The 57,671-nt window shown below is 32.9% G+C and carries 31 protein-coding genes and 4 pseudogenes (1 of these 35 running past the window's edge); 21 read left to right on the forward strand and 14 right to left on the reverse strand.

Annotated elements, in window-relative coordinates; all coding sequences use genetic code 11:
• Nucleotides 1–332: Tn3 family transposase (locus PQF83_RS25445; RefSeq protein WP_142243660.1), on the forward strand; the 332-nt coding region annotated here is incomplete at its 5' end.
• Between the two features lie 699 nt (nucleotides 333–1,031).
• Here the strand turns inward: PQF83_RS25445 and PQF83_RS25450 are convergent.
• The gene (locus PQF83_RS25450; RefSeq protein ID WP_000234699.1) at nucleotides 1,032–1,388 is read right to left on the reverse strand and encodes a winged helix-turn-helix transcriptional regulator; all 357 of its coding nucleotides are present in this window, start codon (nucleotides 1,386–1,388) and stop codon (nucleotides 1,032–1,034) included.
• 122 nt (nucleotides 1,389–1,510) lie between these two features.
• Here PQF83_RS25450 and PQF83_RS25455 point away from each other — a divergent pair, with 122 nt between their 5' ends.
• The 8 genes and pseudogenes from PQF83_RS25455 to PQF83_RS25490 all read left to right on the forward strand — a co-directional run bounded on the left by PQF83_RS25455 (nucleotide 1,511) and on the right by PQF83_RS25490 (nucleotide 11,665).
• Complete coding sequence (locus tag PQF83_RS25455) at nucleotides 1,511–2,626, forward strand: S-(hydroxymethyl)glutathione dehydrogenase/class III alcohol dehydrogenase (protein ID WP_000842153.1); 1,116 nt, start codon at nucleotides 1,511–1,513, stop codon at nucleotides 2,624–2,626.
• 4 nt (nucleotides 2,627–2,630) lie between these two features.
• Nucleotides 2,631–3,464 carry an S-formylglutathione hydrolase gene (gene fghA / locus PQF83_RS25460; RefSeq protein ID WP_000053341.1) on the forward strand — a complete coding sequence of 278 codons (834 nt, stop codon included), beginning with the start codon at nucleotides 2,631–2,633 and terminating at the stop codon, nucleotides 3,462–3,464.
• 166 nt (nucleotides 3,465–3,630) lie between these two features.
• A complete protein-coding gene (locus PQF83_RS25465; protein ID WP_000264853.1) occupies nucleotides 3,631–3,903 on the forward strand; it encodes a hypothetical protein in 273 nt (90 codons plus the stop codon).
• A gap of 74 nt (nucleotides 3,904–3,977) precedes the next feature.
• The gene (gshAB, locus tag PQF83_RS25470; RefSeq protein WP_000425291.1) at nucleotides 3,978–6,245 is read left to right on the forward strand and encodes a bifunctional glutamate--cysteine ligase GshA/glutathione synthetase GshB; all 2,268 of its coding nucleotides are present in this window, start codon (nucleotides 3,978–3,980) and stop codon (nucleotides 6,243–6,245) included.
• Between the two features lie 786 nt (nucleotides 6,246–7,031).
• Nucleotides 7,032–7,514, forward strand: a pseudogene (locus tag PQF83_RS25475) (sulfotransferase family 2 domain-containing protein); the annotation flags it as partial.
• Nucleotides 7,515–7,815: 301 nt separating this feature from the next.
• Nucleotides 7,816–8,511, forward strand: a complete 696-nt coding sequence (locus PQF83_RS25480; protein WP_000881732.1) for a spore germination protein — start codon at nucleotides 7,816–7,818, stop codon at nucleotides 8,509–8,511.
• Complete coding sequence (locus PQF83_RS25485) at nucleotides 8,508–9,662, forward strand: Ger(x)C family spore germination protein (protein WP_071713416.1); 1,155 nt, start codon at nucleotides 8,508–8,510, stop codon at nucleotides 9,660–9,662. Before PQF83_RS25480 ends, PQF83_RS25485 begins: the two co-directional genes overlap by 4 nt.
• An 842-nt stretch (nucleotides 9,663–10,504) precedes the next feature.
• Complete coding sequence (locus PQF83_RS25490; protein ID WP_000649885.1) at nucleotides 10,505–11,665, forward strand: Ger(x)C family spore germination protein; 1,161 nt, start codon at nucleotides 10,505–10,507, stop codon at nucleotides 11,663–11,665.
• Nucleotides 11,666–11,992: 327 nt separating this feature from the next.
• Here PQF83_RS25490 and PQF83_RS25495 read toward each other — a convergent pair whose 3' ends face one another.
• Together PQF83_RS25495 and PQF83_RS25500 are read right to left on the reverse strand one after the other, a co-directional pair.
• Nucleotides 11,993–27,025, reverse strand: coding sequence for a beta strand repeat-containing protein (locus PQF83_RS25495; RefSeq protein ID WP_001123145.1), 15,033 nt, complete (start codon nucleotides 27,023–27,025; stop codon nucleotides 11,993–11,995).
• A gap of 477 nt (nucleotides 27,026–27,502) precedes the next feature.
• Nucleotides 27,503–28,033 (reverse strand): cysteine hydrolase family protein, encoded by a 531-nt coding sequence (locus PQF83_RS25500; RefSeq protein ID WP_000589748.1) that lies wholly within the window; start codon nucleotides 28,031–28,033, stop codon nucleotides 27,503–27,505.
• 2,414 nt (nucleotides 28,034–30,447) lie between these two features.
• Between PQF83_RS25500 and PQF83_RS25505 the strand changes: the two genes are divergently transcribed.
• The 8 genes and pseudogenes from PQF83_RS25505 (at nucleotide 30,448) to PQF83_RS25540 (ending at nucleotide 38,593) form a co-directional block, all read left to right on the forward strand.
• Nucleotides 30,448–31,263, forward strand: a complete 816-nt coding sequence (locus PQF83_RS25505; protein WP_046647181.1) for a C39 family peptidase — start codon at nucleotides 30,448–30,450, stop codon at nucleotides 31,261–31,263.
• A 28-nt stretch (nucleotides 31,264–31,291) separates the two neighbouring features.
• Nucleotides 31,292–31,972, forward strand: a complete 681-nt coding sequence (locus PQF83_RS25510; protein WP_000756749.1) for a response regulator transcription factor — start codon at nucleotides 31,292–31,294, stop codon at nucleotides 31,970–31,972.
• Nucleotides 31,972–33,816, forward strand: coding sequence for a sensor histidine kinase (locus PQF83_RS25515; RefSeq protein WP_046647183.1), 1,845 nt, complete (start codon nucleotides 31,972–31,974; stop codon nucleotides 33,814–33,816). Before PQF83_RS25510 ends, PQF83_RS25515 begins: the two co-directional genes overlap by 1 nt.
• Before the next feature lie 1,080 nt (nucleotides 33,817–34,896).
• A complete protein-coding gene (locus PQF83_RS25520; protein WP_000263523.1) occupies nucleotides 34,897–35,199 on the forward strand; it encodes a hypothetical protein in 303 nt (100 codons plus the stop codon).
• Between the two features lie 13 nt (nucleotides 35,200–35,212).
• Complete coding sequence (locus PQF83_RS25525; RefSeq protein WP_000609152.1) at nucleotides 35,213–36,223, forward strand: zinc-ribbon domain-containing protein; 1,011 nt, start codon at nucleotides 35,213–35,215, stop codon at nucleotides 36,221–36,223.
• A gap of 482 nt (nucleotides 36,224–36,705) precedes the next feature.
• Nucleotides 36,706–36,915: a hypothetical protein gene (locus PQF83_RS25530; RefSeq protein ID WP_001021329.1), complete on the forward strand. Its 210-nt coding sequence runs from the start codon at nucleotides 36,706–36,708 to the stop codon at nucleotides 36,913–36,915.
• A gap of 379 nt (nucleotides 36,916–37,294) precedes the next feature.
• On the forward strand, nucleotides 37,295–37,624 hold the full coding sequence (locus tag PQF83_RS25535; protein ID WP_225991072.1) for a hypothetical protein: 330 nt from the start codon (nucleotides 37,295–37,297) through the stop codon (nucleotides 37,622–37,624).
• 447 nt (nucleotides 37,625–38,071) lie between these two features.
• Nucleotides 38,072–38,593 (forward strand): annotated as a pseudogene (locus PQF83_RS25540) (GrpB family protein).
• A gap of 381 nt (nucleotides 38,594–38,974) precedes the next feature.
• Here PQF83_RS25540 and PQF83_RS25545 read toward each other — a convergent pair.
• The 4 genes from PQF83_RS25545 to PQF83_RS25560 all read right to left on the reverse strand — a co-directional run bounded on the left by PQF83_RS25545 (nucleotide 38,975) and on the right by PQF83_RS25560 (nucleotide 43,900).
• Complete coding sequence (locus PQF83_RS25545; protein WP_046646349.1) at nucleotides 38,975–39,910, reverse strand: carbohydrate kinase family protein; 936 nt, start codon at nucleotides 39,908–39,910, stop codon at nucleotides 38,975–38,977.
• Entirely contained in the window at nucleotides 39,907–41,382 is a 1,476-nt protein-coding gene (locus PQF83_RS25550; RefSeq protein ID WP_046646350.1) for a glycoside hydrolase family 32 protein, read from the reverse strand. Before PQF83_RS25550 ends, PQF83_RS25545 begins: the two co-directional genes overlap by 4 nt.
• A 20-nt stretch (nucleotides 41,383–41,402) precedes the next feature.
• Nucleotides 41,403–42,779, reverse strand: coding sequence for a sucrose-specific PTS transporter subunit IIBC (locus PQF83_RS25555; RefSeq protein ID WP_046646351.1), 1,377 nt, complete (start codon nucleotides 42,777–42,779; stop codon nucleotides 41,403–41,405).
• Between the two features lie 134 nt (nucleotides 42,780–42,913).
• The gene (locus tag PQF83_RS25560) at nucleotides 42,914–43,900 is read right to left on the reverse strand and encodes a LacI family DNA-binding transcriptional regulator (RefSeq protein WP_046646353.1); all 987 of its coding nucleotides are present in this window, start codon (nucleotides 43,898–43,900) and stop codon (nucleotides 42,914–42,916) included.
• A gap of 1,041 nt (nucleotides 43,901–44,941) precedes the next feature.
• On the opposite strand from PQF83_RS25560, the gene xerS reads away from it, so the two are divergent.
• On the forward strand, nucleotides 44,942–46,027 hold the full coding sequence (gene xerS / locus PQF83_RS25570; RefSeq protein WP_046646355.1) for a tyrosine recombinase XerS: 1,086 nt from the start codon (nucleotides 44,942–44,944) through the stop codon (nucleotides 46,025–46,027).
• A 188-nt stretch (nucleotides 46,028–46,215) separates the two neighbouring features.
• Here the strand turns inward: xerS and PQF83_RS25575 are convergent, their stop codons facing one another.
• From PQF83_RS25575 to PQF83_RS25590, 4 genes are all read right to left on the reverse strand, one after another.
• Entirely contained in the window at nucleotides 46,216–47,658 is a 1,443-nt protein-coding gene (locus PQF83_RS25575) for a hypothetical protein (protein WP_046648674.1), read from the reverse strand.
• Between the two features lie 343 nt (nucleotides 47,659–48,001).
• Nucleotides 48,002–48,289, reverse strand: coding sequence for a hypothetical protein (locus tag PQF83_RS25580; protein ID WP_046648672.1), 288 nt, complete (start codon nucleotides 48,287–48,289; stop codon nucleotides 48,002–48,004).
• 95 nt (nucleotides 48,290–48,384) lie between these two features.
• Nucleotides 48,385–48,654 carry a hypothetical protein gene (locus PQF83_RS25585; protein WP_046648669.1) on the reverse strand — a complete coding sequence of 90 codons (270 nt, stop codon included), beginning with the start codon at nucleotides 48,652–48,654 and terminating at the stop codon, nucleotides 48,385–48,387.
• Between the two features lie 94 nt (nucleotides 48,655–48,748).
• On the reverse strand, nucleotides 48,749–50,752 hold the full coding sequence (locus PQF83_RS25590; RefSeq protein WP_046648668.1) for a competence protein CoiA family protein: 2,004 nt from the start codon (nucleotides 50,750–50,752) through the stop codon (nucleotides 48,749–48,751).
• Nucleotides 50,753–50,995: 243 nt separating this feature from the next.
• On the opposite strand from PQF83_RS25590, the gene PQF83_RS28535 reads away from it, so the two are divergent.
• A complete protein-coding gene (locus tag PQF83_RS28535) occupies nucleotides 50,996–51,298 on the forward strand; it encodes a hypothetical protein (protein WP_061130459.1) in 303 nt (100 codons plus the stop codon).
• Nucleotides 51,299–51,345: 47 nt separating this feature from the next.
• A pseudogene (locus tag PQF83_RS25595) lies at nucleotides 51,346–51,907 on the forward strand (tyrosine-type recombinase/integrase); the annotation flags it as partial.
• A 267-nt stretch (nucleotides 51,908–52,174) separates the two neighbouring features.
• On the opposite strand, the gene PQF83_RS25600 reads toward PQF83_RS25595, so the two are convergent.
• The 3 genes and pseudogenes from PQF83_RS25600 to PQF83_RS25610 form a co-directional block, all read right to left on the reverse strand.
• A complete protein-coding gene (locus tag PQF83_RS25600) occupies nucleotides 52,175–56,266 on the reverse strand; it encodes an NACHT domain-containing protein (RefSeq protein WP_046648666.1) in 4,092 nt (1,363 codons plus the stop codon).
• A 53-nt stretch (nucleotides 56,267–56,319) separates the two neighbouring features.
• Nucleotides 56,320–56,528 (reverse strand): annotated as a pseudogene (locus PQF83_RS25605) (transposase); the annotation flags it as partial.
• 27 nt (nucleotides 56,529–56,555) lie between these two features.
• Nucleotides 56,556–57,005, reverse strand: coding sequence for a helix-turn-helix domain-containing protein (locus PQF83_RS25610; protein ID WP_046648664.1), 450 nt, complete (start codon nucleotides 57,003–57,005; stop codon nucleotides 56,556–56,558).
• 123 nt (nucleotides 57,006–57,128) lie between these two features.
• Here PQF83_RS25610 and PQF83_RS25615 point away from each other — a divergent pair, with 123 nt between their 5' ends.
• Nucleotides 57,129–57,671 carry the 5' end (the start) of a Rap family tetratricopeptide repeat protein gene (locus PQF83_RS25615; protein WP_046648662.1) on the forward strand. The gene runs 552 nt beyond the window's last position, so only the first 543 of its 1,095 coding nucleotides appear in the window; its start codon is at nucleotides 57,129–57,131; the stop codon falls past the right edge of the window.

Genomic DNA, 57,671 nt, shown 5'->3' on the forward strand with positions numbered 1-57,671 from the left:
TACAAAGGGGATTAAATAAAGGAGAAGCCATGAACGGATTAGCAAGAGCTATTTTCTTCGGAAAACAAGGTGAGCTTAGGGAACGGACTATACAACATCAATTGCAAAGAGCCAGTGCTTTAAACATCATTATCAATGCCATCAGTATCTGGAATACTTTACATCTAACAAAGGCAGTTGAATATCAAAAACGGTCAGGTAGTTTTAATGAAGAATTATTGCACCATATGTCACCTCTAGGTTGGGAACATATTAATTTACTTGGAGAATACCATTTTAATTCGGAGAAAATGGTCTCGTTAGATTCTTTAAGACCCTTGAAACTTTCTTAACGTTGTTAAAACTGGGGGAATAGTCGGGGAAATGGGCTTAGCGTTGTAAATCCGCATTTTCCTGACTGTACCCCAAATAAGAACAATTAAGCGATTGATGGGAATGAATAAATAAATCTTATTCAACCAAAGGGTGCTTTACTTGAGAAGGTCACTAGAAGAGTCAAATGATAACTATGAACTGCCCCAATTGCTAGGTTTTGTTTAACAATTGGGGCAGTTCATTTATAGCGCATAGGTAATCAGCTTTTTGTTAATCATGAGGTAGATATTTTTATCTAAAAACCCAACAATGGAAATATATTACAGCTCATGCCCCGTTTTTACACGTATCTCGGCTGAACCCCATCAACCTCTAAATTAATAACTACGCCAAAAGCTGATTTTCTTTAAGATAAGGAAATCAGCTTTTTCTTTGTAAAATATTTTTTAATACAGGAAAACCGGATTTTTATTTTCCATAAAATTTATTAACGTGGGTTTTATGTCATTTGGTTGGCGGGACCCCTTAGAGTAGGAAATTCGGCTCATTTTATGTCGAAATTTACTTAGCGTATATTTTCGTTAATTATCTTAACTAGTCGTTACGTATGACTTTACAGCATTCGATGCAAAGTTATCGGTTTTTTGTATGCAAATTTATGGATTAAGTCATACAATTACGCACTATTTTTAATGAATCGATATTTACTTGTTTCTTCAACTAAGTTCGTCCGAATCTTTTTCTACAAAATCACTAAAGTCATCTCCCCAATCACAGATGGCTGTTACAACATTCTCTAGTTGATGACCAATTTCACTAAGTTCATACTCAACCTTAGGAGGCACTACGGGGTATACACATCGAGTAATTATTTTATCGTCTTCTAATTCTCTTAATTGTCTAATCAACATACGTTGATTAACTTCAGGCAGCTTTTTTTGTATTTCACTTAATCTTAATGGCGAACGTTGTAACAAACACCATATAATTGCTATTTTCCAACGCCCTCCTATCACAGATAAAGCTAAATCTTTTCCAGTGAAAAATTCCTTGTCCTTATAATGAATAACCATAATTTTTGACCTTCCTCTCGCGAAAAAAATGTTTATAGTGACAAATTTGTCAGTATTGTAATTAAAATTATAAAGTGTAATCTTAGTGGTGTAAACAATAAAAAAAGAAAGTAGGGATTCAATTGAAAAGTAGAGCTGCTGTTGCATTTAAGCCAGGGGAGCCACTTCAAATCGTAGAAATCGATGTAGAAGAGCCAAAAGCAAAAGAGGTATTAGTAAAAATACTATATACTTCTGTCTGTCATACAGATGCTTTTACATTATCAGGTGACGACCCAGAAGGAGTATTTCCTGCTGTATTAGGCCATGAAGGTGCTGGTGTTGTCGTTTCAGTAGGTGATGAAGTTACTTCAGTAAAACCTGGGGATCATGTTATTCCACTATATACACCTGAATGTGGAGAATGTAAATTCTGTCGTTCTGGTAAAACAAACCTATGTAGTGCTGTACGAGAAACACAAGGTAAAGGTTTAATGCCTGATGGAACAACTCGCTTCTCTTATAATGGAGAGCCCCTTTATCATTACATGGGAACTAGTACATTCAGTGAATATACAGTTGTTAATGAGATTAACTTAGCGAAAATCGATGAAAACGCTCCGTTAGATAAAGTTGCTTTATTAGGATGTGGTGTGACTACAGGTATTGGTGCTGTACACAACACTGCAAAAGTTGAAGAAGGAGCTGTAACAGCTGTATTTGGTTTAGGAGCGATTGGATTAGCAGCTATTCAAGGATTGGTTCAAGCAAAAGCAAGCCGAATTATTGCAGTTGACCTGAATCCCCAAAAATGGGAACTCGCTAAAAAAATGGGAGCGACTGATTTTGTGAATCCTGCAGATTATGATCGCCCAATTCAAGAAGTTATAGTCGAAATGACAGATGGTGGCGTGGATTATAGCTTCGAATGTATTGGTAATGTTGAAGTAATGAAATCCGCTCTTGAAGCATGTCATAAAGGTTGGGGCGAAAGTATTATTATCGGAGTAGCTGGTGCTGGTAAAGAAATCCATACTCGTCCATTCCAATTAGTAACGGGCCGAGTATGGCGTGGATCAGCCTTTGGTGGAGTTAAAGGAAGATCTGAACTTCCAGAAATGGTCGAAGATTATATGCATGGTGATATTGATTTAGATTCATTTATTACTCATCATTTAGAATTTAAAGACATCAATGCGGCATTTGACTTATTACACAAAGGTGAATCCATTCGTACGATTTTAACTTACGGAGAGTGAGATAATGAGTCTTAAATGTATTGAACAACATCGTTCTTTCGAAGGAGAGCAACGTAAGTATAGCCATTATTCCGAAGTCTTGCAATGTGATATGAAATTTAGTATCTACTTACCATCAAATAAAGAAAAGAAAAAAATTCCACTTATATGGTGGTTATCTGGTTTAACTTGTACAGATGATAATTTTAGTCAAAAAAGTGGATTTCAACGTTTGGCTGAAAAACATCAAGTTGCAGTGATTATGCCAGATACTTCACCACGTGGAGAATACGTTTCTGATGTTGCAGCATGGGATCTTGGACAAGGGGCAGGTTTTTATTTAAATGCTACCCAGGATCCTTGGGCACAGCATTATAAAATGTATTCGTATATCGTAGATGAATTAACATCCATTGCTTCGACTATAGTACCTAATTTTTCAGGTGAAGAAAGCATAATGGGGCATTCAATGGGAGGACATGGGGCTTTAGTGATCGGTTTGAAAAATGCTAAGAGATTCAAAGCGGTTTCTGCTTTTTCTCCAATCTTAACTCCTAGTCAAGTACCATGGGGAATAAATGCTTTCACCTCTTATTTAGGTGAAGACAAAGATTCTTGGAAAGAATGGGATGCTTCAGAATTAATTAAAGAAGCTACTATTCCACCAATTCTTATTATGCAAGGTAGTCAAGACGAGTTTTATCCGAAACAATTGGAAGAACATATTTTCTTAGAGAACGCTCAAAAAAATAGTCAAATGGTAACTTATAAAAAAATGGAGGGCTATGATCATAGCTACTTCTTTATTTCCACTTTCTTAAATGAGCATTTCTCTTTCCATATGAAGTATTTAAGATGATTCTTATTTACAACAATACCCACTTCCAATGGCATATGAAGTATTTAAGTTTACAGCAAAATATAGTAACAAAAGTATCCGCATGTAGAGATGTGGGTGCTTTTGATTGTTATATTTTGTCATATTATATAGTTTGTAAAAACAAATAAATTGGGAGGAAGAGTTCATGTGGATTAAAAAAATGTTATTTAATTACCGTGTTAAACCATCCTTATTAAAATCTCGTTATGAGATTGAAAAGGAAAATCGACAAGTTGACTTATTTGAAAGTTCAACTGAAACGTCTAAACCGTTTTCGATAAGAGATACAAGATCATATATTCAGCCTAATACTAAAACATTAGAAGACATGATTAATTACTTAGCAGCTATTCGTGAAATCCCTTCTCTTTCCGTGGATAAGAATAAAATGCTTTGGCCATTAATATCCAAATGCTAAATTCAAAAAAATAATGGTTATAATTTTAGCTATTTCTATATCAAATATTTGAGTTGATGGGAGGTACAGTTTGTATGGAAATGAAAAAAATGTTAAACAATGACCGTATTAAACCATATTTATTAAAAGCACGTTTTGGAGTTGAAAAAGAAAGTCAACGAGTTGACCTATCAGGAAGTTTAGCTAAAACGGAACATCCCAAAAGTATTTCAGTAAGAGATGAACATCCTTATATTCAGCGAGATTTCTCTGAAACACAAATGGAATTAATCACACCAGTTACTGAGACACTAGGAGATTTATTTAATTATTTAGCAGCTATCCATGATGTTGCCTATCGTTCTATGGGAAATAACGAAATGCTTTGGCCATTAAGCATGCCACCACAGTTGCCCGAAAAAGAAGAAGATATTGTTATTGCGAAACTTAATAATCATGAAAATGTTTTATATCGTCGATATTTATCTAATTCTTATGGTCGACGAAAACAAATGATTAGTGGTATTCATTACAATTTTGAATTTAGCGATAATTTGATTCAGGCATTATTTGAATTACAATCAGAAATAAAAGATTATCATCAATTTAAAACAGAAATTTATCTGAAAGTCACAAGGAATTATTTACACTATCGATGGTTAATAACTTATTTCTTCGGTGCTTCTCCTAGTAGTGAAAAGAATTTCTTTGAAATAAATCCTTTAAATGACGCCGTAAGAAGCATTAGAAATAGTAAATATGGTTATAGTAATGAAAATGATGTTCAAGTATCCTATAGTAGTTTACAGAACTATATATCTGATCTTTCTTCGCTGGTAAGTAAAGGGGTTTTATTAGAAGAAAAAGAATTTTATGCATCTGTCCGTTTAAGGGGCGGTCCTCAAGTTTCAGATTTAAAAAATCATGGGATTCGTTATATTGAATTAAGAAACCTAGATTTAAATCCTTTTGAAACATATGGAATTAGCCATGAACAAGCAGAATTTCTACATCTTTTCCTCATCTATTTACTCTGGATTGATCAAGACGATAATAATGATGAATGGGTAAAAATCGGTGATTTTCAAAATAATTTAGTGGCTCTTGAACATCCGTTAGAACATACGCAATTTAAAACAGATGCTGAGCGTATTATTGATGAGATGGAACATTTAACAGGGCTGTTAGACATAACTGTTTCGAATACCTTATTTGTTAACTTGAGAGAAATGCTAACAGATCCAAGTAAGACTTTAGCTGGAAGACTTTATAAAGAGATTATAAAAAGTAGTCAAAGTCAGGTAGCTTCCCGTATTGCTAAAGAAAATTATAAAAAAGCATGGGATAAACCATATCAACTATCAGGATTTACTGACATGGAGTTGTCTACACAAATTTTAATGTTTGATGCTATTCAACAAGGATTACAAGTAGACGTTTTAGATCGACAAGATCAATTTTTAAAACTACAGTTAGGAAATCATGTTGAATATGTGAAAAATGGGAATATGACAAGTAAAGATAGTTATATATCACCATTAATTATGGAAAATAAAACAGTAACAAAGAAAATTCTTCAACAGCATGGATTTCGTGTACCAATAGGTGAGGAATTTAGTGATATAGAAAAAGCCTTACGTTCCTATGATATATTTGCAGGAAAGCCTTTTGTCGTTAAACCAAAAACAACAAATTATGGTTTAGGAATATCTATCTTTAAAGAAAACGGAGCAAGTTACGAAGACTATCAAAAAGCACTCACAATAGCATTTAAAGAGGACTCATCAGTATTAATAGAAGAATTTATTAATGGAACAGAATATCGATTTTTTGTGCTAGATGGCAAAGTTTCTGCCGTTTTATTACGAATTCCAGCCAATGTTATAGGAGACGGTTCACATACGATTGAAGAGTTAGTCGCTCAAAAGAACCTGAATTCATTAAGAGGAATGGACCATAGAACACCTTTAGAAAATATACAATTAGGTGAATTAGAGGTCCTAATGCTTAAAGCTCAAGGGTATCGAAAAGATTCTATTCCAACAAGTGATGAAATTGTTTTTCTGCGAGAAAATTCTAATGTCAGTACAGGTGGAGACTCAATTGATATGACAGATCAAATTCCCGATGATTATAAGAAAATTGCCGTAGATGCTGTGTCGGCACTTGGAGCAAATATTAGTGGTATTGATTTGATTATTGAAAATACAGAAGTTCCTGCAGCTAATAAAAATGCTTATGGAATTATTGAGGCAAACTTTAATCCATCGATGTATATGCATATATATCCGTATAAAGGCAAATCCAGACGTTTGACCATCTGTATATTACATTATTTATTCCCTGAACTACCAAAAAAATAATTTAGAAGTCTTCGAGATGTTAGAGGGATTAGTATAAAAATTGTAAATGATGTAACAAGAGGAGACATTACTTTTTAATTAATTGGGATCTCTCAGAGGTCCCAATTTAAATTATTATTTTAGAAACAGGCGTATGAGAAATGGGTTATTGGAATGCAAGTTTGAATAAGATAAAATAGGGGAATATCAGAGGGAAATTTAGAAAGGTATTTTGACTTATTTGGTCAATCAAGAGCAAGTCAAAAAGGGATACAGACGAGATATACATGTTATCTATACTTAGGAGTAAAAACCTTAATTTAATAAGAGTTTTACATTGAATACATGTAAACAATTTGTTTGACAACGATCCTTGCAACATCGAAGTCTACAACCGTTCGTTGCCCTCAAGGTAACGGACGCGCCTTAAGGAGCTCTTAAGAGACACGGTTTATCCAAGCAAGGTTATTCGATACCTTCTCATTGCACTACCTTGAATACATTAAATACATAATTTACTTAGTTAAGATATCAAGTAGTTAACGTAGCTTATCACTCAATTCTTCTTCTTAGAATACTTTAAATATTCCTGATTTTCATAGTAGATAATACACGTACCTTGGCTGTACTCCAACGTAATAGTTGATATAAAACTTACGTTAAGCAAATTTCCACGAAATTTTCACTATTTGATTCTTTAAAAAAAGTAGTAAACTAAGTAATCGGTTCCTTAACGTACAGGAATCAGTTTAAATGTGTCTAAATTTTGTCTAAATGTACAATTTTCTTTTTTGGGTATGGTGACCCCTTATTGCTCCACCAGGTATAGAAAATCCAGAGTGGGAACCTATTAGAAAGTTTATTTATAACGACAGTACATGCAAAAAGAAAAAATCATTTAAACATTTTTTACATTATCTTCACGCGAATGGGGCAGATTCTGACTATCTTAATCCACACTATTCACAACAATATATTCAAGGAGAAGAAGAGTTTGTAACCAATTATATATATTTAGAGAATTTCTCTAATGAAATCTCAAAAATAGAAAACAAATATAACTTACAGACTATCCCACTAGACACATTAACGAGATCATGGCATCATCAGGCGCCTAAGATGATTCATAAGGGAAACTACGCTGAAGCTGACATTACAGATCCATCTTTCCCTCGGCTGCCGACATATCAGAGCTTTTATGATACGGAGGCTATAAAATTAGTTACAGATATATTTAATGAAGATTTTGAAGCGTATCATTATCTTAAAATGGATATTTCTACAATATGAATCAGTTTCAGAGTACTTAAATAATAGTCTTATTTTTAATATGGAAAACACCGTGAACACTGTTATGGTGTTTTTTTGGGTTTAACACTATATTTTTAACTTTATATAATCCATATACCTTCAAGATAAGATGTATTTGTAAAATAATGTATGATTATGACCCATTTCTACAAGTATCTCGGCTGAACCCCTCTAGGTTTTTCTGTGCATCCTTTATATATTAAAGAGCCGATTTACTCTTAGCGGGGTAAATTCTGGCTCTTTTCTTATATATATTCTCTTAGCGTGGTTTTTTTCCGAAATGCTGGCGGTACCCCTAATAAAAGCTGCAGAAGATTCCCACTTTAATTTTCTAACTGTATCATTTGCACGCTTTTATCGGTGGATAGGATTTCTTTTAGCTGTCTTCCTACCCGGATTTTGGATGGCATTACTTGCTTATCACCAAGATCAAATTCCTTTCCCTCTTCTTGCGACTGTGACTGTTGCAAGATCAGGTCTACCATTTCCAGCACCACTTGAGCTTATAATTGTTTTGTTCCTTTTTGAGATGTTCCGTGAAGCCGGTCAAAGATTACCCTCCCCCCTTGGTCAAACCCTTTCAGTGGTAGGCGGACTAATCATTGGGGATGCTGCAATCCGTTCGGGTTTTATCTCCCCTTCTGTCATTGTTATTACTGCTTTATCTGCTATTGCGGGATATACCTTAGTAAACCAAATATTAGCAGGAGCAGTATCCATACTCAGAGGGTTTGTACTATTATGTTCAATTTTGATGGGGTTATATGGATTTATGCTTGCCGGATTCGTAATCGTTCTTTATATCTCAAGATTACGTTCCTTTGGAATCCCTTACTTAGCTTTAGTTTTCCCAAAATCTAGTTCAGATTTTTTCAAGGGATTGTTTCGTTTACCGTGGAGAAGTTATAGACATAGAGTTGATTATCTCCGAACCAATGATAGTTCTAAAACGGACGAAGGAGAAGGAAAACAGTGAAGCTGCACAAAATAAAACTAATAATTATGATGCTTATCACTAGTGCAATGTTATCTGGATGTTGGAATATTAAAGAAGTTCAAGATATTTATTATGTTGCAGCTCTTGGTATAGATTTTAAAGAAGGAAAATATATAGCTTATGCTCAGTTACTTGACTTTTCTAACGTTGCTAAGTTAGAGGGGGCTAGACCTGATAAACAACCACCAGTGTGGATAGGAAGAGGTGAAGGTTTTACCATTACGGAAGCATTAAATCAATTATATAAGGATGCTCAACAAAGACTTTTTTGGGGACATGTATCTACAATAATATTAAGCGAAAGACTGCTCAGACAAGATATTAAAGACTCTATTGATTTTATTAATCGGTACCGAGAAATACGCTATAATATTCTCTTATACGCTACAAAGGAACCCATTGATGATATACTTAAAACAAAAGCCTTTTTTACATTATCGGGGTTGTCTACCATTCTCCATGAACCAAAGGAAAGGTATAAACAACGGTCTTACATACAACCTAAACAATTTTATCAATTTATTAGAGATAGTGATCCGATGGGGCAAACTGCTTATATCCCATCACTTAAAATTTCAACAGAAAATTGGAAAGAAGAATCCAAAAAAGCACCATTATTAAGAAATGATGGAGCGTTCTTTGTAAGGAATAATCGCCTAGAAGGATGGCTTTCTGAGACTGATTTAAACGGTCTAAGATGGATGGATGAAAAAAACGTTCGATCTCCTGTGTGGATTATTGAGAATGATAGCGCTGTTGTTTCCGTAGTGATAGAGAAACCTAAGATTACAACTTCCCCTATTATGAGTAGTAAGCCCATACTTTTTAATATTCGAGTTGAAGTTCAAGCTGGAATAAATGAGAAGATCAAGGAAATTAGTGATAAAGAGTTGATTACAAAAACTGAAGATATTATCAAATTAGAAATTCTAAAATCCTTTGAAAAAGGAATAGAAATAAATGCAGATATCTACAAATTAGGTGAATCATTATACCGTCAGAATCCAAGAAAATGGAAAGAAGAAGTAAAAACAGACTCGTTTTACTTAAATGAACACAGTATAAAGAATTTAAAAGTTAAAGTTAATTTAGTTAACTCCGGAAAGTTGAAGTACCAAGATGGATCCTAATATTAATTCAAACGGTATTTATAGTTTTTTAAAAAGGCCTAAGCTCTTGCAACACCGAGAAATTAGGCTTTTTTATATTGAATTCCTTAACGTTGTAAATCCGCATTTTCCTGACGCTACCCCTATATTAGGTTGCGCATGCATTGCTAAAATAGGATTAAGCCGGGTAAGATATAATTATTTTTCTAAATAGTCTACTTTATAATTATTTAATCCGTATATTTTGTTTTTAGGGATAATGATTTTGTTTAGTGTTATACATATTTCTTTTCTACTGTATAAACCTTGTCTCCTCCATGAATAATAAACAAGGGATCTAATTTAGCTGCTCTTTGTAATAAAAGTTCGAATTCACCACCCATCTTAAAACAGCTACCTTCAGGTCCGTTGCATCTGCTGTCTTCAAAAAACACAAAATTAAATTTATTCTTACAGTGTAATTTTTTCATTCATTCTTTCAGTAAATATTCTGAACGTCCATGTAGTGTCATAAACATCTTTTCCTTTCATAAAAATCAATAATCTATCTTTTTAATTACATGAAGATTAATTGTTAAGTTAATCAAAAAAATAAAGGTTCTATAATGAATCTTGAGAAGCAAAAATAATTGAAATCATTTGAGTATAGAGATGAAAAACTTAGATGTTGGGAACTTGTTTTTTGTGGCATCTTCAACCAGTGATGTATAGGTGCATCTTCTATGCCTCGAGATATCGCTATCCAAACTTTCTTTTCACACAGTGGGCTTATTTGGATTTTAAGTGATTTGATATGAGATTTATTGTGTTAGCGCCTTTACTAATTTTTATTGTATATAAGATAAAATGAAGGAATGGTGGAAATGAAATGTCTTTTTAAAGTTATAACAATTGCGCTTATAGCTGGGGCTATCAGCGGTTGCTCTGAGTTAGCGGAGATAGAAGAAAGAGGCTTTGTAGTAGGTGCCGCTTACGATATTGTTAAGGAAAAGAAATCTAATCCAATTATGAAAGGGACGTATCAAATGGTACTTCCCAGTAAGTTAACGCAAGAAGGTGGAAAAGGCGCAGGGAATAATTATATTGATGTGAGTGCAAAAGGAGATAGTGTGTTTGAACAAATACGAATAATCGCTAAAAAGATTAGTCGTACTTTATTTTTTCCACATATACAAGTAATCATTTTTTCTGAAGAATTACTATCGAATCCAAATGTTTTACAAAATACGTTAGATGTATACATTCGAGATCATGAAATGAGAAGAAATATTCGTCTATTTGTTTCTGAGAAAAATGCAGAAGCAATCTTGAAACAAAATGCAAAACCAGAAAATTTACCGGCACAGTATATTGATATGCTAGCTGAACACCCTCCTAAAAATGCTCAGATGGTTGAGGCAGCAAGAATTGGTGACGTGCAGGAAAAGATAATTTCAAACCGAAGTTTTGTACTACCTGTCTTAAAACCTACAAAACAGGGGATAGAAATGGATGGGGCTGCGTTGTTTCGTGGGAAGGATAACAAGTGTGTTGGAATGTTAAACGGCGAACAGACAGTGGGAATAAACTTTATAATCGGTGAAAAATTAGGAGGTTATTTTACCATACGTAAAAAGGACCAGCTTATTACATATGAAATTCATAAGCTACACCGAAAAATACAGGTATTTACTGAAAATACTACAAAACCGAAGTTTGATATTCATCTATTTCTCGAAGGTGCTTTAGCGGAGTTGCATTTTAGTGATCATAAAAAATTCATGAATGAAAAACGCTTAACGAAGGATATTTCAAAAGAGGTGGAACAAAGGATTCAAAAATCAATAAAGCTTGTTCAAAAAAAATATAAGGTAGATGTATTAGCGTTAGGAGAAGTATATAAGCGGCATAATTATAAAAAATGGAAGAAAATACGTAAGAATTGGGATCAAGGCGAAAATTATTTTAGTGATGCCCAAATTAATGTTCATGTTCATTCAATAATTGAACATTCAGGTTCAGCTTTACCCAAGAAAGTAAAATGAGTTAATTTGATTGGTTACCGAATTAGATATTAGCTGCCAAATATCAATACTAGCTATACCCCGTATTATATATTTTATTTTCATAACTTCGATTGCTTCATATACATTACCTGTATTTCTTACATAAATTATATAAGTGAACAAGCTTTTACACTTTTCTTTCAATTTCACCTTTTACTTTTCTTAATATTTTCTTTTCAACTAAAAAATTGACTGAATAATTTTTTATCAGAGGTTTGAAATAGATTAAGTAACTAGAGGTACCATGTCAAAAAAGCTTGTAATTTGGATAACATCCAAATTACAAGCTTTTTATTTTTTATTTAATTACTGCCACCAAATCCAAGCCCAAAGGTAATTTCTTATATTTCGAGGAGTAATGCGAATGAAGCGTTCACCGTCAAAGAAGCAATTTAAATTTGGAAGTGTTTCATCTGGATTTTCTGGAACAAAGGTGACGATGTTCTCGTTACTTGTAACGGTTACTGTAATTGGTGGATCGGTAGGCGAGACTTGAAGTTGTAACGAAATATTGGCCGTATTTTTAAACTCATTATTAACAGGTGGACTTATTACTTGTACTGTGAATAACACGATAATTGTTTCGTTTGGCTCTAAATTAGTGGCAACTAGGAAACCGATATTCGGATTCGCTAGTGGAGAGCGTTCACCGTTAATAAAGACAGTGCCGTTTATAAATTGTAAACCTGCTGGAATAGTATCTTGTAACGAAATATTTGAGAGTGAAATTTTGGAAGTATTTGTAATGCGTACCGTGTAATCAAAATATTGATTTAAATAAGCTGAGCTGACGGAAGCATTTTTCGTGACTGTTGTAGTTATAAATTGAACTGGTATACGAACAATATTTGAATTAACAATGAAAGTAATAATTGGATCCTGTGGTGTCAATTGAAAAGCAGCGGTAACTGTTGCAGAATTTATAATTGTACTGTTTGAAGGAATAGAAGTTACGAGGACTTGAAATGTTATAGTTGCTACTGTACCTGCAGATAAAGAACCAATATTAATACCAGTGTCTGGACGAACATTTGGAACCGAAGTACCGTTAATAGTTACGCTGTTTTCTATAAATGTTGTACCAGCTGGAATTGTGTCTATAACAGAAGTACTAATTGTCGGAATTGTGGAATCATTAAATACCTCTAATGTGAATGTAATAACATCTCCTATAACGACGATAGATTTGTCTGCTGTTTTCTCAATGTTAATTATTGGCTCGATTAATGTTGTTGTAACGGTATTTGTTTGCTTTGTAATTGTAATAGGTGGTTCATCTGGATCAATGATAACGGTATAGGAAACAGTAGCATCGTTATTAATTGTAGGTTGAAGAGTAGAAGAAGATATTGTCACTTGGAACGTAATAATGACAGAGTCATTATGAGCAAGATTTCCTAACGTAATACCATTTTCCGGATTCTCATTAGGCTGATTGATTCCGTTAATCGTAACACTACCAGCAACAAAAGTCGTATCTATTGGTATGGTGTCTATAACAAGAAGGTCTTCAATCGTTACATTACCGCTATTCATAATCGTAATTGTATACGTTAAAGTTTGAGCAGGTAAGGCATTCGTTACATCAACAGATTTTATGGCAATGACATTATCATTTTGGACAGTAGTTGTGACGGTATTTGTTGTAGTCGTATTTGTAACGGGTACGTTATTTGGGTTGACTATATAGTTAAAAGTAGTAATTGCGTTGTTGTTTAGTTCATTTGGTGTTGGAATAGTAGTCACAGTTACTTGGAATGAAACGATAGCATCTCCATCTACAATTATAGTACCAATTGGTATGCCGCTTACTGGATTCACTCCTGGAAGAGTTTCTCCGTTTACAATGACGCTATTTTCTATAAACGTAGTACCTTGAGGAATAATATCTTGAATGATTACATCATTTACTGCAACATTACCGGTTTGATTTAGTGTAATCGTATACGTTAACGCATCACCAACCGTTGCAAATGCAAGGTCAACAGTTTTATTACTATTCAAAGTCGCATGATTAATTGTTGTTACGGCAGCTGATGAAATAATAGTTTCGGTAATAGGCGGCTGGTTTGGTAACGTGTATTGGTATTCAATTGTACTCGTATTAGAGATTGGATTTGTTTGCGGAATTGAAGTAACCCGTACTTGGAATAGAATAGTTGCTGTCGTATTAGGCGGAATGTTATCAAGTTGTATCCCGCTAAGTGGATTATCATTTGGACGAGCGCTTCCATTCACAATAACACTATTCTCTATAAAGCTCGTATTTGCTGGGATGATATCTGTAACGATAATATTTTCCACTTGTATATTCCCATTGTTTGTGATGGAAATAGTGTAAGGGATAATCGTTTGTAGGTCAGCGTATTGGATAGGCGTTGTTTTTGTTGCAATTATATTAGCAGAAATAACTTCAGTGAAGGTAATATTACTAGTTGATATTTGTTCTTCGCTATTAATTGTATAACGAGAAGTGGATTGATTTTGAATACGACCACTAGCTGGAAGCGCTACGACAGTAACAGAAAATGTGACTGGGATAGAAATGTTAGGAGCAATCGTTCCTAACAATATACCGGTACTTGGATTGGCATTAAGCTGCGGAATGTTATTTACTAAAACGCTACCGTCTATAAAGGTTGTTCCACCAGGAATATTGTCTGTAAATACAAGAGCAGTAGCATCCGTATTCCCTGTATTTGTTAAAGTTGTTGTATAAGTTAAAACATCACCAATTGTTACAGAAGTCAAATCAACAGTTTTAAGTGAAACGATATCAGCATCATTAATTTGAACGAAAGTAGTGTTGGAAGTAGTCGATTTTTGAATTGGTGCAAAGTCAGGGTTGAAAATAAAGTCGTAGACGATGTTTGCAGTATTAGGTGTTGGGTTTGCAGCAGGTAAATTCGTAACCGAAACTTGGAATGTTATTGTAGCTACTTGACCTGATGTGATATTCGGGATGGAAAAGCCGATATTCGGATCTGCTGCAGGAAGTACAGTGTTGTTAACTGTTACACTCCCCGAAATAAATACTGTTCCATCTTCTATAATATCAGTAAAAAAGATGGAGTTAGTTGTAGTGGATCCGTTATTTTGAATGAGTACTGTATATTCAATAGTTTCATCAATATTAGCTAATACTGTATTAGCGGATTTTGTAGCGATAAGAATGGCATCAATAAATTGTATATTTGTAGTATTGGAAGATGTCGTTTCTGAAATTGGTGGTAAGCTTTGGTCTGGCTGATACTCATAGTGGATGACGGCGATATTATTCATGTTATTTTGAGAAGGTATCGAGTCTACATTTACTTGGAATGTAACGATAATTGTATTGTTTGGAAGGATAATATTAAGTGAGATTCCGGTACTTGGATTTTCGTTAGGTCTTGGTATGCCATCTACAAGAATGCTATCTGGAACGAATGTGGTGCCAGCAGCGATTGCGTCAATTAGGAGAGTATTTGTAATAGGTACTGTACCAGCATTTGTAACTGCGATGGTATATGTGATAATTTGACCGATGCGTGTAATGGATCTGTTAGCAGATTTAATTGCACTAACATTTGCTGTACGGACTTCCGTGTTTACTGTATTTGATAATGATCTACGCTGAATAATTGGAGAACTAGGGTCAATTTGGTATTCATATGAAGTGTCTGAGATGTTAATGACTGTATTGTCTTCAGGTATATTTGTAAGTTGTACTTGGAATGAAATAGTGACTGTTTCATCTGGTTGTATCGTGCCGAGAGTTACTCCATTTTCAGGATTCGTACCAGGCTGAATGACATTATTTATTGATAAGCTATCTTCAATGAATATTGTCCCTTCTGGAATGTTGTCAATGAACACCGTATTGTTAGCTGGAACCGTTCCGATATTTTGTAGTGTATTTGTGTAGGTAATAAATTGCCCGATGGAGACGAAAGTTACATCTGCGCTTTTAACGGAAATAATATTCGCATTTTGAAGTGATGTTGTAACAATGTTAGAATTTGCAGAGCGATTCACTGGTGGAGCTGTAGGAATACTTATATATTGGTAAGTTACTGAAGATTGATTTACAATTTCGGTTTCAGTAGGTGGATTATTTGTTTGTACTTGAAATAGTATTGTTTTGGAACTGTTTGGTGGAATCTTTCCAATTGGTATTCCGTTTTCGGGATTTGCATCAGGCTGAAGTACACCGTTAATTGTGACACTGTCGAGAACGAATGTAGTCCCAACTGGAATCGAATCTGTAAAAATAATATTTATTGCGTCAACATTGCCGCTATTTTTCACTTCAGAAATATAAAGTATAGTTCCGCCAATATCTACAGTTATTGGATTGGACGTTTTTGTAATTGTTAATTGTGCTTGCACGAAATTTGTAATGACAATATTACTTGTAGATGTTTCAGTAATAGGCGGTTGCCCTGGATCTGGTTGAATTGTATATGTTGTATTAGATTGATTTGTAATCGATTGTTGCGAGAATGGATCGTTAATAAGAACTTGGAAAGCAATAAGGTGAGTAGCGTTTGCTGCTAGGTTAGGCAAAGTAACACCTACATTTGGATTGGCACCAAGTATAGTTGTTCCGTTAAGTGTAAAACTATTGTCTACGAATGTAGTCCCTTCTGGAAGCGTATCTGAAAATATGAGATTCGTAGCTGGAATATTTCCGGTATTTTCTAGCGTTATCGTATAGGTCAAAATATCACCTGTTGTTGCTTGTTGTGCATTGACTGCTTTTAAAGAAAGAACATTCGCATCCGAAATTTGTGTGAAAGCTGGATTAGACGTAATTGTTCGAGAGATGATAGGAGCAGTTGGATCAGCGATAAAAGTATAGTCAATACGAGCTATATTAGAAATTGGATTCACGCTTGGAATGGATTGAACGATAACTTGGAATGTGACGGTGACGATTTCCGAAGGTGCAATGGAGTTTAATGAGATCCCTACGTTTGGATCAGTACCTGGAGCTGAAACACCATTAATGGTCACACTATCCGGAATAAATGCAGTTCCCTCTGGGACCAAATCTGTTAAAGTAACTGTATTTGCAGTTGTATTCCCGTTATTTTGAACGACTACAGTGTAAGTGATTGTACCGTCAGTAGACTGTACGAGGGAATCTGTATTTTTAATTACAGATAGTGATGCATCAACGACAGCTGTATTAACCGTATTAGATGAAGATGTTGCTGTAACTGGAGGTTGACTTGGATCGACAATATATGTGTAACTTGTAAGTGCTTGATTTATAATTGCTCCTTGTGGCGGAATAGAGTTTGCAAGAAATTGGAACGTAATTGTAGCAGAATCACCTGGTGCGATAATGCCAACTGGAATACCGAGAGTTGGACTTGCATCTGGAAGTGAAATTCCGTTAAGCGTAACACTATTGGGAACAAATAATGCCCCTTCAGGAACACCGTTAATGAGTAATACCGAGTTTGCAGGGAAGTTTCCAGTGTTTGTTAATGTTGCTGTATACGTAATTATATCTCCGATAGATACAATTGTTCGATTTGCTTCTAAAACCGTTGTAACAGTAGCATTATTAATTTGTGTAGAAGCACTATTAGAAGTAATTGTGCCTGTAACAGGAGGAGAAGTCGGATCAACAAGAAATTCGTATTGAACGGATGCAACGTTTGTAATTGGGTTTGAAGGCGGAGTAGATGTAACTATGACTTGGAAAGTAACGGTTAAGGAACTGTTCGTACTAACGGTTCCGATATTAACTCCGTTATTTGGATTTGCACCTGGAATGGTACTTCCATTTACGGCAAAACTATTTTCAATAAAGGTCGTTCCAGCTGGAATGAGGTCTGAGAAATTTACATTCGTAGCGTTTGTACTGCCGCTATTTTGTATTAAAACTGTATAAGTGATCGTGTCTCCAATATTCGCAAAGGCTGTACTAGCAGTTTTTACAGCTGAAAGTATTGCTGAATGAATAGAAGTAACGAAGACGTTCGTTTCCACATTGCCAGGCTGAGCCTGTAATGCATTGCCTACGTTATATTGGAAGTTAACAAATGCTAAGTTTTGGAGTTCAGGTGTGAATGTTGATGGATTGCTTACGATTTGAACTTGGAATATGATTGTTACAGTTTGATTTGGAATGATCGTATTTATGCCAATACCGCTGGTAATAGAAGTGGATGGTAATGGAGTGCCATCAACAATAACGGATCCGGCAACAAATTGTGTCCACGATGGTATCGGGTCTGAGAAAATAACGTTATTGGCAGGGATATTTCCAGTATTCGTAATTGTAGTTGTATACGTAATTGTATCACCAATCGTTGCAAAAGCTTTATCACCGATTTTAGTAGTAGTTAAAATAGCACTTTCAATTGTTGTGATAACACTATTTGAAGTAATGTTTTTTGAAACAGGAGGATTATCTGGATTAACGATATGCTGAAAGCTAACGCTAGCTTGATTCGTAATTGGATTAATAGCCGGGATTTCATTTGAAGTAATATGAAATTCTACAATGGCAGATTCGTTTGGCGCGATATCACCAATTGGGACACCTGTAATGGTGTTTGCATTTTCGATAATAGTTCCATTAAGTGTAAAACTATTTGGTTCAAAGGAAGTTCCGTCTGGAATAACGTCGGTAAAAATAACATTCGTTGCATTAACATTTCCGCTATTTGTAATTGTAACGGAGTAGATGATATCTTGCCCAATATCTACTGTTGACACATTTGAATTTTTTTGTGCAGTAAGAATAGCACTATTAATTTGTGTTGTCGTTGTATTAGATTGATTGGAAGTTGTAATAGGTGACTGGTCTGGATCAACAATATAACGATAAGTGGTAAGAGCTGAATTAGAAATAGGGTTGTTGATTGGTAGGGTTGTAACGGTAGCTTGGAATGTGATAATTGCTGCAGTACCACCGTTAATTGAACCGATATTTACACCAGTAGATAAATCAGCATTTGGAATGGTTTGCCCATTAACTGTGAAACTGTTTGGAACAAAAGTTAAATTGCTATCAAGCGTATCGATAACGGTAACATCAGTTGCAGTCACATTCCCTGTATTCGGGAGGTTAAGTGTAAATGTTATTGTATTACCAACATCCGCAAAAGTAAGATCTGTTGTTTTTGTACTTATAATATTCGCGTTGTTTATTTGAAGAAGCGTAGTGTTGGAAGTAGCCGCACTTAATACTGGAGGATTAACAGGATCAACAGTAAACTCATATGTTGTTGATGCTGTATTTGGTGCTGGATTAATAGGGGGAATGCTGTTCACTGTAACTTGAAAGACGATACTATATATTTCATTAGGCGGAAGTGTTGCAAGTAATACACCTGTATTTGGATTCGCGTCAGGTTGTAAAACACCATCGACAGTTAATGTGTTAGGAACAAATGTGACTCCATTTGGTAATACATCTGTGAATACAATATTAGTTGCATCTGTATTTCCTATATTCGAAATAGAAGTAGTGTAAAAAGCAGTTTGCCCGATATCTGCAAAGGATACACTTTCATTTTTCGTCATGGATAATAGTGCTTCTTTAATTTGCGTTGAAACAGGATTGCTAATTGAAGTTTCTGCATCAGGCGGTGAGACTAATTGGTACGATGTTGATGAGAAATTTACAATGGGGTTTTCAGTTGGTAATGACGTTACAGTAACTTGGAACGAAATTGTTACTGTAGTCCCAGCTGTTATAGTTCCGATATTTACACCGTTCACTGGATTTGCACCACTTTGAAGAATTCCATTAATAGAAAATGTGTCTGCAATAAATGCTGTTCCGCTCGGTACGGTATCTGTGAATATAACATTTTGCGCAGATGAGTTTCCATTGTTTGTTAAAGCGACAGTATAAGTGAGTGTGTCTCCAATACGACTAAAGGATTTATCGACTTGTTTTAATGAAAGAATGGTAGCTGTATTAATCGTAGTGAACACTGTGTTTGAAGTAACGGTCCTTGAAACAATAGGGGCATTAGGATCAGCGATAAATGTGTAAGAAGCAGTAGCGGAATTGGCAATAGGATTTTGGGCTGGTGTAGAAGTAGCGGTAACTTGAAATGCTATAGATATTGAGCTGTTAGGAGCAATTAATCCAATTGTAATACCTGTATTAGGGTTGAGCCCGATTTGTGTGATGCCATCTATTGTAACGCTATCAGTTATAAACGTCGTACCATCTGGTATGAGGTCAGTGAAAGTAATATTCGTAGCGTTTGTATTACCGCTATTCGTTAAAATTGTCGTATAGGTAATGGTATCACCTAGTGTTACAAGTGTTTGATCTACAGATTTCACCATCGTTATCATAGCATCTAGTACCGGGTTTGTAACGATATTTGTTGAAATAGAAGTTGTAATAGGAGTTCCGTTTGGATCGACAGTATAAGAATATAAAATTGTGTCATTACCCATAATCGAATTTGAAGGGGGAACAGAAATAACATTTACTTGGAAAGTAACAGTTACTGTTTCACCCGGTGCGATATTTGGTATAGTTACTCCCAGTGCTGGTTGTGCACCAGACTGCTGAACGCCATTTATCGTGAATGAATTTGGTATAAAGGTAATGCTAGCTGGAATAGCGCTTGTGAAAGTAATATTCGTAGCGGCTGTATTTCCTGTATTTGTAATAGTAGTTGTATACGTAATCGTATCTCCAACTGAAACGATAGATTTATCAGCACTTTTTTGGGTTGTTAAAATTGCACTATTAATAGTTGTCGAAACAGCATTAGATACATTCATTTGTGATACGGAAGGTTGGCTAGGGTCGACCACATGTGAAAATTGTACAGAACTAGAATTAGAAATTGGATTTATACTTGGAATATTTGTAACAAGTACGTTGAGAGTAATCACAGCCGTTCCGTTTGGATTTATATTTCCAATCTGAATCCCGTTAGCTGGATTTCCGATCTGCTGTGTACCAGAATCGTTTGTAAGAGTGCCAGATATGAATGTCGTTCCGTCAGGTAAAATATCTGTGAAAATTATATTTTGTGAAGTAACATTTCCAGGGTTACTTAATGTAATCGTATAAGAAATTGTATCGCCAATTGTTGCGAAAGTTTTATCTACAGATTTAACAAGTGTAATTTCTCCGGAATTTATTTGTGTCGAAACCGGATTGGATGTCGTACTTCTTGAAACGAGTGGTAAATTAGGTCCTGTCATAAATTGATAATCAATAGAAGCGCCATTTACAACTGGTGAGTTTGGCCCCCCAGGTCCAATTGTGAAAATTGGATTTGGAATGCTAACTACTTGCACGCGGAAGGTAATGTTTGTAAAATCTCCTGCAATAATATCCCCAATTGGTACCCCATTCGCTGGATTTACCCCAGGTAATAAAACCCCGCCTACTCGAACGCTATCCGCTATAAACACTGTATTATTTGGAATCGGATCTGTAAAAATGATATTCGTAGCAGTTGTGTTTCCTATATTCTCCAATAAAACAGTATACGTTAAAAATGAATTTCCAGGTGCTACGTCAGAAAATAGTCGATCCACACTTTTCGTTGCTTGAATAATCGCTTCGTTAATTTGAACTAAAGTTGGATTACTTGTAGCTGTTTCTGTCACCGGCGGCTGGGTAGGATCAACAATGATCGAGTATGTCGTGCTAGACTGGTTCAAAGTTGGATTTGTAACTGGTATTGAGCCAACGATAGCTTGAAAGCTAATTGTTGTCGTTCCTCCAACTGGAATTGAGTCTAAAGAAATCCCGCTATCTGGTCTAAATCCAAGTTGTGGGATGGTATTAATTTGTACGCTATCAGGAACGAATGAAAGTTCGGGTGGTAATATATCGATAAAAACAGGTGTGTTTGCGGTAGTATTTCCGCTATTGGTGAGGGTAGTTGTATACGTAATTGTATCTCCAACAGCAGCAAATGCACTGCTTGCAGTTTTTGTTGCGATAACGGAAGCAGTATTTACTTGTGTAAAAGTTTTATTAGATTGAACTGTTCGTGAAACTGGCGGTTCATTTATACCTACAATAAAGCTATATTGAAGCGATGATTGGTTTGGGATTGGATTCGGATTTGGGAGTGATGTAATGTTTACTTGAAAACTGAGTGTAGCAGATGCATTTGAATTCAAGTTGCCAATATTGATACCATTTTGTGGATTTGCATTAGGAATAGTTGTTCCATTTACCGTAAAACTGTTTGGAATAAATGATGTACCATTTGGAATTACATCTGTAAAAATAACATTGTTTGCGGTAGTATTACCGGAATTAGTAATGATAGCAGTGAAAGTCAGTGTATCTCCAATAGTAGCAAATCTTGAATTGACAGTTTTATTTATAGAAAGAGTTGCATCAATAATTGGCGTAACCGTCGTATTCGTAACTGTACTACCAACAGCGGGTGATTGGTTTGGATTTACGGTATATTCATAATTTACAAGAGCATTATTTGTTAATGTGCCACTAGGTGGTATCGCTAAAATTTGTGCTTGAAAAGTAATGAATACAGTATCTCCTGGGGGAATATCTGCCAAGTGAATACCAAGTGATGGATCTAACCCTGGCTGCGGAATATTATCGATAGTTACAGAGTTTGGCACAAATGAGGCGCCTGCACCGAGTCCATCTGTTAAAACTGTAGCGCTAGCAGGGATATTCCCTGTGTTCGTAACTGCAATCGTATAAGTAACGATATCCCCAATTGCAGCTGTCGGTGTATTCACTGACTTCGTAGCGACGATTGTAGCGTTATTAATTTGAGTTGTTATTACGTTACTTAACGCATTGGCGGACGCTGGAGGTAAGTTAGGATCTATGACATATTGGTACGCTGTATTGCTTTGGTTCGGGATTGGATTTGGACTAGGAATGGAATTTACTATTACTTGAAATGAGATTGTTGCACTTGTATTAGGGTTTATTGGATCAATTGCAATTCCACTTGCTGGGTTTGTATTAGGAAGTGTATTGCCATTTACTGTTACACTATTAGGAATAAATGATGTTCCGTTTGGAATTACATCTGTAAAAATTACATTTGATGCAAGTGTGTTCCCGTTATTCGTTAAAGTAGTTGTATACGTAATAATATCATTTACGTTAGCAAAGTGTTTATCTGCCGATTTTACAGCGGCAATCGTAGCGTTATTAATAGTTGTCTGTACGGTGTTAGAGGCCACCATCTGCGTTACAACTGATTTGGATGCGTCGTATGTGTATTGGAATGTAGTGCTCGATTGATTCGTAATCGGATTTGGACTAGGAATAGTTGGTACAGAAACTTGGAATGCAACAGTACGTGATGAATTCGCTCCTATCGTCCCAATTAAAATGCCATTAGCAGGGTTTGCATTTGCTATAGGGACACCGTTAATCGTTACAGTATTAGGAAGGAAGATGGTACCAGCTGGAATGATATCTGTAAACGTTACGTTAGAAGCAGGGATATTGCCGTTATTTGTTAAAATTGTTGCATACGTTATGACAGCGCCAACATCAGCGAAATTTGTACTTGTTAGTTTTGTGGCAACAATATTAGCAGTATTAATTTGCGTCGTTACTATATTGCTAGTAGCGTTTCTGACAACGGCAGGTAAACTTGGATCTGCGATAAAGCTATATTGAAGTGCAGCGCTATTTTGAACTGGATTTGGTGAAGGTAAACTATTTGCACTTATTTGAAAAACAATCGTTGTAAAACCACCTGAAGGAATGGAGCCGACTTGAAGACCGGTACTAGGGTCTGCACCTTGTTGTAAAGTACCACCTATAAAAATACTATTTGGTACGATAGTGGAGCCATTAGGGATTATATCGGTAACAATAACATTATTTGCTGTAGTATTGCCAAGATTAGCTAAAGAAATTGTATATGTGATTGGTTGCCCGACATCGGCGATAGTTAAATCTACTTCTTTGACAATCACTACATTTGCTAAATTAATTTGTGTACTTACAGTGTTACTTACAGATGTTTCTATAGTTGGTGGATCGCCCGGATTTAGAATAAAGCTATACTGTGTACTAGATGAATTTAATGTTGGATTTTGTGTTGGTAAAGAGGTGACGGTTACTTGATAAGAGACAGTAAGTGAGCCATTAGCAGCAATGGAAGGTAGTGGAACACCTATATTTGGATCTGCGTTATTTTGAAGTACACCATTAATAAGAAAAGTATTTGGAATAAAGGTAGTACCGTCTGGATTCGTATCTACGAAAGTAGGGCTATCAGCAGAAACACTTCCTGCATTCGTCAAAGTAACAGTATAAGTTAATATATCCCCTACGGTAGCGAACGCTCGATCCACTGTTTTGGCTGAAATGACATTTGCATCGTTTACTTGAGTAAATGTAGTGGTTGAAGTAGTGTTCTTACTTACAGGTGAAGTGTTTGGATCAACGATAAAGTTATAGGAGATGGAAGCGCTATTTGAAATAGGGTTTGGATTTGGAATGCTAGTGATTACTACTTGGAATGAAGCTGTAATTGTAGTATTAGCATTGATGCTACCAATATTGATGCTAGCTGGTGTAACGCCTGGCTGAGTAACACTGTTAACTATAACGCTGTTTGGGACAAAAGCGGTTCCATTCGCAATTGAATCAGATAGTAATACATTGTTCGCTGCAACATTTCCATCGTTAGTAAGAGCAAAGGTGTAAGTTAATACATCACCAACTTCCGCAAACGTTTTATCTACAGATTTATTAGCATGGAGATTTGCTAGTCTAATTGTTGATGTAACAGAATTAGAATTTGCTGTTTTTGAAGTCGGTGGCAAACTTGGATTTACAGTATATAGATAAGAAGCGAAGGCGTTATTAATGATAGGATTTTGGGTCGTAATATTGATGACTGTTACTTGAAAGGATAAGGTGAAAGTAGCTCCTCCTGGTATTGTACCAATAGGTACGAAAACGAGTGAATCTACATTTTGTAAAACACCGTTGAGTGTTACCGAACCTGGTGTTAATATCGTTCCATTTGGAAGTGAATCTGTTAGCTGTACGTTAGTTGCAGCTGTATTTCCACTGTTTGTAATAAGGATTGTATAACTTATCGTTTCGCCAATTGTGGCAAATTGTTTGTTAGTTGATTTTGTTAATGTTACATTCGCATTATTAATTTGAGTGGAAACGAGATTAGAAGAAATGTTTTTTGTAACTGGTGATTGGCTAGGGTTGACGGTATATTGATAAGAAGCGCTTGATCCATTAAATACGACGTTTGACGCGGGTATTGTATTTACTACTACTTGAAATGAAACATTTTTTGTTGTACCAGTTGGGATGGATCCAATGTTCACACCGTTAGCGGGATTTGCGCCCACTTGTGTCGTGCCATCAATTGTTACACTGTTTACAACAAAAGTTGTTCCAGTAGGAATGACATCTGTAAAAATAACATTGTTTGCATTCGTATTACCTGTACCTGTAAAGGAAACGGTGTACGTTAGTATATCACCAATATCTGCAAAATTTTTATCTACTGCTTTCGTCATTGTTACAGTAGCATTATTCACTTGAGTGGAGACAATATTCGTCGTATCAGTCCCGCTTACTGCCGGTTGATTTGGCACAGGAATGTATTGATAAGTTGTTGTACCACTATTTAATATGGGATTTGTTTGCGGGATAGAAGGAACGAATACTTGAAATGAAACCGTAGTCGTAGAATTAGCAGCAATAGATCCAATTGATATACCAGTAGCGGGATTTGCGCCAGCTTGGGTAACTCCGTTCACAGTTACGCTCCCTGGAATGAAAGTAGTCCCGCTAGGAATCGGGTCCGTATATATAACATTTGTTGCAGCGATATTTCCTATATTAGCTAAGGCAATACTGTAAGTTAGCGTTTCACCAATATCGGTAAAAAGTTTATTAACTGATTTTGTGCCATTAATATCTGCGAGGTTAACTTGTGTTCCAGCAGAGTTGCTTGTTGCAAGACCGTTAAAGGTCGTTCCACCGGCGATTGGTGTATATTGAAATGTAATATTAGCAGTGTTAGAAATCGGATTTGGATTTGGCAGAGAAACGACAGTCGCTTGGAAAGTTACTGTACGAGAAGCACCATTATTGATTGTTCCAAGAGATATACCAGCGGCAGGATTTGCATTTGTTTGTGGTATGTTATCTACCATTACAGTGCCAGGTATAAAGGAAGTCCCATTAGGGAGAATGTCTGTCAAAATAACGTTATTGGCGGGAAGAAGTCCGGTATTAGGGATAGTAACTGTATAAGTGAGAATGTCTCCAATTGTAGCTACACTTTTATTCACGCTTTTCGTTGCTTGTATATTAGGTGAGTTTATATTAATTTGTAAACCGACTGTATTTAACATGTATGCATCTCCGTTAGTTGTTAAACGGATTGCGGCAGATACTTGAGAATTTGTTAAATAGGGAGAAATATCAATGGAAGTAATGTCCCAGCCTTGTCTTCCTGCAGAGATGTTTGTACCTGAAGAAGCACTTTGATTTCGCGTTCCAAATGTCCCTGTTGTATCTAAGTTTCCTGCAGCATTATTAATTTGGGAACCGAAGAAATTATTTATGGCATTATTTGGTCCGGATAAAGCGTTTAATGAACTGAAATTTGGTCCGAATAGAGCCTGATCCCCAATTAAATCAGCATCCCCTTCGGTAGAACTCAAAAATAATCGTCCGCTTACAGGTCCTCCGGAAGGTGTTAAAAATCCTGAAACAGCTACATCTGCACTACCGGTATCAGCAGAAACACGGTTACCCGCTACATAAATGGTTAAGTTTCTTGCTGGCAATGTCCCATTTTGATAAGCGACAATGAGCGTCCATCCAGAAGAATTGATAGCCCCATTAGAAGCATCTAAAGGATCAACAAGTCCAGGGACAGAGCCAGTTGTATAAGAGCCAGATCCAGCAGCTTGAACGAGAGATGTTACATCTGCAGAACGTGTATAGAATCCAAATGTGACAGATCCAGAAACGAAAGTTTGATTTGAAGCTGTAACAGCCGAAGGGGTAATTGGGTATGTTGAAACAGGTGTAGTAAAAGAAACAGGGTTTCCTAAAACACTCGTAATGTTTTGATCACGAGATAAATAGTTTCCACCCCAAACGAGTTCTGCGTAAAGAATCGTACTACCAGCAGGGATATTTAATACAGCGGTAGAACTATTTTGTGTATAGTTTAACGTTGTACCAGCAGGAAAAGTAGGTACTTGTAAAGCGGTATTCGTAGTTACGAATGCACCAATTGCCCCGATTGTACCAGCACGGTTTTGGTTACTAATTTTACTTAAACCTAGTGTGTTCCCTGTAATCGCAAGTGCCCCGTTAGTAGTGGTAGAAAATCGATTCGTAATGGGCATTTTTTCACCTCATTTGCATATAGTTTTGGTCAAAATACGATATGCATATAAACAATCAAAAGGAACATGTATAATTGAACTATAAATTCCTTCCTTAATCATTGGAAGGAATTTAATAGTAACAAGGGCTATTTTTAAATCAGTTAATATTAACATTAAAGGAAACTCCAGGGACACAAACATTGATTTATAAAACTGCATTTGTTCCTCTATTTTGTTTATTTTGACTTTTGGATAGCACCACATGCCCATCAACTTAAGAATTTAGAATTACCCCAAAATGAAAAAAATAAGCTTTTTGTTACTTAATAACGGTGTGTCTGTAGCCCTAAAAGGGGCATTTAATTATTAGAATATAATTATTACATTATCGCATACAGTAAAACATATATTTAATAATAGGAAACAGGATTAATACCTTAGCTAAATTTAAATGATTCGTACTATATCTATCAAGAAAAACCTATTCAAGATTAATTAAAATTCAATTATCTGAGCTTTTTTCAAATCAGCAAACCATTCACCTATTATATCGTTATGATGCTTAATAATTTGGGATGCCGATAATAATGTAGTGTCATATGTACTATGCCCATCTTCAACAAGAGTAACATCATACCCTAAGCTATATGCACGTCGACACGTCGCATCTATACATATTTCAGACTGAACGCCTGTAATCACAATGTGTTCGATGTCCCTTTTATTCAATTCTTGTTGAAGACTTGTTTCATGAAATGAATCAGGGTGGTTTTTTTCAAGAACGATATCTTCAGATAGTGGAGCTACAGATTCATGAATTGCCCATTCCGGATTTCCATGCTCTAATAAAGATCCTGTTTTCCCATTAAACTTCATGTAAAAAATAGGCGCTTGGACAGTACGAGCTTTATGGATTAACAATTGAATGTTTTTTAATAATTCAATTCCTTTATATAGCATTCTTTCTTCTTTAAATGAACCCACTTGTACATCTATAATAAGCAATGCTGCATAGCCTTTTATCATAAACGACCACCTCACATTTTGATTAAAATCATACAAGTAAAATATGTATAAAATAAGTATCCATTTTTAAAGTATCCAAAATGGATAGAGAATATAAATATGTGGAATCATGAATTTTTTTATCTTCAAGCTAGAAATGAATACATTAATAAAGTTTGTATTGCTTAATGTAGCCTAGAGGTGTTTGAATGTAGTGAATTTCGCACGTACAGTGTTAAGTGGCGCAAAAGATGGAGATAACTTCAAAGTCTTACCTATCGCAACGATGGGGATGAAGAATGACCATAAATAGAACCTGTTGTTTATAACAGGTTCTAATCAGAGTTATAGGCTCAATTACAGGAACTACAGATCTACTGGGGGGTAGTGTAATTCCTGATTAAAATTAAGATATGTTAAAAAATTTTAAATATGATTAATCAAATGATAACTAAACAAAATCGTTATTTTAAAGTGACTCAAAAAAGAGCACAGATATAAATGTGCTCTTAGAGAGGTAGGTTAAGTATCCTATTGGCCATTGTTCAAAGTTAATATATGTACGTTTAACTAAAAAGTGAAAAATAAAAACAGGATAGTTAGAAAAAAGCTAACTGTTTCATTGCAACTTGTAAAAAAGAATGTGGGAGGTTCAAAAAAGAAACTATATATAATTATACAAGTAAAACAGAATTGTACAGCATGAAAAGGAGCACTACATAAGTGAGTGCTCATCGATAAGGAGGTAACTTTTTTAGCTAAACACCCTTCTTAAAGAATATGCTGGAAAAGTGGGAAATAAAACTAAAATATAGTAACTAATGATGTTATGAATAACAATTTATAGGGAGAGGTTTAATGTTGTTATTATTTAAATAATAAAGCAGCTAGCTCAATGAACTAACTGCTTTATTGTCCAACAATAACGATACCCACAATACGTTGTAACTTAAAGTTACAACTATAGTATAAACGGAATTAAAAATATTATGTAAAATTAAAAGTGAGCTAAATAAGGAAACTAAAAAGAGCACTAGGTACAAGTGCTCTTTAAAAGAAGACCCTATGAGTTAATAGCTACATATCCGTAATATATGATGACAAACAAGTTAATATAAAAGAGCATTCAGCAGAAAACTAACTGCTCATTCCTAGAAGAAAAGGAAAAACAAAATTAAAGAAGTCACTGTGAATTCAAGCTGCATCAGCCCATCTATAGCATTGGACATAATGAATAGAAACAATAAGGTCATTAAAACTCACTTATAAAAACGTAAAGGAGGCACTGCTTAAATTGTAGTATCTCCTTTTAAAAAAGTTAAGTTCAGCTTTACTTCTGAAATCAAAACAGATAATAAAGTTGTTTATTTCCTTGTGAAACTAAAGCTACCATATAGTTGAATAATATAAATTGTTTTATTCGAATATATAGTTTTAACATTGACTTTCCGTCCTTATCCAATAACGGAGTAAATTCCCCTGCATATCCACTCAACTAAATAAATGATGAATTCCTATTTCTTTATCTACCATTATTACTCGTGAACACATAATTTAGAATTTTATTCGGAAAAACTCAAAAAGGCAGCTAGAAAAAACTAACTGCTCTAGTAAATACTATGAATACAATGTTTATTCGTATTCAAACTTGGATTACCTATATTGTTAACATGCCCTAAAAATTTATTCAATAAAAGAGCAGTTAGCCCAGTCTAACTGCTCGATGCAGAGGTATTGTATGCCGAGTTATTGATTTTATTCAAGGAATAAAGAAATTGTATTTATTTGAAAAATATAGTTGAAGAATTTTATAGAGAAAATGTAGCAAATTCTATATTACAAGAGATACAAGGTGTAGCTCCAATAGAAGACAGAAGTACGAAGACCTAAACAACTTTCTGAACCAAATTTTAGTAAGGCTTCAACTAATTTAACTGCATTTGAAACAAAACTAAATAGTAAAACCTAATTAAATGTGAAATTCAACTAAAATTTAATTCTACATAAGTAACAAAAGATATTCATGAAAATGGATACTTTCTCTTCTAAAAAGTATCTATTTTATGTCCATGTACAAGTGTAGAAAGACATAAAAGTCTAAACTAAAATCTCACAAATAATTGTTGATAAATAGTAATTACCATATAGCAATAGGATTTGTAAATAATAATCAAACCACATACCTAAAATCTCGAAGATTATACTTTAATGAAAAGAATTCGAGGACTTTTTGCAAAGTACGAAAAATTAGAACGTGAACTTAAAGAAGTTAAATATTGCTTGTTGAAAGCAATATTTGTAGCACATAAGATTAATACGTAAAGCAATTATCTTTATATAATCTTGATATGAATTTTACTTTGTCTTTCTATAAATATGATTTTATCTAAATATAAACAAATTACACTCTCCTTATAAAGCATCGAGGAGAGATAATGATGAATCCATTTAGAAAAACAACCCTGTTTGTATTTACACTATCAGTATTAAATACAAACATTGGTATGTCACATGGTGATATTCCTATATTTACTAAAATACAACCTGCAATACCACAAGAGGAGAATGCAAAATCAGAAGTAGAATATATGAGAAATGAATCAGTAGAATCAGAAAAGGTACTTGAAAAAGAAAATAGGCCCATAGAGCAAGAAAAAGTGATAGTAAGGCCATTGGATGTGCCGCTGATTCTACAAAAACCAGAATTAATGAGAGGTTGTGAAGTAACGAGCCTTGCTATGGTGTTGCAATTTTCAGGTGTACAAGTCGATAAGATGGAACTCGCTGCAAAGATAAAGTCTGTACCATTTCAGGGAAAGGGTATAAAGGGGAATATGCACAAAGGGTTTATTGGGGATATAGCTACATTTGATAAACCTGGACTAGGTGTTTATGTAGAGCCGATTTTAGAATTGGCAAAGGAGTATGTTTCAGAAGAGAAAGTGAAGGATCTAAGTCACAAAGAACCTCAGCAAATATATGAGGCGATAGACAGAGGGCAACCTGTATGGGTATTAACAAATGCCCGTTTTAAACGGTTACCTGATGATGAATTTTATACATGGCGTACAGATGCAGGAGAAATGAAAGTGACATATCACCAGCATAGTGTCGTTGTGACCGATTATGATGAACAATATGTATATATTAAAGATCCACTAAAGAAGGACAAACACAGAGCAATTGATCGGAATAGTTTTGAACAAGCCTGGATTCAAATGGGAAGACAAGCGATGACAGTTTCAATGTAAAACGAACGTAGATTGGATGAGAATAGAGATGAAAAAAGTTTTAATAGTTGAAGATGAACAGATTATCCGAGAGACTGTAGCCCATTATTTCTCGCATGATGGATATGAAGTAATTACAGCGGAAGATGGTCAAATTGGGCTAGATTTGTTTGCTGAACAAGAGCATAATATCAGTTTAGTTATTTTGGATATTATGCTCCCATTAATGGATGGATGGTCAGTGTGTAGACGTATTCGAAAGAATTCTAATGTTCCTATTATCCTATTAACGGCACGAAGTGATGAAGATGATACGTTACTTGGATTTGAACTTGGGGCAGACGATTATGTAACAAAACCATTTAAACCGTCTATTTTATTAGCGAGAGCAAAACGTTTGTTCAAAGATACAAATCAACAAGTACAATATCAGGACTGTATTAATTTATGTGGTATTCGCTTAGATAAATCAGCACGTTCTGTTTCAATAGATGGACAAAAAATAGATTTTACACATACAGAATATGAAATTTTACACTCTTTAATGCAACACAAGGAACAAGTACTATCAAGAGAGCAGTTAATCACAAATATTTGGGGATACGATTATGATGGAGATGATAAAACACTAACTGCACATATGCGTAATGTACGATTAAAACTTGGTGAGAAAGCAAAACACATTATTACAGTTGTTCGTACGGGTTATAAATTTGAGGTAGAAAAATGATGAGAAAGAAGATTGTGTTTCAGTTATTTTCTCTTACCTTTTTACTATGTTGCATGATTATCGCAGCTATCTTTTTCGGACAAATGTATGTGATGAAATACTTATATATAGATAAAGAAAAAGAAAATGTTCAGAAGCAATTACAACGGTACTATACATTTTATGAAGCTCATAAACAGGATGAAAATACACTCCAGAGGAAGGAACTCTCGTATGCTAATCAGCAGGGTATTATGATTGCTAGGCTCGATAAAGAAGCCAATATCAAGAAATTACCATCAGGAGATCATTATATAAAAACAGTTGATAAAAATGATTCGAGTCGATCCTCTAAGGTTGTGTTTAATAATTTAATCAATGCAAAGAAAGATATGGATCCTAATTTCAGTATATTAATTACAAGTTTACTCAATAAAACGACTAAACTAGCTATCATGGATACAGTAAGTAAAAGATCGAATAAAGACATAGTGATTCCTACAACATTGAGAATAAAAGGTTATGATGGAAATTTTGTTGCACCTACTTATTATCAGATTGATAAATATATGATGTCTGGTGCTAAAAATGGTATGAAGGTTTTTTCAAAAGAAGAAAGTGAGAAATATTATTTCTTAGAGGGAATTGTAACAGAGATAAATTTCCCAGTTTACTTCAATTCAAAAATGAATAATACATTGTATAGTAATGAGGTGTTTGCAAATCGTATTTTGCAATTTCAATCGGAATGGATCAGCGATAAAGTGAAATTACAAGGAGACGAATGGGTTCAGAATGAAATCAGTATAGATGGAATCAAGTATCTAGAAACGATAAAACCACTCATGCAAAATGGACAAGTAAATGAATTCATTTATACATTGTCTTCGTTACAACCGATTACAAAAGTGACAGATGTAATGAGTGATTATTATATATATATTATAGCATTTGTGCTGATTCTATCGCTGGTTGTATGTTTATATTATTCAAGAATTATTACCAAACCATTACTAAAAATTAATGAAGCAACGAAAAAAATAATGCAATTTCAATTTCAAGATAAGCTTTCTATCAAATCAAAAAATGAAATTGGTGAGCTTTCCTCTAATATTAATCAACTCTCAGAAAGAATGGAAGGATATATCAATCAGTTAAAAACAGACTTAGAAAAAGAGAAAAAATTAGAACAGACACGAAAAGATTTCATTGCAGGCGTTTCGCATGAATTAAAAACGTCACTCAGTGTCATGCAAATATCTGCATCTATGCTGCAAGATGGAATCGCGCCTGAAATGAATCAATATTATTGGGAAGCATTAGAAAAAGAAATAGAGAAAATGAATGTGTTAATAGATGAAATGTTGAATTTGGCTAAATATGAATCCGGAACGTACCAAATACAGATGGAGCAGGTTAATATAGGGAATTTAATTCAAAAGGCAGCAAAAGATTTACAAGTTCAAATTAAAGAAAAATCACTACACATCAAATTAAATATAGATAATGTTTGTGTTAAAGGTAAAACACATCTGTTAGAACAGGTCATAACAAACTTGTTTACCAACGCGATTCGCTATACAGATGCGAATCGAACCATTGTGATAGATGTAAACGAGAAACAACATGACGTATATATAGGGTTTGAAAATAAAGGGGCACATATAGCAGAAGAAAACATAGATAAAATATGGGATCAATTCTATAGAGTGGATAAATCAAGAAAAAGAGTATATGGTGGAACGGGTCTTGGACTTTCAATTGTAAAAAATATATTAGATTTACATAATGTAAAGTACGGTGTAACTAATACAAAAGATGGGGTATTGTTCTACTTCCATTTAGAAAAATGGGATACAAAGTAGTAAGATGTAACATTGATATTATAGATTTTACTGTGGTGTTAAAGGCGATTTACATTCATATAAATTATTTTTAAAAAGGTGCGGAGTCAACTGAAATGTACCCTTTAAAATGGACAGTTTAATAAAAAAAAACTGAAAAATCAAGCCCGGAAAAGATGGTTCCGATATTCAATCGGAATCATCTTTTTTAATGTTCACTGATAACGATTATAATTATACCCCTCCATCTATTAATGGTATCTTTAGTAAAGTTGAAGAATATGTAGGCTAAAGCGTCCATAGCGTTGCTTTTTTTGGTTATATAAGGGTAATATCATATAGGAGTAGAGGCCATGCATATTTGCACCAGAACCGGTTAAAATTAAGGTGGTTCAGTTAGAGAAAGGAACTTTATGGTATCATTTTAGCGAGTTTATTTATATTAAACTATATAAATAAGAAGTTGCATAAAGGTAAGTAAATATTATAATTGATTTTGAACCATTTAATCCAACAATAAATGACATAGCGATCAAACTTACTATGGTACTTTTTATACCGTTATTCTTAGCCTTGCTTATCAAAGTCATACTTATGAAATTTATGAGAGAATCGATTGCTGGCAGACTAGCATATCTATCTTGTCTATTTTTTATGTACTATGTATTTAAATTTGTTACAGAGTAGAAAGACATCTTAGGATGTCTTTTCTTTATAAATAACAGTAATGTAGTATTTAAGCCTATACGTTCACACAAGATTACATGTATTTAGTTCTGTATATCAATAAAGTTTTGGAACTTGATTTTCTTATCCAATCAAGTTCCAAAAAACTCTAAACTAAAAACTTATAAAGAATCTTTGATAAATAGCCATTATTATAAATTTTGTAGGTACTTTCATGTCTTAATAACAGGACATGAAAGTCTAAACCTTTTGAACATAGGACAAAAAACTCTAAACTACTTAGCCAGTAATATCTTTAACTTATTTTATTATAATAGATGAAAATAATGATAAAATTATACCTTTTTCCTAATTGCACGTGTGAATATTCTGATACAATAGAATTAAATAAATTTAAAGTTAGGGTGAAACGTAATGTGGGATAGTCATTTCCATGGTACTCCAAGTAAAGTGATAGTTGAAGAGATTTCTTCGGAAAACAATAGTGATAAAACTTTTAAAGTTGGACAAATATATTCACATCCATTATATGTTTATAAGCTAGAAATTTCTAAAATTGAAGCGTATAAAGGTGAAAGTTATAGTTATAGAAATGCTTCTATATTTGTAAAGCCTTGCTTTTTTAATAGGGAAAATGAAATTGTTAAATTAGATGAGTATGAGATGACTACAGAAGAATTGAACGCAGACAAATGGTGGATTGAATCAGAAAAGTAGAGGTGAGAATACTATGATTAATTTACTTATAAATACAGGTCTTTCTAAAAAGCTGTTAAGTGAATGGCATCCTATCAAGAATGGTCACTTGAATCCTGAAGATATTACATATGGAAGTTACGAATATATTTGGTGGGAGTGCTCTGAGGGACATGTTTGGGGATCAACTCCTAATGATAGGCTGAAAGTTGAAGATGAGCTTTGTCCAAAGTGTATGAAGAAAAAGCAGCAGCTAGATAAATTAAACAATGTTAATAAAATAGAAGCTAAATCACTTAGATGTATTGATCCAGATTTATCTAAGCAATGGAATTTCAAAAGAAATGCAGATGTAACACCTGATAATGAGATGATTGATGAAGAGAATTGGAATGTTAGATGGTGGATATGTGGTAAGGGTCATGAGTGGAAGGAGTCTGTTAGAAGTAGACTTCATGATAAAACTGTGTGTCCATACTGTTCAAATAAGAAAGTTTGCAAAGACAACTCATTAGCAACAATGTATCCAGAGATAGCAAAGGAGTTTTGTATCTTTGACACATGTTATCGGCAGAAATTCCGAAATCCATATGAGGCAATTTATACTTCAAATGAAGAAGTAATGTGGGTTTGTAAAGAAGGTCATATGTGGAGAGAAAAAATAAATTTAAGAGTGAAAAATGGTAAGGGATGTAGAACTTGTGAAAAGTATCAACAGTCAATTGCTCTTCATAACCCAGAAATAGCAAAAGAATGGCATCCTACAAAGAATAAAGAAGTATATGGTGTAACAACACCAGAGGAGACATCTACCAGATGTAACGAAAGAGCATGGTGGATTTGTGGTAAGTGTGGACATGAATATAAAGCAATGGTCAAAGCTAGACATGAAGGGGCTGCAAAATGTCCGTCATGTTATCCTCCAGAACCAAGGGTAAGAAAAAAGAAAAGAGAAGCTTTATTTCAAACTTATAATAAGATGGAAGATAATAGGGTTATCTTTGAGAAGAATTTAAGAGGAAAATTTAAAGATAGTGAAGGATAGCTTGAAATCTTTTTTCAAATTTGTGCTGGGAAGCTAAAAAACTAAAAAAGTGTCCTTTTTGCTTTTTTAGTTTTTTACATTTTATTTTGTGGAAATGAATTTAAATAAAAGCACCTATAAATCTCTAAGGTGCTTATTTTACTATATCTAGACCTTGCTATTTTGTGTAGCAAGGTCTTTTATTATATGTTCTATTTATAAAGTGAATTTAGTACGATAGAACATTTTCAATACTCCTAGAAATCATAGCAGTGCTTTTTTGTTATAAAGGATAATATTATATAGGAGTAGAAGCCATGCATATGACAAAAAAGAACAATTTCGGTAGGAATCCTGATTGTTCCCTGAAATGCGTCTTATATTTGCAAAAGAACCGGTTAAAATTAAGATTGTTCAGTTGGAGGAAGGAACCTTATGGTATCTTTTTAGCGAGTTTATTTGTATAATTTTATTCTTTAAATAGAACGATAAGAGAAAGGTAAGTGAATATTATAATTAATTTCGAACCATTTAATCCAATAATGAATGACATAGCGATCAAACTTGCTATGGTACTATTTATACCGTTATTCTTAGCATTGCTTGTCAAAGTCATACTTATGAAATTTATGAGAGAATCCGTTGCTGGCAGGCTAGCCTATCTATCTTGTCTATTTTTTATGTACTATGTATTTAAATTTGTTACAGAATAGATAGGCATCTTAGGATGCCTTTTTTATAAATAAAAGTAACGTAGTATTTAAACATATACGTTCACACAAGATCACATGTATTTAGTTCTGTAAATCTATAAAACTTTAGTTTGGATTTTCTTGGCCCAAGCTAGTCCCAAAAATGAGAGTTTAGAGTTTCATGCCTTTGTACAGTACATTAAGATAGGAGGGGAGTTTAACTCACATTTCCTCAACTGTTCGTTAAATTCCTATTTAACGAACACTTTATTTTTTAATATATATATTATATAATATTAATTGTATTAACTTATGAAATGTCATGTATCTAAATATAAGCTTTGTTTATTTAGATACTCCTCAAATTCTAATTGTATATAAAATTAAGGAGTGAAAGTAATTGAAACTAACAAGTGCAATTTTAGAGATGGATTCTAACGGAAATATTCGTAAGGAAGATAACATGGCTACAATCATTGCAAATACAGACACAGGTAATTCTATTCGTTTATATTGTAAGATTGATCCAGAGCAGAATACTATTGTTGCTTTTAACACGGCCATTATGGGGATTGTCTGTCCTTGTTGCTATTCAAACACATTTACATGTACTACACTTTATAACAAAAGACATAAGTTACTTCGTGAAGCATATGAACTTTTAAACGAAAACCATGCTATTGGTTTAAAATTACTTTATGACCATTTTGGAGAATTAATAGTTGAATAAATTTAACAATACAGTAGTTCACTATTCAATAGCACATATAATGTAATAAAAAGCATTAGGTTGACAATAACTTTATTACATAAACTATTCGTTAAATTATGTATTTATTTGGATCCTTGTCGTTTTATATATTAAAGTAAAATTATTTATTATCGCTCCGTATGTATTTGTTAAAAAAATTCATTTCAGAAAAACCTTTAAAATTACTTATTTCTTCTATTCATAAAACATCTTCAATGATATAACAATTTAGAAAATGCAAGAATGTGCATGGATAATAAAGTTGTCTAAATTACAATAAAGCCTTTTAAAAATAGAATAGTTATTTAACAGGCTGGGCTGAATTAGGATTTTATGCCCTCTATTTTATTTTGTGCTATTCAATAAAAAGGAATATTGTAACATTTCTTGTTAAAAAAAGGGCTGTATGCAGGAGGAGTTAATTAAATGTTAGGATTACCCTGTAGTAAAGTTTTTTAGTTTTTTTGACTAAGGAATAGGAGGTAGAATTCTTAAAAGAGAAAAAATTAATTGAAAAACAAATTGGAGAATACATTTTGGCAATACACCCTATTGTGAAAGTACTGTCACTCCAAACTTGAGTGCAAAACCTAATATTAATATTGCACTTGAATTAAAGAATTTTGAAAATGGTTTGAAATGTATCGCTAAGTTAGAACAGCTATATTATGGGTATAGAAAAAGAAAAGGTGTATTACTTGAAAGATATTATTTTAACTAAGGAGAACCGAGAACATATCAAACCATATGTATGAAAAGGGTAATAAATATTTAATTGAGCAATTGTGTTTTAGAGATTACTTATGAAATAATAAAACCGCTCGAATTGAGTATGAGCAGTTAAAGACTCAATTCGAGCGGGATAATCCCGATAATAAATATAAGTATAAGTATTTAGATGATAAAACAAACTTAGTTAAATCTGTATTCGCTAAAATAACTAATTAAAAAGGAGGCTATGTGTAACTAATCACTTTCCAAATTTAAATAGCTTTATTTTTCATGAAATATCGTTTTATGAAAGCATTAAAGCAATTTTTAAACAAATACAATAATCGCCTATCAAATTTATTGATAGGCGATTATTGTATTTCTAAGAACAAAATTAAAAAACTTTATTATTTCTACACAAAAAAGATTCTTATACATTTGTAAGGTAAGAAAGTAGATTGTTTTGTTTTTATAAACGATTTACAACTTCAAGTAAAAGAGCCTTGCTACATACTATTGTACAAAGACTCTTTTATATTTACTCAAATCTACTCACACTTTAAATAAAATGGTTTAATTCAACTTTACTAAAGCTCTATTAGTAATAGATAAACAGTATTATTTTTCAATAATATCTTCTAACGTAGGTAATGATGGGATAGCACCATAATTCATACATGTAATTGCTCCCACTTTGTTTGCAAATTTAACAAAAGTGTGTATTTTTTCTGAGTTTACATCAAATATATTTTCTTCCTGCGCAAATTGATAGAGCATAGCTCCTACAAAAGCATCACCTGCACCTGTTGAATCTACTTGCTTTACAGTAATCGAAGGAATAAGTACTTCCCCTTCATTTGTTGCAATAAGTGTTCCTTGTTTTCCAAGCGTAATGGCAACAGCATTTGCACCTGTTGCAAGTAAAAATTTTGCAGCATTAATCATATTTGTTTCTTTTGAAAGCATTATCGCTTCCTCTTCACTTACTTTTACGAAATGAGCTTGCCCAATGAAAGATAAGCAATCCTTAGAAAATTGCTCCTTATCTGTAATGAGTGTATCACGATAGTTTGGATCAAATGAAATGAAGTGATTTTGATCTTTAGCGTATTGAAATAAATTAAAATATGTTTCTTTCAAGTTACCAGGTAATAAAGCTGTTGCAGAACCAAAATGAATAATATCATTCATTTTCATCTTAGAAAAATCAATTTGTTGAAAATGATATTCTCCATCTGCACCACGCATGAATGTAAAATCACGTTCCCCGTGTTGGTCAATGGAAACGAATGCTAATGTTGTTTGTTTTTCTTTTACAAGCATAGAAGTATCAACATTATTTTCTTGTAATGTTTTTTCAAGAAATGTCCCAAAAGAATCATTTCCAACTTGCCCCATAAAGGAAGCCTTACCACCTAATTTTGTAATTGCCGCCGCAACATTTGCTGGGGCACCTCCCGCTTTCTTTTCAAAATATATACCTTCACTTAAAGATTCATTGTTGCAACAAATAAAATCAATTAACAATTCTCCGATGCAAAAAACTTTCTTCATTCTAAACCTCTCCCAAGTTTGTATTGTGTAATTTGAAATTCCATCTTTTCATCTGCGAAAAGTGAGATGCCACTTTCTAAATCTTTACGAGGAAACACACGTGATGTAAAGACAGTGTCTCCATCACATAAGAAAACTTCAACAATACTTTGATCAACAAAAATCTGCATACTCATCGAATCTTGAATTTGAATTTGTTTGCAACGTGTATAACCGTACTCTCCACCAAAACGATGTTGAAAATTTCCACGTTCAACTGAAACAGTTCCCTTTTCACGATGAAAAGTAATAGGGAATGATTCTTCCTCATGATGAAATAACGAAATACCGAAGACATTAGCCTTTTCCACTTGTAGTTGTACTTCTAATTCGTAAGAGCGTTCTTTAAGGAGGTCTAATAATACACATGTTTCATTCTGCACACAACCTGATATAGACTTTGAAGATGTACGCAATTCTTTCAATTCAGAAACAGGTCGTTGCTTTAATATATTCCCTTCAAGAGTAAGCTCACGAGGAATAGTTAAACAATGTGCCCACATGAAATCATCTGAAGGGTATGATATTTCACTGGATCCCGCCCAGGCAAACATAATGCGTCTTCCATTGGAATCTTGTAATGTTTGCGGTGCATAAAAATCAAATCCTTTATCTAATTCATTATAAGACTCAATATGAAAATATAAATTCTCTAAATCTAGTGTTCCAACTGCATAAATGACATTATAAACATTTTGGTAACTATCCCCTTTTCCTTCAAGTCCTTGTGGGGAGAAAACCAAGATGTCTTTTCCATCTAAATGGAAAAAATCAGGACACTCCCACATGAAACCAAAATCCTTCAAGTTAGTTTGTAGTTCTCCATATAGTTCCCAACTAAACAAATTTTTTGAGTGATAAATGAGAAGTGTTCCTGTCTCATTACTCCGTTGTGCCCCAAGGAGCATATAATAGCACCCATTATGCTCCAAAATTTTAGGATCACGAACATGCCTAGTATATCCAGCTGGGACTCCTCGAATAATCGGATTATATGCTATTTTTTCTATTTCATATTTGTTATTCATAAGAGCCAGACATTGATTCGCATTACTGGAGCCATCGTCATATTTTACATTTCCGGTATAAAATAAATGAAGTATATCATTTTTCACAAAAGACCCACCAGAATAAGCACCATGTGATTCGTAATCTTCTGTTGGCGTAATGGCCACAGGCATACGCTCCCAATGAATGAGATCTTTCGACTTTACATGCCCCCAATGCTTCATTCCATGAATCGGAGCAAAAGGATACCACTGATAGAATATATGATATTCATCGTTATAATAAGATACACCGTTTGGATCATTCATTAATCCATATGGAGGATGAATGTGGTAGATTGGCTTCCAAGAGTCTTGGTTTGCAACTTTTTCAAGTGAAGTCAATTCACCTTCTTTTGCATCCTGTATTTTTCTATATTTACTCATCAGGTATTCACCTCAAAATATTAATTCTTTTCTTTATATAAAATAATTGTTGCTACAAAAGCTGTAATTACCGCAATCACAAAACCAATTATATAATGGACTGCATTCATTACCCCTAATGGAACTACAATCGTAAGCATTGGAATTCCTGTTAAACCGTAAGCATTTGCTGCAACATTCATAAACACAACATATGCTCCGCCTAAAGCTCCACCAATTCCCGCACCAATAAATGGTTTTCCTAATTTTAAATTCACACCAAAAATTGCCGGCTCTGTAACACCCAAAAATGCTGATATTGCAGACGGAATTGCAATTCCCTTTGTTTTGGTATTCTTTGTTTTAAAGTAAACAGCTAGGGCTGCTCCACCTTGTGCAACATTGGCCATTGACCATATCGGGAGTAAAAAATTCACACCAATTTCTTTATTTGCAAGCAATCCGGCTTCAATTGCGTGGAAACTATGGTGTAAACCTGTTAATACAATAGTTGAATATAAACCACCGAAGATAAAACCAGCTATTGGTCCTGCAACTTCGTATACAGTATTTAAAATGTAAGTAATTCCATCACCTATCTTATAACCCGCAGGACCAATAATAATGAGCGATAGAAAACCTGTAATCATAACTGTTAAAAAAGGTGTAATTAATAAGTCTAAAGTATTTGGTACATGTTTTCGTAATTGTTTCTCTATAACACTCATAACGTATACACATAATAAAACTGGAAGGACTGTACCTTGATAACCAATCATATCAATATCCATACCAAGAAAATGTAAAACTGTTGGCTTCGCATTTACAAGTGTCCAAGGGTTCGTTAATGCAGGATGAGTTAAAATCCCACCAATTACAGCTCCTAAGAAAATATTACTACCAAATTCCTTTGCAGCACTAACACCAAGTAAGATTGGTAAAATTATAAAAGTAGCACCTGAAAATATATCAAATAATTGAATCATAGCATGATCAGCCGGCACCACTTTAAACGCTTTCAACATTCCTAGTAGACCCATTAATAAACCGCTTGCTACAATTGCCGGGATGATTGGCACGAAGATATTAGATAAAACTTTTGCTAATCGAACAATTGGATTCATATTTTTCTTTACGACTCTTGTATCTGTTTGCGAATTGATTTGAGATGAGCCAATAAGATTTGCAAAAGGTTCATATACCTTGTTAACAAGTCCCGTTCCGAAAATAATTTGATACTGCTCACCTGTAGAGAATGCACCTTTTACCCCTTCAATGTTTTCGATTTCTGTTTGTATTACTTTTGAGTCATCCTTTAAAACGAGGCGGAGACGTGTTGCACAATGCGTTGCACTTACAATATTTTCTTTTCCGCCAATATGCTGTAATACACTGTTAGCAATTGCTTTCATATCCATCCGAAATCCTCCTAAATATTTATGGAACCGGTTCCGTAAATATTCAAAATAGGAGACAGGTTTTTAAATGTAAAAAAATCCTGTCTTAACCTTACCGGAATGGAACCGGTTCTACAATAGATTATAGAGCGCTTTCACACTTTGTCAACACTTTCTCGAATTTTCAATTCATATTTTGAACTGATTATTTTTGGTACTTCCTTGTTCTCAACTAATTGTATAATAGATGTCGCTGCAACAGTACCAGTGTAATGGTAATCAAACGAGACGGTTGTTAAACTAGGATGAATCATCTCTGAAATATCATATCCTCCAAAACCAGTAACTGATATATCTGCTGGTACAGAAAGCTTCCTTTCATGAATCACCTTAATTGCCCCAATTGCAATATTATCTGTTGCACAAACAATAATAGTTGGAAACTGATTATTTAAAATGTCTGATACTTGTTTCATAGCATCTTTCACTTGAAATGTTGTCTTATAGTATGTAACATTGCATGATGGGGCAAACTTTTGAACTGCTTTTTGAAAACCTTGTTTTCTTTTTATACCTACCGAAACATCTTCTTCCGTCACTCCTACATATGCAATATCACAATGTCCTTGGGATAAAATATAAGATCCCAATTCAAATGCTGCTTCAAAATCATTGTGAATCAAACAGTATTGATTTTCGTATTGCTGGCCAACAAACAAAATAGGAATTTGTAACTTACACAAAATTTTATTGTGCTGAGCAGTTAATTTTGTGGTTAATAAAATGATACCAGCTACTTTTTGCTTTACAAAGTTTTCAATTGCTTCTATCTCTATTTCTTGGCTTTGGCTTGCGTTTGCAACAAGCATTTGATAGCCATGTTCGCGAAGTGAGATATCGATTCCGATAAGTGTTTTTGTTGTTGCAAAAGAATCTAACCGAGGGACGATTACTCCAATTAAATTTGTGGTTTTCGCTTTTAAACTCCGTGCAAATGTATTGGGAGAAAAATTTGTTTCTTGAATAATCAATTCAATTTTTTGTTTTGTTTTTTCACTGACGTATCCACCGTTCAAATAACGGGATACAGTACTTTTTGCAACACCAGCTAATTTTGCAATATCTGATATATTATTTGCCATTATTCTCTCCTCACTATCATTATTGATAGATGTATAGAAATTTGTATACTATTTATTAATATTAACTTATAAATAATAAATTTTCATTTATTATTTGAGAACAACTATTTCAGTTAGTTTTTCTCTTTTTTATTTGATTTAATACTTAATACCTCTATACTTTTATTACATAATATTCTAAAGCCTGTTATAAGAACTTTTCTTGTCCCATACCAATATCCATGGCATTTTGCATTACTTCTTGTTTAAATTCATAATCTGTATGAAAAGTTTATGGCTCTACATTACTTTATAATATTTTGATATACTCCATCGCGACATAGTTGAAAGGAATTAAAATAATTTATTATATACTAAACTAAGTACTACTACTTCAATACATTGTTAAATGTTGGAGTAAATAGTTAACTTACAAGATAATCATAGCACTTGTTAAAATTTGGAGATTTTTAATTTCTCATTACTTAAAATCTAGGTATATATTCAATTACTGCTCATTATGCTGCAATGATGTTTCTACTATAAATATAATTTAAACTAATTACCTTTTTGAGACTAGATTTCAGTTTATCCCTTAATCTATCGAATACTATAATTCATGTTATGTTTACTAACTGATTGGATAATAGTGATCCCGCCACATGCCCATCAATTTAAGAAGAGTAAACACCCCTAAATTGAAAAAATAAGCTGACTTCTCAGAATAACTAACTATAGAGAAAGAAAATTTTCATTTAGAGGGTACTTCAAAACCTTAACTTAATAGTAATGTGATGCTACACCTAGTTGAGATAGAATATCAGCATCCAATAGTTCGTTAAAAGTGTATTTAACGAACAGTTTGATGGATTTCATAGAATTGAGTATAGTAGAGGTATCAATCATATATTGATACCTCTCTTCTTTTTCAAAGACTAGTATGGTATCCATATATGTAATCAAGCTATTTATTAAAATAGTATTCTAGCTCAAAAATTTGAATAGTTAGTTTAAGTATTAGTTTAAAAATTTATTTACATTATTTGATTTGAGGTGTACAACATGAGTAACCAAGAAAAAGAAAAGTTTAAAATCCTAATAGATAAACATAAAAGTAAAATGCCCTGGTATATCATAGAGTATGCAGAAATGAAAACAGCCCTCTCCCCCGCTACATTGTATGCTTACATTACTGAATTTGAAAAGTTTCTAAACTGGCTTATAAGTAATCGATTAGCCGTTGAAAACGGTAAGGTTGTCACTAATATATGTGATGTACCAATTTCAACACTAGAAAATCTACCATTAAATGAAGCTAGAACTTTTCAAAGATATCTCCAGGGAGAAGGTATTGAGACAAGAGCTATTAACAGAACTTTCTCTGCTTTAAAATCTCTATTCAAGTACTTAGCTCAAAACACAGAGAATGAACAAGGGGAAAATTACATCTCACGTAATGTAATGGAGAAAATTGAACTGCATAAGGAGAAAGTAGATGCAGCAGCAAGAGCAGATGACGTTGCAAACATGATATTTAATGAAAAAGATGATGTAGCTTTTCTCCAATTTCTAGCAAATGATTATGGTGAAATGTTGAAAGATATATCACCAAAAAAATATAACTTTTTTCAGCGTGATAAAGAAAGAGACATAGCCATTATAAGCCTTATTTTAGGCACTGGCCTTCGGGTTTCCGAGGTAGCTAGTCTTACTATCTCTAGTATAAACTTCCGTCAGGGTACCGTAAAAGTGACTCGTAAAGGTAATAAAAGATCTTCTATATTAGCCACTCGCTCTTGCTTAGATGATGTTCAAGAATATATAAAGGTCCGCCCTAGTAAATATAACTGTTCTCAAGATGAAGATTTACTTTTCGTAACAAACTATAAAGGGAAATATACGCAGCTAACTGTTAGAGCTATACAGAAGTTATGTGACAAATATTCAAGTGCATTTGATGAGAAGCGTAGCCCTCATAAACTACGACACACATATGCTACAAATCACTATAAAGAAAACAAGGACCTAGTATTATTACGTGATCAACTTGGCCATACTTCTGTAGAAGTTACTAGTATCTATACAAATATAAATAATAAGAAGAAACGTGAAGCTATTGATCGATTAGAAAAAAGACAGTTTGAATAATAAAGGAAAAGCATCCTATTTAGGATGCTTTTCCTTTATTATTCATTATACATATCACAGCTTTTAATCAATTAAAGCAAAATTCAGTTTTAAAATAAAATTTTTAATAGATTTTATTTATTTATTTATTTAAGTAATATATAAATTATCACTATTACTCTTGTTTATTATTTAACTACATGTCATTTTTATTCTTTGTTATCTATATCATTATCAGTTCTATCACGAATGCCTCTTAAATCTAAATAGGTATACGTTTTAGTATTTTCTTTTAAGAGATAATCTACATATTGTTCAATAGACGCTATCTTCCCTAATTCAAAAGCAACTCCTTTAAATTCTTCAAGAAATTTAGATAAATTCACTACAATAAATCTTTTTATTCTCTTATCAAATAAATCTAATTCATTTCTTTCAAAATGATCGTATGCATATCCATAATCTAAAAGTTCAGTTCCTATAACAGAATCCATTCTATTTAATTCATTAAGTACCATGTTCTGTTCATTTTCTGAATATAAATGTGATATTTTAAAAATATTTTGTAAGCTAGGAGCGATTGGTATCGCCTTTCTAAATAACAATGGCCCAAAATTTTTTAATAATATTCTGCTGTTTACTTTTAAATAGAATTCCAAATTTGAAAAAGGTTTGATTTTATAATTTACATATTCTTTCTCATATGCGATAACACTAATTCCTTGCTTTTCAAAAAGCCTATTAATTTTAGGGATTAATGATTCCAAAAAATTCGGTTCTAAAATTTTATGTACTATATCAGAAGTGACATAACCAGTTTTTTTTATATGCTTAATTGTTTCATAATCATTTTTTAATTGAAGCCATTTAACAATTTTACGTGTAACAACATAATCCTTTAGTTTGTTTTCCGTTTCATAATCCCTCATATTGCTCAAAAAAGAATCCCTTGACTTTAAAAGTTTAGAAATCTTTTTTATATCAGCTTTTCCAACCCGTCTTTTTAAATAGTTATTATATATCTCTTTTAATTCACTCCCAATATCAAGGTACTTATTCTCTAAAAATTCAGGAATTAAGACGTGATACTTTTCTAATTCAGATTCCCATGACGATACTATTTTTTCTATACCAGGAAATTTTAATGTTAAACTCTGAATACGAGATTGTCGGTGTGCACGTCTCATAACTTCTGCTTTAGTCAGACCAGAAGGATATTCTAATGAATGAAATGCTGTTATACATTTACTTCCCACATTCATTTTCATTCCATTAAATTGATTTTTGATATGAAAAATTAATTTATTTTTCTGCTTACACAATGTACATTTTTTCCTTTTTTTCTCATCTTCAATAATCTCATAAGGATTTACATCACCAATCCACTCATCTCTGCACTGATTTATAACATTTGCTAATGTATCATTAAATAAAATAATTTCATCCTTTGTAAAATAATTAAACCCTTTATCAATTTCATTGGACGGACTATCCAAATACGTATATGCTAATTTATACAGAGATTGAGCATTTTGCTTTGCATATTGACTATATATTAATAATGCACGATTATTTCTATTAATGAATAGATTTCTTGCATTTTTTGATAAAGTATAACCTTCTTGCAATGAAACAATTTTAGAATTTATCAAATAATCAAACCACCCTTTTTTTGTATTAATAACCTTAATTTTACCATAAAATCTAATTAATTTTCAAATAATCAGATTTTAGTTGCGTTGAATTTTTAAATTTCTTCAAATTAAACATTAATTCATAATTGGCTTGAAAATGTTTGTATAGGGTTCATTAATATCTTAAGAAGCATCTATAATGTAAAATAAAATACTAATTGAGTAATTAGAAAAAACATTTTACGTACTACGACACGTATGTTACAATATCCACTTCATCCTTAATTAACTAGGGCTTTCATCCATTTAAAAAACCATCGTAATGAAAAATACGATGGTTTTCTTTTATTTTTTATTAACCTTATTCTCCACTAACAAGTTGACTTTCATCAAAGGGATTCATTATCAATATGTATTTTTTATTACCCAATCTCAGATTCACCTTATAAGGTCTATTCAAATTAAACATGTATATCTCTGGTTCAAAGTCATGTTTAAATTTATAACGACGCGCCGCATTTTCAATCACTATATACACATACTCAGCAAAACTATCTGGTTCCATACAATCATCCCATATTTCTTTCCACTTCGTTTTATCGACAACTACTTTATTTTTAAAATCAAGAGATAGAGTACTATATCCCATTAAACTTCCACTTCCTTTTAATATCTTATCTGATTATATAAGACTAACTTATTGGCATTACTTATAAATTGATTCTTAAATTAAAGAAAAACCCTCTAGTAACGATATTTCAAATCTAATTTGTCATAGCTGTCATAATATGTTCTACCGAAAGCATAATCTTTTTTCGATCCCTTTTTAATAATATACCCGGTTTCTATAAATGGACTTCTCCTATTTTGACAATGAGCACTACGATGCCCGTCTCCTCGTCCATGAAGATGCCATGTCGCACAATAAGGGCACCAAACTGCAAGATTTCCACTTTCATCTCTTTCATAGGCTAATAATACAGGCAATGATCTTTCACTTTTATTTAATCTCATATGTATCCTCCTAAAAAACACGATTTTAAAATTATAATATAAAGAAATAAAGTTTAATGATATATATGTTATCTTCCAATTACAAAAATTTCTTTTATAATAACTTCAGCTGAATATAGCCATCGTCGTTATCTTTTAAGTTTTCTTTTTGCTCCTTGTTCTTGCTATTTTTCTTTTTTAATTCAGCTTCTATTTCTTTTTCTACATGGAGAATCTTGTCTTTCATAAACCACCGTGGTAGTCCTGAAGGAAAATACTTTCTTTCATAAGCAGTGCGTTCTTTTTTAGGAATACATTTGTATTCCTCCCAAAACCTATTTCTAAAATTATCGATTTCATTTTTTGTTAAAAGTGGTATATCATCATAATCTTTGTTTAAAAGTTCTTGTTTTCTATATAATTGCTCTTTCTGTAATTGAATGCGTTTTCGTTCTTCTTCCTCTTTCTTTATTTTTTCTTGACGGATACGTAGCTCTTCTTGCTCCCTTTGTATTTTTTCTTTTTTTTGCACTTTATCTAACTTTTGTCCATACTTAGTCAAAAGCTTTTGATAAAATATTTTTTCCTTAGTATTATTTGTTTCCTGTTCATAATGTTGCTGTAATTCCTCTACAAACTCATTTAAACTTCTACCCTCAATCCATTTTTTATAACTATTTTGTTCCTTATTAAAATACATTTCATAATCATTCTTATCACTTAAGAAACGTGTTGGAAATCCTTTAAATAAAGTTTTTACGACTATATACCACTTATGGCACTCTTCATTTAAATAGTTCAACCAAGAATACCACTTACCGATTGAAGATAAATGAAATTGAACCTTTTCTGCCTCCAAGCGGTCTACTAGCATATTAAATTCCTTTTTATATTGATTGTATAAGTCGTTCATATAATCCTTTGCCATTTGTTCAGCCAATGTTTCCTCTTGCCTTCTGCGCTCCTCTGCTTTTTGTTGCTCTATCTCTAGTAGTTTGTTAGTATAGGCTATTTTTATTTCTTCTCTTGTTTTTCTCGCTAATTCTATACTATTTAATGCTTCCTCTATCTGCCAGGCTTTATCAAACTCAATAGCAGCATCTACTAACTTCGTGGGATCAGAATCACTTCTATGAATTTGGCCTTTAAATTTTTCATTTAATTGAGTACTCTTTTTCAGCCTCGTATCATTTTCACTATTTGGTGCACGCAATAATTCTGTTTCTAATAATACTGGTACAATGTCAGACTCTGCTATTCGGTTAACCAGAAATATATCATCTTGTGTTGAATGTTCTCGGTTCTCTAATAATGCATCTACCCTTAACTTAGAACTTTCGGGAGTTCTTCGAATTAAAAATACATGTCCATTATGATCAACAGTTACAATAACATGGTATACATCCATCAAATAGTTAAATGCTTTATTATTTTCCCCTGTTACAAAGAAGTACTCCTCTTTTAATGGAGCAATATATGTATACTCATATGAATTTGTTTCTGGATTAAAACTACTAATTCTTGTGCCACTATAACTATCCGTGTATATTTTTTCACCATTTACTTCTTTTTCCTTAGGTGGAAAGAAACTATCTAGTATTAACACCCATGCAGTTGGTACATTTTCTTCAAAATATATATTTGTTCTCTTTGCAATATTACTAGTCCGAATATTTGACGCCTGTACCTCGATTGCCAGCTTCAGCTCTTCTTTTCCATCAATTGTTTGCAGTACTGCTACGTCGGCACGTGAAATGTCTTTATATCGTTTCTCTTCTTTTACGATGTAACCAGCCTTACTAAATAATTCATATAAGTATTTCTTAGTTCTAGCATGTGCCAGTGATTCAAATGAAAAACATTGTTCTTTATCTAAATGAAAAAAATATGGATTTTTATTAACGGCCTTAGATCCTTTATTAAACGACATGATGTCTTCGCATATAGGGCATATTGCCTGATATATAGCTTTTCTTCCTTTAATAAGCTTAGCTTCCTTTTCATTATCTATAATCATAGAATCTAACTCTATATAACTTTTCTCCTGAAATTCTATTAAGTTACCACTAGGAAATATTTTTTTCCAACCATCAAAATACTTAATGTAAGAATACTGCATTTAATATACACCCTTTCAAAGAGGAATATTATTACCATCCATTTAATTCATTATAATACTATTCACGCATTAAAATTTATGAATATATACATTTAATTATTAATAGAAATTCTATGCTTACTTATTTTTATCTTCTGATTCTTATTAATAAATAGTTTAAAATCAACTTCAGATTAACTTTATTTTGCTATGATGGTAATAATTAAATAGGGCTAGGTTACTTCTATGAGAGGGGGGAATTATTTGTACAGAAACTTGTTGAATTTTTCATTATATTGTATTCTAAGTCTTTTTATATATTTAATAATTTTTTTTATCGCTATAAAACCTGCTATTATTAATGCTACGTCCATAGATTATAATAGGGTGCAATTTGTTTGGCTGTTACTTCTACTCATTTTAATTTCGATGATATATGGATTAATAATAAAAATATTAATTCGTCATAATTCTAGATATTCTCATTCAATCAAAAATGAAAGTATTTTATTTATATTTAGTCATATTTTCACTGCTCTTATTCTCTTTTTTTTTATTTCTATTTAGGCTTTTAAACGAATAACAAGTAAGATATGGCTTATTTTATTTTTATAATTGATTACCGAGAAATATTGAAAAATATATCACCACAAAAATATAGTTTTTCCGGCGGGATAAGGAAAGAGATATAGCCATCATAAGCCTCATTTTAAACAATAGACTTCTGGTTTCCCATGTAGCTAGTCTTACTATTTCTAGTATAAACTTCGGTCAGGGAACCATAAAAGCGACTCGTAAAGGTAATAAAAGATAGCCACTCGTTCTTGCTTAGATGATGTTCAGGGGTATATTAGGATTCGTCCTGATAAATATAACTGCCCTCAAGATGAAGACTTACTTTTTGTAACAAATTATAAAGGGAAATATACGCAGTTAACTGTTAGAGCTATACAGAAGTTATTTGACAAATATTCAAGTGCATTTGATGAAAAACGTAGCCCTCATAAACGACAGCACACATATGCCACCAATCATTATAAGGAAAACAAAGACCTAGTATTACTTCGAGATCAACTTAGACATACTTCAGTCGAAGTTACTAGTATCTATACAAATATTAGTAATGAGAAGAAACGTGAAGCTATTGATTGTTTAGAAAAAAGGCAACTTGAATAATTTAGCATATAATTCCCGAGAATTACAGTCTAGTTCATCTATTCACTAAGCACCTGTTGTAGAACGAAAATTGAGCGATTTAAATTTAAAGAATTGAACAAACATACCCCCGTTCTATATATAGGACGGGGGTAAAAATATAGTTGCTTAATCTCGATGTGAAATTGAAGATTTTTTTATCCAATGAATTAATTCAAAGGTACTAATTCTAATCGCGTAATTTATATTGGATAAATTCTATTATTAATCCTTGTAATTTGCAGCGATTTAGAGAGTAGATTTAGTCTTCAGAAGAGCTTCTTCTAAATCTTTAATTATTTTCGAATGTAATAACATCCACTTTTCGGCAGTATCTGGTTGACCTCCAAAGCTTAAAAAGAAGTTGTTCACTGTTTCTACCACATTTAGATCATTAAGTTCCATATGAAGATAGTAATGTCTTAAACATCGAATCAGATTTAAGATTTCAAAAAGTGTACGATGTTCTTTATATATACGCCCATCGATATCTTTCTTTTGCTTTTGCTCTTTGTGAAGTGATTCAAAAAAGATTTGCTGCATATAATTGATAAAATTCTCGAATTCGCGGTTGCTTTTACTTAATTTAAGGGAAACTAAATAAGCAATATTCCCCATGTTCTTAGGATGTAACTTGAAAATATCTATAGCAGTCGTATTCTCCATAATATCAGTCTGAAGATTTATGCATGCTATTAGTTTATTTCGATATTCTTCATCCTCTGGGACAAAGAGGATTCGATTGACTGAGGTTAAAGTAGTGTAAATATCATTGCTCTTTTTGTAGTTTGATTTATAAAACTTCAACACATCATCGTGGATTACATGGAAATCGTTTAGTTCGATATCTTCTTTGTTTTGTTCAATAAATCCCAAAATCCCTTCAAGTACTTTTCCTAAGCTGCTTGCGTCTTTTACGGCTATATTTTTAAACGCAGATACTATTTCTTCTTGAAGTCGTTCAAATGGTTCTTGCTTAATTTCTTTTCTTACAACATCATTTAATAAAGTAAATAAGAGTTCCAATGCTTCTATATTCGATATCTTTTGAATTAACATTTGTGAAGTAAAAGAACCATATTTTTTTTGTTTTCGAATGTAATTAATGTAATACTCAATACCTTCTATATTTTGATAGTTTATTAAATGTGCAGCACTCTTTAAAGCTATATTGTCTTTTTTATTAAGACTTTCTATTAAAATATCTTGAGTTTTTTGAGGTTCGAGCTGACTTAAATAAGCGGCACATGTATCAAAAATCTTCTCGTCTTCAGTGGACACCATTAACTCTTTTAAGTATGAAATTTCTACACCTAGATAAATTAAAGTTTTTAGACATTCCAACTTATCACGATTAGAAAGATTACTGTTACTAAATAATTTTTTTATTATCTCTATTGAATCCCTTACCTTATACTCTTTACAAAAGCTTAAATGATTGTATAGTATTTGCTCCCTGATGTCTTTATTTATTAGGTTCCAAAGGATTCTTTCCTGCATTAAAGACAAACTAACATATTTTTCTATATATTTAATTCCCACATGATTGTTTTTAATAACATAATCAAATGATATCATATCCAACAATATGTTTTCCGGATATTGAAGGTTAAACAGTCTTTGGAAAAACCATAATGACACATATATTGAACCAAATGTTACACTATTTTCGTTGTAAGTAATTGCAGTATTAAAATCAACGTGTTTTATTTTGTCATAGCATATTTGTGAAATTTTCTCTCTTTGTTCTTTAGAAAATTCGATATTCGAATTATTCGTTTTTATTTTATACGCCTCATTCAGTGTGAATACATCATAATCTGGAATTAATGTTTCGAATTCATCAAATGTAATAGGTTTTATTTTCAATATTTCTCTTAAGCACCGCAACATAAAACTATTATATTTCTCATCACCTTTTAAATTATCCCACATTTTATCGATTTCCAAATCATCGAAACATAATGCTTCTTTTTCTTCACCTATGAATATGTTTTTAACTTCTGCTAAAAACTTTTCTTTTGAGAAAATAATTTCAATAAATTCCATTAGTTTATTGTTTTGTATTTCTTCATAATTTTTAGAAGTGGGCTCTTCGATATTAAGATCATGTACTAATTTTTCTACGAAATCCTCCTCTTGATGATACACACGCATTTCAAAAATTATTTTCATTATTTCATTTTCAGATATTACATCATCTTTTTTATCGGAAATAAGTCTTAGTATATTCTCCTCTGTCATCGATAAAGCAATTACTTTGTAATAATAACGATCTTTTTTAATTTCCGCACGATTGTAAAAACTATCGAACAGCTGATTTAAAGTACCTGAAGCTACAAAAAAATTGAAAATAGTATACATTGCTTTGTGCGGAGATATGATATCTGATTTCCTTAAAAGTTCCCGCATCTTATTCCAAACAACCGAAGATTCCTGATAAATTAATGCTTTACCTACTATGCTAGGTATTAAATCATCAATATGAATATCCCTTAGTATCTGGGTGTTTTCAATAAAATAATCCAGTAGTTTTATAATTGCATCTAGTGATTGCAGTTTTTCTATACAATCATAAATAGCATAGTTTGATAAATGAATGGTTGAATCAAGATTAAAGTGCATTAAAGGAATGTGTTCAATAATAAATTCAATATAATCATCCACTGTTGAATATTTAGTTAAGAATCTAAAAAAAGAACCAATTAAGCCTACATTTTCTTTTTCTTGAAGAATAGGTAATACAGCATTAACAAGTTCATTATCCACCTGGTACAAACTTGTTAAAGTTGATAAGCTAACTGCCCGCAATTCAGTATTAATATCTATGTTTAATACAAGATCAATGAGTTTGTTTTTTAAATCCATTTCTGCATATTCTTTGAAGTATCGAATTATATAAACAGCGTTGTATTTATCCATATTACTACTTGAACTTATGATTTTATCCTTTAAATAACTGTATGTTTCATTATTCATCGCTAATTTTGCTAAATCAAATGGATTATCTCCTAACCAAATATCACGGGAGGAGTATCTCTCATATAGAGTTTTAAAAATTTGATTACGTTGTTGCTTTGTTAATCTTCCAACTTCTAAATCTAAGAGCATTGAAGGATCTATAGTAATTAGATTTTCAATTAGATCTTGGCTATCTCTCAAATATAACAAAAAAGCTACAGTGTTTTTCCATGATGGCAGAATATTAAATTCAGGCAATCCATCTATAGTAATTAATTGTAAAATATCATCGAGGCTCTTATTTTTTAAAGCGTCTGCAGCAAGATACTCATTGTAATTATTATGAATAAACTGGAAACTAATATTATTATTATTAAATCTTTTTTTAATTATAGATAAATTTTTAATGACATGCCTAGTTTCTTTATTAGGGATAATTGTCATAAGCTGTTTATTTGTTAAGAAATTTGATTGGATGCTTTCCATAACTAATGCTATTTTTTGTAAATTGAAGTATACTTTTTCTAATTCATACGATTCCTTAAATAAGATATCTTCTTCTAATTCATTTAGTTTTTCATTGATTGAAGATTTTATAACTTCATTAATAATTTTCGCAGTATTTTTAGGGAGAGAATTATTTATTTTATAATAATCAATAATTGCATTTAGATTGAATGGATTTTTCATAAATTCCATATAATTAAATATTTTAGCATCCTGTAGAAGTGCATTATATTTCAAAGGTAATTTATTTTTTACAAATTGTTCAATATCACGGGAGGAAAAAGGTAATAGTTGAACCAATTCTGCATTATTAAAGTTATTTGAATAAGCATTTGAGCGAGATGCAATACAAAAGTGTGAATCACAAAACTTATCCCGAAAAGACTGCAATTTTTTTATAAGTAATGCCTTATTTTGGACTTGATCAAATTCATCAAATAGAAAAAGAAACTTTAAATCTTTAAATTTAGTAAAGTCTCCATATTCCTTTTCTAGTAACATTTGAATATCTTCATCTGCATACATATTTAATGAATAATATAAGGCAAGATAGTTGTTACTTGGATCGCGATTACTCATAATTTCATAAGCACTTCTTTTTAAAAATATACTCTTACCTTCACCTGCATCCCCAAGTAATACAATAAACTTATTACTTTTTACTAAATCTAATAAATTCGAATCTTTAGTATTTCTCATATAAAGTAAATCCATAGGGATTGAATCTTTAAATGCTTTACAACTAATAATATTTCTTTTGATTGATTCCCCTGTTTCCTTTGTTAAATCTATAACCTTTTTTCTTAAATCATCCAAATCATTCAGATCATCAGAAGCTCTTTTGGTAACCGAAACATCTTTTTCATTACGCATAGCTAATACCACCTTTTGTTAACTTATCCAACTCTATCAGAAAAATTATATCATATACTGTGTTCACGAATTTTAAACAATACCCAGCTTAAAACATCCGCGTGCTCCTGAGGTTTCAATCTACGGTTATGAACCTTAATCTTCTCTATATAAGCCTCTCTTAATCAATTTTATATGGTTTCACGCTGTTTTTGCTTAGGTGAGATCATTTCTTATTGGTTTGTAGTAATTGACTCTTAGAATTCCTTATGTGATTCTTCATTGATCGCTCCTCCTATTTTATTTTTATTTACTTCTTATCCGAACCGAAGACACAGCGCATTCCAAATCGAGGCACAGCATATGTAGTTCCAATTTTACGGATTGAGCCTTTTGGGAAATCATTTATTCTTTTACGTAATGTTGATGATTCAATTCCCCACTCTTCTATAGCACCTGTACTACTCATAATTTCGTTATCCAATAGATTAAGGTCTCCCCGTTCTACATCTTCAAAATTAAATCTATCCATCTCTAACTGCTGCAGCATGTCTCTTTCGTCCCCTTTTACAGCAAATAAATTATAATCCTCTCCCTGATGGACCTCTTCTAACACTTCTACGTTTAGATACTCATTGGCAGCTACCTCAATCGTACTATTCTCAGATATATAATAGTAGCTACCTTCTTTTACTTTGAATATAGCCTTATTCCATATACCATCTGCACCAGTACCTTCAAAAATCTGTTCCGCTTTTATTTGTTGATTGATTTTTCTGAATTTTGTTGAAAAATAAAAATAAAACAGTTAAATACAATGGGGATTTTGCTACAATGGTAATATATAACATCAGTAGACTTCTATAGGATGGGGGAATAAATAATGATTGTTTCAACTAAGGGAAACAATGAAATTACAAAGCTACTAAACGATTGGTATCTTGAAATCCGCTCAAGACGTATAGGTAATGCTCATCAATTAAAAGAAATAATTGATACTAAGATTCATAGTATTGAAGAGGATCAGAATTTATTGCTCTACTACTCACTACTAGATTTTAGATATCAATTTGTAATTGATAATTTAAGCGTTTCAAAAAGCAGTTTTGACAAAGTTGAGGCTTTTGATATGCCTACAGATAATTTCTTAGCTTATTATTATCACTTTTTCAAAGGAATTCATGCCTCTACTATTGGAGAATATCAAATCGCAAAAGAGAGTTATGAAAACGCAGAAAAACTTTTAGACTGCATTCCTGATGAATTGGAAAAAGCGGAATTTTATTATAAAGTTGGAGCTTTCCATTATGATATGTATCAAGGGCTCTTATCTTATAAAAAAGTATCAGAGGCAAGGGAAATCTTTGCTCAACATGCTGGGTATGAAATTAATGTCGCTTTTTGTGATAACCTTATAGGCCTAGCT

Source organism: Bacillus sp. FF-1, assembly GCF_028548245.1.
Taxonomy (GTDB): Bacteria; Bacillota; Bacilli; order Bacillales; family Bacillaceae_G; genus Bacillus_A; species Bacillus_A paranthracis.

Excerpts from the sequence above, each read along its gene's own strand:
- PQF83_RS25580 (WP_046648672.1), bottom strand. The coding sequence starts at position 48,289 with ATGGGATATAGTACTCTATCTCTTGATTTTAAAAATAAAGTAGTTGTC.
- xerS (WP_046646355.1), top strand. The coding sequence starts at position 44,942 with ATGAGTAACCAAGAAAAAGAAAAGTTTAAAATCCTAATAGATAAACAT.
- PQF83_RS25585 (WP_046648669.1), bottom strand. The coding sequence starts at position 48,654 with ATGAGATTAAATAAAAGTGAAAGATCATTGCCTGTATTATTAGCCTAT.
- PQF83_RS25525 (WP_000609152.1), top strand. The coding sequence starts at position 35,213 with ATGATTAATTTACTTATAAATACAGGTCTTTCTAAAAAGCTGTTAAGT.
- PQF83_RS25505 (WP_046647181.1), top strand. The coding sequence starts at position 30,448 with ATGATGAATCCATTTAGAAAAACAACCCTGTTTGTATTTACACTATCA.
- PQF83_RS25465 (WP_000264853.1), top strand. The coding sequence starts at position 3,631 with ATGTGGATTAAAAAAATGTTATTTAATTACCGTGTTAAACCATCCTTA.
- PQF83_RS25450 (WP_000234699.1), bottom strand. The coding sequence starts at position 1,388 with ATGGTTATTCATTATAAGGACAAGGAATTTTTCACTGGAAAAGATTTA.
- PQF83_RS25600 (WP_046648666.1), bottom strand. The coding sequence starts at position 56,266 with ATGCGTAATGAAAAAGATGTTTCGGTTACCAAAAGAGCTTCTGATGAT.
- PQF83_RS25510 (WP_000756749.1), top strand. The coding sequence starts at position 31,292 with ATGAAAAAAGTTTTAATAGTTGAAGATGAACAGATTATCCGAGAGACT.
- fghA (WP_000053341.1), top strand. The coding sequence starts at position 2,631 with ATGAGTCTTAAATGTATTGAACAACATCGTTCTTTCGAAGGAGAGCAA.
- PQF83_RS25515 (WP_046647183.1), top strand. The coding sequence starts at position 31,972 with ATGAGAAAGAAGATTGTGTTTCAGTTATTTTCTCTTACCTTTTTACTA.
- PQF83_RS25545 (WP_046646349.1), bottom strand. The coding sequence starts at position 39,910 with ATGAAGAAAGTTTTTTGCATCGGAGAATTGTTAATTGATTTTATTTGT.
- PQF83_RS25520 (WP_000263523.1), top strand. The coding sequence starts at position 34,897 with ATGTGGGATAGTCATTTCCATGGTACTCCAAGTAAAGTGATAGTTGAA.
- PQF83_RS25490 (WP_000649885.1), top strand. The coding sequence starts at position 10,505 with ATGAAATGTCTTTTTAAAGTTATAACAATTGCGCTTATAGCTGGGGCT.
- PQF83_RS25500 (WP_000589748.1), bottom strand. The coding sequence starts at position 28,033 with ATGATAAAAGGCTATGCAGCATTGCTTATTATAGATGTACAAGTGGGT.
- gshAB (WP_000425291.1), top strand. The coding sequence starts at position 3,978 with ATGGAAATGAAAAAAATGTTAAACAATGACCGTATTAAACCATATTTA.
- PQF83_RS25480 (WP_000881732.1), top strand. The coding sequence starts at position 7,816 with ATGCTGGCGGTACCCCTAATAAAAGCTGCAGAAGATTCCCACTTTAAT.
- PQF83_RS25590 (WP_046648668.1), bottom strand. The coding sequence starts at position 50,752 with ATGCAGTATTCTTACATTAAGTATTTTGATGGTTGGAAAAAAATATTT.
- PQF83_RS25550 (WP_046646350.1), bottom strand. The coding sequence starts at position 41,382 with ATGAGTAAATATAGAAAAATACAGGATGCAAAAGAAGGTGAATTGACT.
- PQF83_RS25495 (WP_001123145.1), bottom strand. The coding sequence starts at position 27,025 with ATGCCCATTACGAATCGATTTTCTACCACTACTAACGGGGCACTTGCG.
- PQF83_RS25555 (WP_046646351.1), bottom strand. The coding sequence starts at position 42,779 with ATGGATATGAAAGCAATTGCTAACAGTGTATTACAGCATATTGGCGGA.
- PQF83_RS25560 (WP_046646353.1), bottom strand. The coding sequence starts at position 43,900 with ATGGCAAATAATATATCAGATATTGCAAAATTAGCTGGTGTTGCAAAA.